We start from the raw sequence: 56,691 nt of genomic DNA, 5'->3' as shown, positions 1-56,691 counted from the left end.
CCTGTCGCTCTGGGCCGAACTGCCGCGCGCCGAGGCGACGGCGCTGGCGGCGCTTGCCGAAAGCCTGGGGGTGCGCGTGGCGGCCGGGCCGCGCTTTGGCGTGGGCGGCGCGTTCGAGCGCTTCCTGCGCCTGCCCTTCACCCTGGACGAAGCGCAGTTGCAGGCCGGAGTCGAGCGGCTTGCCGAAGCTGACGCCAGGCTTCACGCTCGCCTGCCCCGCACGCGCGACTCCTTCGCCCTTGCGCTGGAGGCGGACCGGCTGATCTAGCGCGCGCTGGCCGCCTCGGACGAAAAAAGGCCGCGCGGTGACGTTCCGCGCGGCCTTTTCTGGTTTTCCGGAAAAAGAAGCGGCTCAGGCCGCCTTCTTCGCCGCCTGATAGCGTTCGATCGCTTCCAGGGTGATGCGACGGGCGTCTTCGGCGCCGCCCCAGGTGCCGATGCGCACCCACTTCTTCTTCTCCAGATCCTTATAATGGGTGAAGAAATGCTCGATCTGCTGGAACACGATTTCCGGCAGGTCGTCGCGCTCGCCCACGTTGGAGTAATAAGGGAAGGTCGAATCCACCGGCACGCAGACCAGCTTTTCGTCGCCGCCCGCTTCATCCTCCAGGTTCAGCACCGCGATCGGGCGGGCCCGCACGACGCAGCCGGGGATGAAAGGCGAGCGCGCAACGACCAGCGCGTCGAGCGGATCGCCATCGGGCGACAGCGTGTGCGGCACGAAGCCGTAATTGGCCGGATAGCGCATGGGCGTGTGCAGGATGCGGTCCACGAACAGCGCGCCCGACGCCTTGTCGAACTCATATTTGACCGGTTCGCCACCCACCGGCACCTCGATGACGACATTGAGGTTGTGGGGCGGATCGTCGCCAACGGAGATCAGTTCGATATTCATGAAAACGCCTCTATCCTACACGATTTGCTGCGGGTGACTCATGTTCTGGGCTTGAGCAGCCGGTCGAGGCTGCCTTCGCCCGCTCCTGTTTTTTCGAGGCGCGGATAGCGCAAGCCACCTGAATAAGCGAGCGACAAAGTGCGGTAATATTTGTCCTGCTTGACGATGATCTGGATCGGCGTCTTGCCGTCCTTGCCGCCGGTGATCGCTCCCTTCCACGCTTCGGGCGAATATTCATAGCCGTTCACCGCCAGGATCTTGGCCCCCACGACCAGCCCGGCCTTGAACGCCGCGCTGTCCCAGATGACGCTGCTGATCTCGCCGTCATTCTTGACGATCGCGCCGATGCCCGACCCCTGGTCGGCATATTTGCCGGCGGTCTCTGCCGCCTTGGTGAAGCTGTTGGGCTCTTGGGTATAGACCAGCTTGTACCCGCCCATGAAGAAGCCGCCCTTGGGCGTTTCGCCGGTGGCGCGGTCGACATATTTCTGGAAGAAGCCCGCCCAGTCATAGGGCGCGATGCCGTTCAGCGTGTCGATGATGTCCTGGCGATTATAGACGACCTGGCCCCAGTCACCCGGGTTGATGCCGAAAAAGGCCTTGGCGAAATCATCCAGGCCCTTGCGGCCGCTGGTCGCCTTGCTGATGATGGCGTCGGCCTCCAGCCACATCATCAGGCCTTCGTTATAATAATCCTCCGACCGCTGCCAACTGGTCCAGCCCTTGGGCCGCCGGGCCGAGATGATGGGATCATGGGTGGTGTCCTCCAGCGAGCGCCATTGCCGCCCGACCGCCGTGTCGAGCCGCGCGGCGATATTGGCATAGGCGTCCAGCGTCTCCTGCTTGGTGAACATCCCCGACCGCGCGCCCAGCACATAGCCCCAGAATTGCGTCTGGCCTTCATAGACCCACAGCAGATTATCCTGCATCGGCGTGCGGAAATCGGGTGTCCACAGCAGGTCGGGGCGGCGGAACTTGCCGTCCCAGCTATGCGTGAACTCATGCGGCAGCAGGTTGCGGTCGAGCAGCGCCTTGCCCGAATCCCAATCCTTGAAATAGCCCGGCTCGACCTGGTTCTCGGACGAGCGATGATGTTCCAGGCCGATGCCCCCCATTTCGTCGGTGATGGCCAGCAGGAAGTCATAATGGTTGAAATGATAGGCGCCGAACAGCGCGCCGGCTTCATCCACCAGCTTCTTGTGCTTGGCGATCTGCTCGGGCTTGTAGTTGAGTTCGTCCGCCGCGTCGGCGACGATGTTGAGCGTCACATTGTGGCCCAGGTCGACCGGCTTGAAATAGCGGCCGGCAAAGACGGGCGAATCCTGCAGCGCTTCATAGTCGATCGTGTCATAGGCGACGGTGTCGCCCGTCTTCGTGCCGCGCAGCGCGGTCGCGGCCTGCCAGCCGGCGGGGTAGGTGACGCTCGCCTGCACTGGAATCTGGCGCGTGAAATAGCCTGCGGGATAGAGCGAGACCTGCTCCCACTGGATGTTCATCATCCTGGGGGTGATGACGACGCGGCCCTGGCTGGGCTGAGTCGCGGACAGGAACTGGAAGGATGCGACGATTTCGGTCGCGCCCTTCGGCACGTCGATCTTGAAGGCATAGACGTCCAGCGGATCGCGCACCCACTGCACCGGCTGACCATTGGCGGTGATGGTAAGGCCGGCGAGCTTTTCGATCTGGCCGCGCGGCGCATGGTTGCCCGGCAACCATTCGGGCATCAGCAGCGTCATCGGCCCGGCCTGCGCCACGGGAATGGTCTCCTTGACGCGATAGATGCGCTGGGTCGTATCGGTGGCGTCGACCTCCAGCCGGATCGTGCCGGGATAGGGCATGTCGCGCGGGGCGGGAGTCGCATCGTCGACGGGCAGGGCGGTCGGCTTGGAGCGGACCGCATCCTGCGCCAGCAGCGGGCTGGCGAACGCGGTGGCAAGGCCCGTGGAAAGGCAAAGGGCGGCAGCAAGGCTGCGGATCATGGAGGTCTCCGAAAGATGGGCGGGGCCGGACGGCCCGGATGGGGGCCAGCATGGCGGCTCTGCGCCCGCGCGTCCACCCCTTGCAGGATATGGAATATCTACGCACGCAAGCGACCAAAAAAGCGCGTTTCCTTGACCTTGAAATCCCGCTAAAGGCGCTGCCCCATGGCCAGACTAGAAACCCCGCGCCCCGTGCGCGGCACGCAGGACATGCTGGGCGGCGCGCCCGATGCTTTTCAGGAGAGGTTCGCCCATGTCGTGGCGGCCTTCGATCGCGTGCGCCGGCTTTACGGGTTCCAGCGGGTCGAAGTGCCGGTGTTCGAAGGGACGGCGGTCTTCGCCCGGTCGCTGGGCGAAAGCACCGATGTCGTGTCCAAGGAAATGTACACGTTCGAGGATCGCGGCGGCGACTCCATCACCCTGCGGCCCGAATTCACCGCCGGCATCAGCCGCGCCTATATCACCGAGGGCTGGCAGCAATATGCGCCGCTCAAAGTGGCCACCCACGGCCCCCTCTTCCGGTACGAGCGGCCGCAAAAGGGCCGCTTCCGCCAGTTCCACCAGCTGGATGCGGAAATCATCGGCGCGGGCGAGCCCGGTGCCGATGTCGAACTGCTCGTCATGGGCGACCAGTTGCTGCGCGAACTGCGGATCGAGGGCGTCACGCTGACGCTCAACACGCTGGGCGACGCGGAGAGCCGCGAAGCCTGGCGCGCCGCGCTGATCGCCCATTTCCAGGCGCATCGTGGCGATCTGTCCGAAGACAGCGTCGAGCGGCTGGCGAAGAATCCGCTGCGCATCCTCGACAGCAAGGATCCGCGCGACCGGCCGATCGCCGACAGCGCGCCCGATATCGACGCCTATCTGACCGATGCGGCGCGCAGCTTCTTCGACAAGGTGACGAGCGGCCTCGATGCGGCGGGCGTCGCGTGGGAACGCAATGCGCGGTTGGTGCGCGGCCTGGATTATTATCGCCACACCGCGTTCGAATTCGTAACCGACCGCCTTGGCGCGCAGGGCACGGTGCTGGGCGGCGGGCGCTATGACGGGCTGATCGAGAATCTGGGCGGCCCCGCCACGCCGGCGGTCGGCTGGGCCGCGGGCATCGAGCGGCTGGCGATGCTGGTGGATGCGGTGGAGGTCGACAAGCCCGCCATCGTGCTCATCCCCATGGGTGAGGCGGCCGAGGCGCGCGCGACCGGCATCATCGCCGACCTGCGCCGCGCCGGCATCGCCTGCGACATGGGCTATCGCGGCAATATGAAGAAGCGGATGCAGCGCGCCAATGCGTCGGGCGCCGGCTGGGCGATCATCCTTGGCGATGATGAACTGGCGCGGGGCGAAGCGGCCGTTCGCAACCTTGGCACCGGCGAGCAGCAGGCGGTGGCGCTCGATGCGCTGGTCGGAACGGTGACGGCGCTCTGATGCATATTTCCGCCGAACGCATCGCGCAGATCGAGGCGCGCCGGGACGAGGTGCAGGCGTCGATGACGCGCGCCGATCTCGCCCCGGACCAGTTCGTGCGGCTGTCAAAGGAATATGCAGAGATCGAGCCGGTGGCGGCCGCCGCGCGCGAGCTGCGCCGGTTGCGGCAGGAATTGTCGGCGCTGGAAATGATGACCGGCGGCGACGAGGCCGATCCCGCCATGCGCGAAATGGCGCAGGAGGAAATCCAGCTGCTGCGCAACCAGCTGCCGCGGGCGGAGCGGGCGCTGGCGTTGCAGCTGCTGCCGCGCGACGCTGCCGATGCGCGGCCCGCCATGCTGGAAATCCGCGCCGGCACCGGCGGCGACGAAGCCGCGCTGTTCGCGGGCGACCTGTTCCGCATGTATCAGCGCTATGCCGATAGCCAGGGGTGGAAGATGGAGCTGCTCTCCGCCAATGCGTCGGAACAGGGCGGCTTCAAGGAAGTCGTCGCCAGCATCAACGGCGCGGGCGTCTTCGCGCGGCTGAAGTTCGAAAGCGGCGTCCACCGTGTGCAGCGCGTGCCCGTCACCGAAAGCGGCGGACGCATCCACACCAGCGCCGCGACCGTCGCCGTCCTGCCCGAACCGGAGGAAGTCGATGTCCAGATCGCCGATTCCGACCTCAAGATCGACATCTACCGCGCCAGCGGGGCCGGCGGCCAGCATGTGAACACCACCGATTCGGCCGTGCGGATTACCCATGTGCCGACCGGCATCGTCGTGACGCAGCAGGACGAGCGATCGCAGCACAAGAACAAGGCGAAGGCGATGCAGGTGCTGCGCGCGCGCCTCTATGAGGCGGAGCGGGAACGCACGCAGAGCGAACAGGCCGGCGCGCGCAAGGCGATGGTGGGATCGGGCGACCGGTCCGAACGCATCCGCACCTATAATTTCCCGCAAGGGCGCGTCACTGACCATCGCATCAACCTGACGCTGCACCGCCTGCCCGAAATCCTGGAAGGGCCCGGCCTCGCCGAAGTGATCGACGCCCTGATCGCCGAAGACGAAGCGGCGCGACTGGCGCAACTGGACGGGGTCTCTTGACGCTGAGTGTCCGCCAGTCGCGGCCATCTCCACGCCCTTGCCCATGACCGATCGCGCCATTCCCGACGCCTTGCGCGCTGCGACCCGACATCTGGCGGACGTCAGCGATACGCCCCGGCTCGACGCCGAATTGCTCATGGCCCATGCGCTGGGACTGTCGCGCGCCGACATGCTGCTGCGGCAGCGCGATCTGGATGTGCCTGCCGGGTTCGCCGCGCTGCTGGATCGCCGCCTGACCGGCGCGCCCATCGCCCACATAACCGGCACGCGCGATTTCTGGACGATCAGCCTGGCGGTCACGTCGGATACATTGATCCCGCGACCGGACAGCGAAACGCTGATCGAGGCGGCGGTCGATCATTTCCACGACCGCGCCCCCGACACGATCCTGGACCTTGGCACCGGATCGGGCGCGCTGCTGCTCGCAGCTCTGGCGCAGTGGCCGCAGGCGAAAGGATGGGGCATCGACGCCTCGGCGCCGGCGCTGGCCGTGGCGCAGGCCAATGCCGCGCGCCTCGCTTTGGCGGATCGCGCCGCCTTCCGCATCGGCGACTGGGCGCAGGGGGTGGAGGGCCCGTTCGACCTTCTGCTCATCAACCCGCCCTATATCGCGCAGGATGAACCGCTTGAGGGCGACGTGCTCCACGAACCGCGCAGCGCGCTGTTCGCGGGGGTCGACGGCTTGGACGATTACCGCCGGATCGCGCCGGATTTGTCCCGTTTGATCGCGCCCGGCGGCATGGCCGCGATCGAGATCGGCCATGCCCAGGGGGAAAGCGTCTGCGCGCTGGTCGCCACGCAGGGGCTTGCCGCGTCCGTCCGGCGCGATCTCGCCGGCCATGATCGCTGCGTCGTCGCGACCCGCGCCTGACGCGCCAGTGCGGGCAATTTCCCCCGCCCAGCGCGAAAATCGCTTGGTTTATGGTGTGAAAGTCACTACATCGGGGTCAGGAACGGCTCCATCTCGTGATCTGGCCGCTGTGGCCATTGACAGAAAAGGCCGTTTTTTTAGCTCCTTATAGTCATGACGGCGTTCGCTGCGCTAGCGCCGGTGGCGGCCAGGGGATTGGCCCGGAACTTCGGGGTCATGCCCGGCGGAGCCATATCCGGCCTGAAGGATGGCCGTGCTTGGGGATGGCGACTGAACAGTGTCTTCAGTGAGTTTTGACATAGCGAACGCAAGGATCATGTCTTGATCAACAACCGGCAATCCGGCCGTCGCAATCGCGGCCGGAACAATAACGGTCGTCCCAATGGTGGTAATAACCGGGGCGGCGGCGACAATGGCAACCGCATCGACAATCGCGCACGCGGCAATGCGGCCCAGCTGCTCGAAAAATACAAGAATATGGCGCGCGACGCGCAGATGGCCGGCGATCGCGTGAACGCCGAATATTATCTGCAGTTCGCCGATCATTATTTCCGCGTGCTCGCCGACAACCGCGCCCGTCAGGAGGAACAGCAGCAGCGCTTCCGCCGCAATGACGATGATTTCAGCGATGACGGCGATGATTTCGACGGCGCCGACTTCGGTCATGACGATGCGCGCGGCGACCAGGCCGAACGCGCCGGGCGCGATCCTGTTCGGGAACAGGCGCGCGACCAGGATCGCCGGCAGGATGAGCAGCGCGATGGCCGCGGCAATCGCCGCGACCGCAACCGCCGCGATCGCCTGTCCGGTGACGACGATAGCGCCCTGCGCCTGGAGCGCGGCGTCGAGGGTCCGGCCGGCACGCCCGCCGAAGCGATGAGCGATGCGGCCGACACGGCGCCCGAGGCCGATGCGCCCAAGCCGCGTCGCGGCCGTCCGCGCAAGGCAGACGCGGTCAAGGCGGACGACGCGCAGGGGCTCGATGCCGCCATCCTGCCGCCTTCGATCGCGCGCGCCGACAATGACCCCGATGCGGAGGATGAGGATGCGCCCAAGAAGCGCACCCGCCGCCCCCGCGCTAAGGCGGCCGAAGCCGCCGAATAAGCGCCCTGTGTGCTGGAAAGGGCGAGGATTGGGAGGGAGATCCCCGATCCTCGCTGCCCAGACTGCAGGCTTCCTCTATTTTTTGATGGTGCTGTCTTTCGCGGGCGCGATCGGCGCGATCTTGCAGCCCTTGGCGCTGGCGAGGCCGCGCATATAGCCTCGCCGCGCGATGCCAGCGGTCACAGCCGCCTGCAACCGGCGCTCGGCCGGGGCGGCGCCGCTGATTTCGCGCACCAGCCCGCGGAATGGGATCAGCGAGTTGACGACGGTCTTGCCGACTGCCTCCGCGATCTTGCCGGTGCGGTCTTCATTGGCTTCCTTGCTGGCCGTGAAATCGTCACCCAATACAGCGTCGAGTGCGCCCAGTTCCCGGTTCAGCCCCTTGCAACTGCGGCTGGCCGGGGCAGCATAGGGATTGGCGACCGCCTTGGTCAACTCAGGCGGGATCTCGTCCTTGTCGAGGCCGATGTCGCGGGCTGGCTGGCTTGCGATCTTCCCGGCCTTGTCCAGTGTATCGTCCTTCTTCGCCTTGTCCTGCGCCATCGCTGTTCCCGACAGCAGCAGGGTTGCCATGATGGCGATTATGGTTGGTTTCATGTTGGTTTTTCCTCCGCCTCGCAAAACAGGCAAGGTCGGCATCTGGTTCCTCAACCGAAACGACATGGCGGCAGACAGGGCGCAAAGGCGCTGATATGCGAAAGCGATCCGCCAGGGAGGCCTCTTTGTCCGAAAGCCGTTTCACCATCCATTCCGCCAGCCTGTCGGCGGAGATCGAGCCGCTGGGCGCGGAGCTCTGTTCGCTGCGGGACGCGCAGGGACGCGAACTGATGACCGACGCCGATCCGCGCTGGTGGACGGGCCACGCGCCCTTGCTCTTTCCCTTTGTCGGGCGGTCCAGGGGCGATGTCTATCGGCTGGACGCGCATGAATATGCGATGCCGCAGCATGGCTTTGCCCGGCGCAAATCCTTCGCGCTGGAGGAGCAGGCCGACGATCGCATCCTGCTGCGGCTGGACGCAGATGTGACGACGCGCGCCATCTATCCGTTCGACTTCCGGCTCGACATGGGATTCGTGCTGGAGGATGCGACGCTGCGGATGACGGCGACGATCACCAATATGGGCGAGGCGCGCATGCCCTTCTCCTTCGGCTATCATCCCGCCTTCGCCTGGCCGCTGCCCTATGGCGGCGATGTCGAGGCGCATCGCATCCGTTTCGCCGAGGCCGAGCCGGCCCCGATCCGCAAGGTGGGCGCGGAGCCGGGCCTGATCGCGGCCGAACCCGTGCCGTCACCGATAGAAGGCGATTGCCTTGCGCCGACACACGCAATGTTCGAAGCGGACGCGCTGATCTGGGACGATTTGAACAGCCGGTCGCTGACCTGGGGCGTGCCCGGCCAGCCGCATCTGAAGATCGATTTTCCCGATATGCCCTGGCTTGGCCTGTGGCAGAAGCCGGGCGCCCATTATCTGTGCATAGAACCCTGGGCGGGCATGGCCGATCCGGTCGGCTTTGACGGCGATGTGTGGGACAAGCCGGGGATCATGGCGTTGCTGCCGGGGGATAGTCGATCCTTCCGCATGGACGTGACGCTGGTCGGCGTGTAACGGGCGCGCATATAGGAAATCCGTTCGGGCCAAGCCTGTCGAAGCCTTCTTCCCTTGGGGAAGAAAGTGCAGCCCTTCGACAGGCTCAGGGCGAACGGGCATAGCTACTGCTGGACCGAACATGACCATCCCATCCCGCCGCACCTTTGCCATCATCTCGCACCCCGACGCGGGCAAGACGACCCTCACTGAAAAGCTGCTGCTGGAAGGCGGCGCCATCCATCTGGCCGGCGAGGTCAAGGCGCGCGGGGCGAACCGGCGCGCGCGGTCGGACTGGATGAAGATCGAGCAGCAGCGCGGCATTTCCGTTACATCATCGGTCATGACGTTCGAGCGGACGCGCGATGGCGAGACGATCACCTTCAACCTGCTCGACACGCCGGGCCATGAGGATTTCAGCGAGGACACCTATCGCACGCTGACCGCGGTGGATTCCGCCGTCATGGTGATCGACGCGGCCAAGGGCATCGAGCCGCAGACACGCAAGCTGTTCGAGGTGTGCCGGCTGCGCAACGTGCCGATCATCACCTTCGTCAACAAGGTGGACCGCGAGGGCCGCGAGGTGTTCGGGCTGCTCGATGAAGTGGCGGACCAGCTGCAGCTCGATGTCTGCCCGATGAGCTGGCCCGCCGGCATGGGGGGCGAGTTCGAGGGCATCTATGACTTTGCCACCAAGCGCCTGCGCCAGCCGAGCGGCCCCTCGCGCGAGTTTGAGGGCAAGGAGAGCGTCGTTTCCGGGCTGGACGACCCGAAGCTGGCCGAACTGCTGTCCGCCCAGGCGCTGGAGCGGTTGCGCGAGGAGGCGGAGCTGGCGCAGGGCGGCTATGCCGAGTTCGACCTGGAGCGCTATCGCGCCGGCGACCTGACCCCGGTCTATTTCGGATCGGCGCTCAAGCTGTTCGGCGTCACCGAGCTGATCGACGCGCTGGGCCAGCATGCCCCGCCGCCCCGCGCGCAGCCGGCCGAGCCCGCGCCGGTCGAGCCCGAGCAGAGCGAAGTCACCGGCTTCATCTTCAAGGTGCAGGCGAACATGGACCCGATGCACCGCGACCGCATCGCTTTCATGCGGCTGTGTTCCGGCAAGTTCCGGCGCGGCATGAAGCTGACGCCGAGCGGGTCGGGCAAGCCGCTGGCCGTCCATTCGCCGATCCTCTTCTTCGCCCAGGATCGCGAGCTGGCGGACGAGGCCTTTCCCGGCGACATCATCGGCATTCCCAATCATGGCGCGCTGCGCGTGGGCGACACGCTGAGCGAGAAGCCGGGGCTGCGCTTCACCGGCCTGCCCAATTTCGCGCCCGAAATCCTGCGCCGCGTCGCGCTCAAGGACCCGACCAAGACCAAGCAGCTGCGCAAGGCGCTGGACGACCTGTCGGAAGAAGGCGTCATCCAGGTCTTCTACCCCGAGATCGGCAGCCAGTGGATCGTCGGCGTGGTCGGGCAGCTGCAGCTGGAAGTGCTGATCAGCCGGCTGGAGGCGGAATATAAGGTCGCCGCCGGGCTGGAGCCTTCGCCCTTCGACACGGCGCGGTGGATCAGCGGCGACGAGGCGGCGATCAAGGATCTGGTCGCCTATAATGGCGCCAACATGGCCAAGGACCGGGACGGCAATCTGGTGTTCATGGCCAAGAGCGCCTGGGACATCGGCTATCAGCAGGAACGCCATCCCAAGGTAAAGTTCAGCGCCACCCGCGAGCGCTAGGCCGACAGCGAAGCCGACATGTGTGCGGTTTTGTCGATTGATGAGGGGAATGCGCGCGGGGCGGCCATTGGTGACTTCAAATCACCAATGGCGCTGGTTCAGGCGGCGACCCAGTCGCGGCGCAGCGCCTTGCCGGCCAGCGCCATGAAGAGGCCGGCGAGCAGATAGAAGCCCAGCGCGGCGACGATGGCGTAGCGCAGCGCCTCCTGCCCGTAAGCGGGCGTCAGCGCATCCGAAAGGCTGCCCACCGCCCAGCTGCCAAGGCCAAGCCCGACCAGATTGTTGATCAGCAGGAAGGTCGCCGACGCGCTGGCGCGCATATGGGCGGGGACGAGATGCTGGACGGCGGTCAGCACCGGGCCGAGCCAGACATAGACCAGCGCCTGGGGGACAAGGAACAGGGCGAAAGCGAAGCCGACGCTGTCGGACAGCACGCCGATCACGAAGAGCGGCATGCCGATGACATAGCTGACCGCCGGCACCCAGGCATAATAGGCCCTGTCGCGTCCGCCCAGCCGATCGCCCAGAAAGCCGCCGAGCAGCACGCCCGCCACCCCGCCCAGCAGCAGCAATCCGCCCAGAAACTGACCCGCGCCCAGAAGGTCGAGGCCGAAGCTGCGCATCAGCAGGCTGGGCAGCCAGAAGGCGACGCCATAGCCGCACATGGAACTGCACGCCGCGCCCAGCGCCAGGAACCAGAAGCCGCGCTTGGCCGCGAGGATGCCGAAGACGGCGCCGACCGGGACCGGGGCTCCGCTCTGCACCGGCCGGGCGGGCTCGCGCACGACGAGGCGGAAGATCGGCGCCATGACGAGGCCGAGCAAGCCGACCACGATGAAGGCAGTGCGCCATTCGACCGTCTGCGCGATATAGCCGCCCAGCAGCACGCCGCCCGCCGAGCCGAGCGGGATGCCGAGCGAGTAGATGGAGAGCGCGCGGGCGCGCTGGTGCGGCGGGAAATAGTCGGAGATGACGGCATAGGAGGGCGCGACCCCGCCGGCTTCGCCCACGCCCACGCCGATGCGGAAGAGGAAGAGCTGCAGGAAGCTGGAGGCGAGGCCGCACAGCGCGGTGAAGCCGGACCAGACCGCCAGGCTGACGGTGATGACCCAGGTGCGGCTGGTGCGATCGGCGAGCAGCGCCAGGGGGATTGCCAGCGTCGAATAGAGCAAGGCGAAGGCGATGCCGCCCAGCGCGCCGAGCTGCGTATCGCTGAGGCCGAGGTCCGCCTTGATCGGCACGGCGAGGATGCCCAGGATCTGCCGGTCGAGGAAGTTGAAGGTGTAGACCAGCAACAGCATCGCCAGCACGACGGCGCGGTATCGGGGGGATGCGGTTTGTTCGGTCATGGCTTGCACCCATCTCCGTTCAGTTCGAGCTTGTCGAGAACCATTGCGCGAAGGGTTCTCGACAAGCTCGAATCGAACGGAGGGTACTCATCAGAACTTCACCGACCCGGTGACGAACACTTGCCGGGGATTGCCGTAGAAGGCGGTCAGCGTGCCTTCGCGGCCGAGCGACGGGGTGGGGAAGCCCGCGGCATTGTTGACGATCGCGCCGGTCACCGGATTGGCGGCGACGAAGGTATAGCCCGAGGTCTTATATTCCTTGTCGAGGATATTCTTGCCGTGGAGGCCGATGCTCCAGCGGTCGTCGGGCGCGGTGTAGACGATGCTGGCGTCCCACAGGGCATAGCCCTTCTGGTCGATATAGGGATTGGGGATTTCGAACTGATAGGTCTTGGACCGCCACGACACCGTGGTTCCGGCATAGAGGCTGCCATCGCCCACCGGCGTCGTGTAGCTGAGCGTGCCGCTGGCCGTCCATTTGGGCGTGTTCTGCACTTCGCGATAGTCGGCGACGTCGGTCGGCACGCCCGCGATGTTGGTGATATATTCGTCATATTGCGCGTCGATATAGCCGACCGCGGTCTGGAGGTTCAGCCGGTCGCCCGGCGCCATCAGGTCGCGGCCGAGGCGCGCATTGCTTTCGAATTCCACGCCCTTGAACGTCGCCTTGCCCGCATTGGACACGACCCCGCAGAAGGAGGGGATGCCGCCGACGTCGCAGGCGACGGAGCCGGGAATCTGCACATCCTTGTAATCGGCATAGAAGCCGGCGACCGCGACATAGAGCGCGCCGTCCATCAGATCGCCCTTGTAGCCGACCTCATAGCTGTCGACTTCCTCCGGCGCGAAGCTGAGGAAGGCGGCGACTTCGCTGTCCTGGCGGATGCCGTCGCCATTGAGATCGGGCGCGTTGACGCCGACGCCGCGCGGATCGAAGCCGCCGCCCTTGAAGCCCTTTGACCAGCTGGCGTAGATATTGTGATCGGGCGTGGGCTTGTAGCTGACCGACAGGCGCGGCGTGAATTTCTTGAAGTCGCTTTCGCCCCGGAAATCCGTGCCCGGCGCGCCAAAGGCGACGCCCGCGCCGCCGAAGACGGGGGAGCCGCCGCCGAGATAATTTTGCCGCACTATGTCGGCGCGCCGTTCGTCCCAGGTGTAGCGGCCGCCGGCCGAGAGGCTGAGCTGGTCGGAAATGTCGAAGGTGACGTCGCCGAAAATGGCGTAGGTTTGGGTATCGACATTGGCCTCGGTATAGGCGGTAAGGCCGGGGACGGTGGTGAAGAGGCGCACGTCGAACTGGGTGTCGGCCCTGGCATCCAGATAATAGAAGCCGATCATGCCATGGATCGGCCCCTTGTCGTAGAGCAGCTGGAATTCCTGGCTCAGCTGCTCGTTGAAATAATAGGCCGGCACGTCGACGTCGACAGCGGGCAGCGCGTCGAAGTCGATCGGGGAGGCGCTGTCATCCTTGCGCCAGGCGCTGATCGAGCGCAGCGTCACGGCGTCGGACAGTTCGGCCGTGATGTTCATCGAAAGGCCGTAGGATTCCACATATTGCCTGGGATCGGCCAGGCCCCCGCGCGTGTCGAACACATCGTCCAGCACGGGCGCGCCGGACACCTGCCCCGGGATCAGCCGGTGGCCGCCCCGCGCATTGCTGTTGTCCTTGGTATAGTCGCCGGTGATGCGCATCAGCACCGGCTGCCCATAGCCGCCCATTTCGAACGTGGCGCGGCCGGCCCAGATATCCTTGTTGTAATTATCCTCACCGGTGGTCAGATTTTCGCCGAAGCCGCCGCGCGACAGGCGCGCGAGGGCGCCGCCGACACGGACGAGGTCGCCGATCGGGGCCGACGCGCTGATGATGCCGTCGGCCTGATCATAGCTGCCATAGCTGCCCTTCAGCTTCAGCGAAAATTCCTGCGGCAGCATGCGGGTCACATATTTGACCGCACCGCCGATGGTGTTGCGGCCATAAAGCGTGCCTTGCGGCCCGCGCAGCACCTCGATCCGTTCGACATCGTAAATATCGAGCAGCGCCCCCTGCGGCCGGTTGAGATAGACATCGTCGAGATAGATGCCGACCCCCTGTTCGAAGCCGGACACGGGGTCCTGCTGGCCCACGCCGCGGATGAAGGCGGTGAGCGTCGAATTGGTGCCGCGCGACGCCTCCAGCGTGGTGTTGGGCGTGACATTGGCGAGGTCGCTGATGTCCATCGCGCCGCTGCGTTCCAGCGCCGCGCTCGAAAAGGCGCTAACCGCGATCGGCACGCTGACCAGCGTTTCCTCGCGCCGGCGCGCGGTGACGACGATAGCGGCGCTGTCCTCCTCGCTCGCGGCGGCGGGCGGCGGCGCGTCTTGGGCCAAAGCGGGCAAGGCGGCAAGGCCGCTCCAGGCGGCGGAGGCGAGCGCGAGGGTGCGGATGGTCTGACGGGCCTTCATGGGGACTCCTCTCCTGAATCGGGAGCGTCCGGTCTGCCGGATCGCGTCCTTGATCCTGTTCGATAATGAAAGTTGAACCAGCTTTCAACTTGAAATAAGGAAGAGCCTGACGGCGCGGCAGGACTGCGGCAAAAAGAGCACAGGGACGGGAGATTGCATGACCGCTGGCGCGCCCGCGAAGGACGACAAGACGCCGCGCACCGCCCGGGGCGAGCGCACCCGCCGCGCGCTGCTGTCCGCGGCGGCGGAGGAATTTGGCGAGAAGGGATTTCACGACGGGTCGATCAGCGGCATCACCCGCCGGGCGGGCTGCGCGCTGGGCAGTTTCTACACCTATTTCGACAGCAAGGACGATATTTTTCGCGCGCTGGTCAACGACATGTCGGGGCAGGTGCGCGACTATGTGTCACCGCGGATCGCGCAGGCGCGCGACGGCATCGATGCCGAGCGGATCGGCCTGCTGAGCTTCCTGGAGTTTGCCCGGGCGCACAAGGAAATCTATCGCATCATCGATGAGGCGGAGTTTGTCGATCAGGCCGCCTATCGCGCCCATTATGAAAATACCGCCAGCCGCATGGCCGCGCGCCTGGCCAAGGCGGCGGGGCGCGGCGACGTGCGGGCGGATGTGGAGGATGTCCATGCCTGGGCGATCATGGGCATGAACGTGTTCCTGGGGCTGCGCTATGGCGTGTGGGACGACAGCCGCCCGGCCGAGGAGATCGCCGCCATCGCCAATGCGTTGGTCGAGCGGGGGATCGGCCGGACGGACTGACGCGGCCTTACCGCCCGCCAGGCGATTCCCCCTCCAGCCGCTGGCTGAAATAGACCATCTGCATCGCCTGCAGCCGCGCCCCCTGTTCGATGTCGGCGTCGCCCGAATGGCCGCCGGCGATGTCCTCGTAGAAATGATAGGGGATGCCATATTCCTTGAGGCGGGCCGCGAACTTGCGGGCATGTTGCGGGCCGACGCGGTCGTCCTTGGTCGTCGTCCAGATATAGGGGGTGGGATAGTCCACGCCCTTGCGGATGTTGGCATAGGGCGAAATGGTCTGGAGAAACGCCTTTTCCTCCGGCACCGACACGCTGCCATATTCATCGACCCAGGAGGCGCCGGCCGCAATCTGTTCGTAGCGGATCATGTCGAGCAGCGGCACCTGGATGACGACCGCGTTCCAGAGGTCGGGATGCTGGTTGAATTCCACTCCCATCAGCAGCCCGCCATTGGAGCCGCCATAGATGCCGAACTTCTCCGGGCTCGACAATTTGCGCGCGAAAATGTCCTGCGCGACCGCGGCGAAATCATCATAGATGATCTGCCTCTTGGTCTTGAGGCCCGCTTCGTGCCAGGCGGGGCCGAATTCGCCGCCGCCGCGGATATTGGCGAGCACGAAGCTGTTGCCCCGCTCCAGCCACAGCTTGCCGGTGATGGCGGCATAGCTGGGCGTCATCGGCACTTCAAAGCCGCCATAGGCGGTCATGATCGCGGGCGTCGATCCGTCCGCCTTCATGTCGTGCCGATGGACGATGAAATAGGGAATCCTGGTGCCGTCGCTGGACGTCGCCTCAAATTGCTCCACCACCAGCCCTTCGGCGTCGAAGCGCGCGGGCATGGCCTTGACCTGACGGGGCGCGGGGTTGGCGGCGTCGATCGCCCAGAGCGTCGTCGGCGCCAGGAAGCCCGCGACCGACAGATAGGCCTTGTCATTCTTGTCGCTGGCCGACGCGATCGAGATGGTGGCGTTGTCGGGCAGCTCCACCTGCTGCTTCGACCAGCCCTGCGCGCCGGGCGTCAGCACCATGACGCGGCCGCGCACATTGTCATTATAGGCCAGGATCACATGGCCCTTGGTCGCCGCGACGCCGTCGATCGACTGGCGGGGCGAGGGCGCGAACAGGATTTGCGGCTTCAGCGTCTCGCCCGATTGCAGCGCCTTCAGGGGCACGGCGGCGAGCGACCCGGTCGGCACGGTGACGCCGCCGCTTTCCCAGACTTCGCTGGTCTGGATCAGCACCTGGCCATTGACCATGCCCTGGAGATTGCTCTTGGCCGGCAGCGGCAGCTTGCGGACGCCCTGCGGCGTCACGAGGAAGGTTTCGTTGCCGAAGAAGGTGACGCCGCGATAGAGGAAGGCGGCGCGGTGGCCCGATCCGTCGGACAGGATGAGCGGGAAGGTGCCGACCTGGTCGCCGGGCTGGCCGCGATAGATTTCCTGCGCGCTCGACAGCGGCTGGCCGCGTTTCAGCGCTTTCACCACGAAGGGATAGCCCGACTTGGTCATCGTGCCCTCTCCCCAGTCGCGGGCGAGCAGGAGAGTGTCGCGGTCGAGCCAGGCTTCATTCTGCTTCGACGTGGGGATGGCGAAGCCATTGTCCACGAACTGGCCGGTCTGAAGGTCGAATTCGCGCAGGCTGACGGCATCCTCGCCGGCATCCGACAGGTTGATGAGCGCCAGCCGCTCTTCGGGATCGAGGATGGACGCGCCCTTCCACACCCATTTTTTGCCTTCCGCCTTGGACAGGGCGTCAAGGTCGAGCACGGTGGTCCATCGCGGCGCGTCGCTGGCATAGTCGGCCTCGCTGGTCCAGCGCCAGATGCCCTGCGGATGATCGGCGTCGCGCCAGAAATTATAGATGCGGCCATGGACCTGCATCGGCATGGCGATGCGGTCCTTGGCCGAGGCGATGGCGAGCGCGTCGCGATAATAGCCGGCATAGCGCGGATCGTTGTGGAAAGCCGCCTCCGTCGCCGCATTTTCCTGCTCCACCCACTGCATGGCGCGCGGGCCGGTCCAGTCCTCCAGCCAGATATAGGGGTCGTCGGCCGGGTTGGGCGCAGGATTGGCGGCGGGCGCGGACGGCGCGCCGGCGCCGCTCAGCAGGGCAGCGGAAACCAAAGTCAACATCCTCTTCATCGCGTCATTCCCCCCTGGGCATCAGCAGCCGCCCCCGTCGATAGCGTCGCCGCAGCACGGCCGCCGCGACCAGAAAAGGTAATGCGGCGGCGATCAGCATGATCCCCAGCAGGCTGGGCGACCAGCCAAAAATCGCGTGCAGGTCGAGCGCGGACGGCAGGATCATCAGCAGCGCGCCGGCGGTCAGGAGCCACAGCCCCCAGCGGCGCGGCCGCACCGCAATCATGCGCATTTCGTGGCGAAAGGCCTTGCGCCCGGCCTTGGTGCCGAGATCGGGGATCGTGCTGTGGGTCATAAGCTGCTGGACCTTGTGCCGCGACGCCCCTATGATGTCCAGCATCCCCGGGGGACCGTCCACAGACGGTTGAGAGGCGGCTGATGTGGCTGCGACCCGCTGAACCTGATCCGGCTGACACCGGCGTAGGGAGGGTAAGCGCGCCGTGACACCGCCCGCACTCTCTTTCCGCCCGAAGGAGAGTTATCATGGCAGACGTCGATTCCTTGATTGAGCGGGCTTCCGCTGCAAGCCCTGTGGCTCGCACCGAAATGCGCGTCACCACCGGACCCATTCGCGGGTCGCGCAAGATCCATGTTGGCCCGCTCAAGGTCGCGATGCGCGAAATCGATCTGGAGCCTTCCAGCGGCGAACCGCCGGTACGCGTCTACGACACGTCCGGGCCCTATACCGATCCGGATGCCCGCATCGACATCATGGCGGGCCTGCCTGCGTTGCGCCGCGACTGGATCATCGGCCGGGGCGATGTGGAAGCCTATGACGCCCGCGCGGTGAAGCCTGAGGATAATGGCCTCAAAGGGCCCGATCGAACCGGTGGCGTCCAGCCTTTCCCCAATGTCGTCAAGCGCCCGCTGCGCGCGAAGGCGGGCGGGAATGTGTCGCAGATGCATTATGCCCGCCGCGGCATCATCACGCCGGAAATGGAATATGTCGCCGAGCGCGAGAATCTGGGCCGCGCGCGCCTCGCCGAATATGTCCGCGACGGGCACAGCTTCGGCGCGTCCATTCCTGACTATGTGACGCCCGAATTCGTCCGTGACGAAGTGGCGCGCGGCCGCGCCATCATCCCGTCGAACATCAACCACCCCGAAAGCGAGCCGATGGCGATCGGCCGCAACTTCCTGGTCAAGATCAACGCCAATATCGGCAACAGCGCCGTCGCGTCCGACGTGGCGTCCGAGGTCGACAAGCTGGTCTGGTCGATCCGCTGGGGCGCGGACACGGTCATGGACCTGTCGACCGGCCGCAACATCCACGACACGCGCGAATGGATCTTGCGCAACTCGCCCGTGCCGATCGGCACCGTTCCCATCTATCAGGCGCTGGAAAAGGTCGGCGGCATCGCCGAGGAACTGACCTGGGACATTTTCCGCGACACGCTGATCGAACAGGCCGAGCAGGGCGTCGACTATTTCACCATCCATGCGGGCGTGCGCCTGGCCTATATCCCGATGGCGGCCAAGCGCGTCACCGGGATCGTGTCGCGGGGCGGGTCGATCATGGCGAAATGGTGCCTGGCGCACCACAAGGAGAGCTTCCTCTACGATCATTTCGACGAGATCACCGAGATCATGAAGGCCTATGACATCGCCTACAGTCTGGGCGATGGCCTGCGTCCCGGCTCAATCGCCGACGCCAATGACGAAGCACAATTTTCCGAACTCTACACGCTGGGCGAACTGACTCACCGCGCGTGGAAACAGGATGTGCAGGTGATGATCGAAGGGCCGGGCCATGTGCCCATGCACAAGATCAAGGAGAATATGGACAAGCAGCTGCAGGTCTGCGGCGAAGCCCCCTTCTACACGCTGGGGCCGCTCACCACCGACATCGCGCCGGGCTATGACCATATCACCAGCGCGATCGGCGCGGCGCAGATCGGCTGGTACGGCACGGCGATGCTCTGCTACGTCACGCCAAAGGAGCATCTGGGCCTGCCCGACCGCGATGATGTGAAGGTCGGCGTCGTCACCTACAAGCTGGCTGCCCATGCCGCCGACCTCGCCAAGGGGCATCCGGCCGCCAAGGTGCGCGACGACGCGCTGTCGCGGGCGCGGTTCGAGTTTCGCTGGCGCGACCAGTTCAACCTCAGCCTCGATCCCGACACGGCCGAACAATATCATGACCAGACGCTGCCGGCCGAAGGCGCCAAGACCGCCCATTTTTGCTCCATGTGCGGCCCCAAATTCTGCTCGATGAAGATCACGCAGGAAGTGCGCGACTTCGCCGCCAGGAAGAATCAGCCGGCGGACCGTTTCCTGGAAGCGGGCCTGACCGGCGCGGAAGTGGCGCAAGCCAGCAAGGCCGCGGCGCTCAAGGGGATGGAGGAGATGAGCAAGCTGTTCAAGGACAGCGGCAGCGAACTCTATATGGGCGCCGGCGGGCGCGAGCATGACTGAGCGGTCTTATGCTTTCCCTTGATCCAAAGTCCGCTCGCAGGGCGGTATCAAGGTCAGCTTAGGCTGCCATTTTGCCGGTGGGGACGATGCGTCGGTCCCCACCCGATGCTTTTCCAGCGCCTTGCGTATCACGGGGGCGGAGTCCCCCGCAGGGGACAGACTTTGCGCGGCGCCCGGGGGACAGAAGCCATATTCCCGCCCATATCGCCTTATCCTGTCGCGGAGCCGGCAAAAGCTGTCTAATCGAACAACAGGCGCGGGCCGAGAGGGTTCGCGCCACAACAGAGTCTCGAAGGAATATGCGTCCCCAGTGTCGTTCCCGCCCGATCATCCGCAGATTTTACTGGCCCGGGGCGCGAGCGCCGAGTTGTTCGACCTGGGCGAGGGCAGGGTGCTGAAGCTCTTTCATGACTCGGTGTCCGATGAAATGATCGCGCGGGAAATGGAAGCCTCAATCCACGCCGAGAGCCGCGGCGTGCCGACGGCCGCCGCCGTCCAGGGTGCCGACCGCGGAGGGCGTCGCGGGATTATCTATCCTCGTTTGCACGGACCCACAGCGATGGACTGGATCCGCCGCCATCCCGGCCGCGCAGGATGGATGCTGGACCAGCTGGGCGCACTGCAAAATCTGATGCACAGCAAGGATGGCGGATCACTGCGTCGGTTGAAACAGGTATTGGCGACCGACATCAGCCACGGCCCGGCGCCGCTCTCCCTGCAACAGGCGGCAATTGCCTATCTGGATGATCTGCCCGATGGGGAGCAATTGACGCATGGAGATTTGCACCTCGGCAATGTCATGGTGACAATGGACGGGTTGAAGATCATCGACTGGTCCAAGGCCGCGAAGGGACATCCGGCGGCAGATGCCGTTCGGTCGGAGATGCTGATGCGGTTTGGCATCGGGCCCAACGACTGGATCACCAACATCTGGCGCGACTGGGCGGCGGCACGGTCGCGCAAAGCCTATCTCGCCGTCGCGGTCGCGACGGCCGGGGATGTCGCGCGATGGCGGCCGATCGTGGCGCTGGCCTGGCTGCGCGCGCGCAACGCAGGCCGCACCCCCACATTCCTGCGCTATCTCGACGAGGCTCTCCGGAAAAACGGGATCGGATCGCTGAATCAAGGGACGGCTGCGGCACGGCGCGACCATCGAAGATCCAGACGCGGTTAGCCGGGGAGGGGTGCTGGGCGCGGTCTCGTCCTAGATGCGCGCCGGCGTGCGCACCCGGGATGAGGCTGCGCTTGGGTCAATCGGAACCGAACAAGTCGCGCGTGAAAATCTTGTCCGCAACATCTTCCATTTCGGGCGTCATGCGATTGGCGATGATGACGTCGCATTGCTGCTTGAAGCTGTCCAGATCGCGAATGACCTTGGAGCTGAAAAATTCCTCTTCCTGCATCGCGGGTTCATAGATGACGACTTCAATGCCCTTGGCCTTGATCCGCTTCATGATGCCTTGGATGGACGACTGCCGGAAATTGTCGGACCCGGACTTCATCACCAGGCGAAAAACTCCCACCGTGCGGGGACTTTTGGCGATGATCTGATCAGCAAGAAAATCCTTGCGCGTCCGATTGGCGTCCACGATCGCGCGGATCAGATTCTGCGGCACTTCCGAATAATTGGCCAGAAGCTGCTTTGTATCCTTCGGCAGGCAATAACCGCCATAGCCGAAGCTAGGATTATTGTAATGCGCTCCGATCCGCGGATCCAATCCGACGCCGACGATGATCTGACGCGAGTCCATGCCATGGGCGATGGCATAGCTGTCCAGTTCATTGAAGAAGGCCACCCGCATCGCCAGGTAGGTGTTGGCGAAGAGCTTGATCGCCTCGGCTTCGCTGGGGTCAGTGAAGAGGACTTCGACGTCCTTCTTGACCGCGCCCTGCACGAGCAGGTCGGCGAAAATGCGTGCACGTTCGGAACGTTCGCCGACGATGATCCGCGACGGGTGAAGATTGTCGTGGAGCGCCTTCCCCTCGCGGAGAAACTCGGGGCTGAAAATAACGTTGGTCGTGCCGAGTCGCTGACGAACATCGTTCACAAAGCCGACGGGAATGGTCGACTTGATCACGATTGTCGCATCAGGATTGATCGCCTGCGCAGTCTGTATCACCGCCTCAACCGACGAGGTGTCGAACTTGTTGTTGTTGACGTCATAGTCGGTCGGCGTCGCGACGATGACATAATCCGCGCCGATCAGGGCCTCGCTTGGCTCCTGCGTGGCTTTCAGATCGAGCGGACGCGTCGCGAGAAACGCCTGCAATTCAGCATCGATGATCGGAGATTTGCGCGCGTTGAGCAGGTTCACTCGCTCCGCGGTTATGTCGACCGCCACCACCTCATTATGCTGGGCCAGCAGGACAGCATTGGACAGGCCCACATATCCCAGGCCAAAAACCGCGATCTTCATGACTTGATATTCCCTGCAACAGCTGAAGGTGGAACTCGCGCCGGAAAAAGCGAAGGAGAGACGTCGGAGCGATGCACTTGACTCATGGCGAACCCCAGGGGGTCACGCGCTTACAGCTTGTCGCGGGGCTATACACAAGCGCAAATTCCAGGAAATGAGCCGGACGATAACATGCTTAGCGTGGTTCACCGGACCCAACCCCTGAACGTTGCCGAACATGCGGGTCCGGGCCTTTCCTTGCGCGACATGCCCCGCTAAGGCGCGCCCATGGTTCCGCGACAACGGGCTTTGGAAGACGAATGACCGACATTAGCGCACTGAAAGCCGGCCTGATCGCCGATATCGAGGCTGCCGACACGCTCGACGCGCTGGAGGCGCTGCGCGTCGGGGCGATGGGCAAGAGCGGGGTCATCACCGGCCTGCTCAAGACGCTGGGCCCCATGTCGCCCGAAGAGCGGCTGGAGAAGGGGCCGCCGATCCAGGATTTGCGCGAAAGCGTGACCGCGGCGCTGGCCGACCGGAAGGCGCAGCTCGAGCAGGCGGCGCTCGACGCCCGGCTGGCTTCGGAAAAGGTCGACATGACCCTGCCCGCCGACGGGGGACCGCAGGGCAGCGTCCATCCGGTCAGCCAGGTGATGGACGAGCTGGCGGAGATATTCGCCGACCTCGGCTTCTCTGTCGCCACCGGGCCGGAGATCGAGGACGACTGGCACAATTTCACCGCGCTCAACATTCCCGAAACGCACCCGGCGCGCGCCATGCACGACACCTTCTATTTCCCCGACGAGACGGGATCGGACGAAGCGGCGCCTGCGGCAGAAGGGCCGGACCAGGCCGGGCGCAAGAAGATGCTGCTGCGCACCCACACGTCGCCGGTGCAGATTCGCACGATGATGACCCAGGCGCCGCCGATCCGCATCATCGCGCCGGGCCGCGTCTATCGCAGCGACAGCGACGCGACGCACACGCCGATGTTCCACCAGATCGAGGGGCTGGTGATCGACAAGGGCATCACGCTCGGGCACCTCAAATGGACGCTGGAAACCTTCCTCAAGGCCTTTTTCGAGCGCGAGGACATCGTGCTGCGGCTGCGCCCCAGCTACTTCCCCTTCACCGAGCCTTCGGTCGAGGTCGATGTCGGCTATACGCTGGTCAACGGCCAGCGCATCATCGGCGGTGATGGCGATGCGGCCGGCGGCGGCTGGCTGGAAGTGCTGGGCAGCGGCATGGTCAACCGCCGCGTGATCGAAGCGTGCGGCCTTGATCCCGATGAATGGCAGGGCTTCGCCTTCGGCACCGGCGTCGACCGCCTCGCCATGCTGAAATATGGGATGAACGACTTGCGCGCTTTCTTCGACGGCGACCTGCGCTGGCTGAAACATTATGGCTTTTCGGCCCTGGACGTGCCGACGCTGAGCGGGGGAGTGGGCGCATGAAGTTCACGCTGAGCTGGCTCAAGACGCATCTCGACACCGATGCGGATCTGCCGACGATCCTCAAGACGCTGAACGCCATCGGCCTGGAGGTCGAGGGCGTCGAAAATCCGGCCGAGAAACTCGCCGGGTTCCGAATCGCGAAGGTGCTGACCGCCGACAAGCATCCGCAGGCCGACAAGCTGCAGGTGCTGACCATCGATCATGGCGACGGACAGCCGCTGCAGGTCGTCTGCGGCGCGCCCAATGCCCGCGCCGGGCTGGTCGGCGTGTTCGGGGTCGAGGGCGCAGTGGTGCCGTCCAACGGCATGGTGCTGAAGAAGACCGCGATCCGCGGCGTCGAATCCAACGGCATGATGTGTTCGACGCGCGAGCTGGAACTGGGCGACGATCATGACGGGATCATCGAACTCAGCCCCGATGCGCCGGTCGGCCGCGTGTATGCCGACTGGGCTGGCCTTGACGATCCGGTCATCGACGTGTCGGTGACGCCCAACCGGCAGGATTGCATGGGCGTGCGCGGCATTGCACGCGACTTGGCGGCGGCGGGCCTGGGCACGCTCAACGCCATCATCGTGCCGACGATCGCGGGCGTCGGGCCGGGGCCGGACGTGCGCATCGAGGACAGCGACGGCTGCCCCGCCTTCTTCGCGCGCACCGTGCGCGGCGTCACCAATGGCGCGTCGCCCGACTGGATGAGCCGGCGGCTCAAGGCGATCGGCCAGAAGCCGATCAGCGCATTGGTCGACATCACCAACTACATCATGATCGACCTGGGCCGGCCGCTGCACGTCTATGACTTGGCGACGCTGAAGGGCGGCCTGGTCGCGCGCAAGGGCCGCAGCGGCGAGCAGGTTCTGGCGCTCAACGGCAAGACCTATACTGTCGATGAAAACATGACCGTCATCGCCGACGAGCAAGCCGTGCACGATATTGGCGGCATCATGGGCGGCGAACATTCGGGCGCGCAGGACGGCACGAGGGACGTGCTGATCGAATGCGCCTATTTCACGCCCGAGCGGATTGCCGTCACCGGCCAGGCGCTGGCGCTCACGTCCGACGCGCGCAGCCGGTTCGAGCGCGGCGTCGATCCCGCCTTCCTGGACGATGGCCTGTCGATCGCGACCGACCTGGTGGTGCGGCTGTGCGGCGGCAGCCCGAGCGAAGCGACGCGCGCCGGCACCCCGCCCGCGACGCTGCGGACGGTGGCCTATGCCCCCGACCAGTGCCTGGCGCTGGCCGGGGTGGAGGTGCCCGCCGATCAGCAGAAGCGCATCCTCGAAAGCCTGGGCTTTGGCGTGGCGGGCGACGCGCACAGCGTCGAATATCAGGATGGCATGCCGGTCAGCGTGCCGGGCCACTGGACCGTCACCGTGCCCAGCTGGCGCCGGGACGTCGATGGCTGGCCCGACATTGTCGAGGAAGTGGTGCGCATCGTCGGGCTCGACCATGTGCCCTCCACCCCGCTGCCGCGCGCGCCGGGCGTCGCTCGCCCGACCGCGACGCCCGAACAGCTGGTCGAGCGCCGCGTACGCCGCACCGCCGCCGCGCGCGGGCTGGCGGAAGCGATCAACTGGTCCTTCCTCTCGGAAAAGGAGGCCGCGGCCGTGGGCGGCGGCGACTGGACGCTGGCCAACCCGATTTCCGAGGATCTGAAAGTGATGCGGCCCTCGCTGCTGCCGGGCCTCCTGTCCGCGACGAAGCGCAATGTCGATCGCAGCGCGACGTCGGTGCGCCTGTTTGAACTGGGCCGGCGCTATTTCAAGCAGGGCGAGCGGGCGACGGTCGGCTTCGTGCTGGCGGGCGAGAAGGTCGCGCGCGGCTGGCGAACCGGCAAGGCGCAGCCGTTCGACGCCTTCGACGCCAAGGCCGAGGTGATCGCGCTGCTGGCGGCTGCGGGCGCGCCGGTCGGCAACCTCCAGAGCTTGGGCGACGCGTCGGGCGCCTATCATCCCGGCCAGTCCGGCACGTTGCGGCTGGGCCCCAAGGCAGTGCTCGCCGAATATGGCGTGCTGCACCCCAATTTGGCGCGGCAGTTCGGCCTGACCGGAGCCGTGGTGGCGGGCGAGATCTTCCTCGACGCCATTCCGGCCAGGCGCAAGAGCGGCGCATTGCGCGCGCCTTATGCGCCGCCCGCACTGCAGACGGTGAAGCGCGATTTCGCCTTCCTGGTGCCCGATGCGGTCGAAGCCGACGCGCTGGTCCGCGCGGTGCGGGGCGCGGACAAGAAGGTGATCGTCGACGCGCGCCTGTTCGATGTTTTCGTGGGGCCGGGTGTCGAGGACGGGCACAAGTCGCTCGCCATCGAAGTCACGCTGCAGCCCGGCGAGAAGAGCTTTTCGCAGGAAGAGCTGGAAACGATCAGCGCCGCGGTGGTGAAGGCCGCGGCCAAGCTCGGCGCGACCTTGCGAAGCTGAGCCGCCGGTCAGTCGACCTGCGGTCTCTGGATTGCAGGAGGCTGGCTCTGACAATTGGTGAAAATGGGGCGATGCCGGCGCATCGCTCCTTTTTCTGGTCATGGCTCGTCTTGCGGCAGGGGCCTGGGTCGATGATTGGCGTCCAGCGCCACGAAGGTGTAGACCCCGCTGGTCAACTCGATCTGCTGCTGCGCGATCCCGCGGGTGGCGACGACATCGATGCGGATCGCGATCGACGTGCGGCCGCGCCGCTCCTCGCGCGCATAGACCGACACGATATCGCCCAGCAGGATCGGCGTGATGAACTTCATGCTCTCGATCGCCACCGTGGCGACCGGCCCCTGCGCCAGCCGATGCGCGACGATGCCTCCGGCTATGTCCATCTGGCTCAGCACCCAGCCGCCGAAGATATGGCCATTGGCGTTGATGTCCGCCAGGCGCGGCATCACGCGCAGCACCACTTCGCCCCTGTCGCTTCCTGTCTTACTCATCCAGCGGCACCTCGTCCTTCAGCCTGTCCATCACCTGTTCGTCATGCCCGGTTCCGCTCGACAGGAAGGTGAGCGCCATCAGCCCGGTCCCCAGCATGAAGGTCAGCCATACGCCCAATATGGTGGCGATGGCCATGTGGATCGGCAGCGCGCCCGTCCACCAATAGAGAAACAGCAGCGCCGCCGCGACACAGCCGAGCCCGCCGATCGCCATCCATCCCATGATCCGGCGGAACCGGGCCCAGGCGGTCGCCGCAATCTGCGGGTCATCGAGCGCGTCCTTGCGTGTCATCCCTTTCCTTTGGGGTGCGATCGTGGGATCATCAAGCACCGGATGCGCATTGAGCCCTGCATAATGGCCGAACGCCGGACGCGCGACGGAAGCAAGGAACCGGCCAGTGCAGGCGAAGCTAGGAGAGCAGGCCATGACCATTGCAGCGATTTTGCAGCGCAAGGGAAGCGACGTCATCCAGGTGCAGCCTACGGACAGCGTCCTCACCGCCGTCCGGTTGCTCGCCGAGCAGCGAATCGGCTGCGTTCCCGTGGTCGCGGACGGCAAGGTGGTGGGTATCTTCTCCGAGCGCGACCTTGTCTATCGCGTCGCGCAGGACGGACCCTCGGCGCTCGATCACAGCGTGGGCGAGGTGATGACCGCGCCCGCCATCACCATTGATGACCGGACGCCGGTGATGCACGGCCTCTCGCTGATGACCAAGCGGCGCATCCGCCACTTGCCCGTGGTGGTCGATGGCGTGCTGGCGGGCATGATCTCGATCGGCGATCTCGTCAAATTCCGTATCGACAGCATCGAATCGGAAGCGGCGGCAATGCGCGATTATATCCAGACCGCCTGATCCGGACTGCCTGATCCCGCCCGTCAGCCGCAGACATGGGCGAGTCAGGCCGCGGCCTGCACCGGCGGCCTGCGGCGAATCACCAGCGCGACCAGTTCCTTCATTGTGGCGCGCGCGCAGAGCAGCAGGGCGGCCAGGAAGGCGATGCCGCCCGCCGGCACCAGGATGGCGAGGCGCAGCGGCGCCGCCAGCGGGGGCAGAAGGCCGTCGATCGCCATCACGACAGCGGCCATCAGCACCGAACAGCCAAGCCCGGGCGCCGCCGCCAGCGCCAGATCTGCCAAACGCAACCCCATCGGCGCGCCGGCGAGTCGCGCGGTCACCAGCGTCAGCAGCGGAAAGGCCGCCAGCCACGCCCAGGCCAGACCGATCGCGCCGAAGCGGATGCCGATCAGGAAGGCGGCGGGCATCAGCACCGCGCCTACCGCTGCGACTCGCGCCGTGGTGCCCGGCCGCCCCAGCGCATTGCTGACCGGGGCGAACATCACCTGCAGCGTCATGAACGGCATCGCCAGCGCCAGGATGGTGACGAACGGCGCCATGGCAAGCCATTTGCGGCCGAACAGGGTCTCGACCAGCGGCGCCGCCGTCACCGCCATGCCCAGGTAAATGGGACAGGTCAGCAACAGCAGCAGCTTCACTGCCTTGCAGAAGGACCAGGATACGCGCCGCAGATCCTTCTGCATCCGCGCATAGGCGGGAAAGGCGACGTCATTGAGCGGCGGCACGAACTTGCTGACGAAAATCTGCGTCAGGAACAGCGCTTCGGCGTAGAGGCCCAGCGCATGGGGATCGAGCACGCGCCCGCCGATGAAGATGTCGGCCTGGCTCTGCACGATCCAGAACAGCTGCCCGCCCAGCAGCGACGCGCCGTAGGCGACCATCGCGCCGGTCCCGCGAAAATCGAAGCTGGGAATGGGCCGGAAGCCGGTGGCGAGCACATAGCCCGCCGCCTTGACCCAGAAGCCCGCGATCGGCGCCCAGACCAGCGTCCATACGCCCCAATCCGACAGCGCGCCCGTCAGCGCGACCCCGGCCGACGCCGCCGCGGCGATCAGGTTGACGAGCGCGGGGCGCTTGAAATCGAGCGCCCGGCCCATGATCGCCTCGGGAATCGAGATAAAGGGGGTGGAGAGATAGAGCAGCGCCTGCACCCGCAGCAGGTCGGCGACCACCGGCTGGTCATAATAGTCGGCGGCGAGCGGTGCGATGGCGAGCTGCGCCAGCGCCAGCGCCCCGTTCAGCAGCAGCATGATGCCAAAGGCCTGGCGCAGCCGGTGCGGCTCGACCGTTTCCGACTGGACCAGCGCGCTCACCAGCCCATAGCCGTTGAGGAAGGTGGCGAAATTCAGGATCACCTGGGTCATGGCGAACAGGCCATAGTCCGCCGGATCGAGCAGGCGGATGACGGCCAGCGTCACCACCCAGCTCATGATCTGCGACAGGATCTGGCTGCCCGATCGCCAGAAGATCGCGCTCCTGATCCGCGCGCCAAAGCCCGCGTCCTGCGCATCGGCATCCTGCAAACCCATCTTGTCCTTCGTCCCCGGTCCTGCTCGTCTGGCTTTCCGCCTCTACCAGCGAACCTCCCAAAAATTTCTGAAATAAAATTGCAAAAAGGGTTTGACGGTTCGGAAAGTCCCCCATATATGCCGCCTCACCGGACGGGACGCCGCCTTGAACGAGGCGCTGATCGGACGGTCGCCAACATTTGCGGGACACTCTCCCTCGGAAGCAGTTTCGAGGAAGGTCAGCTGTCTCCTAAGGGTGTCGGTTCTTTGACATTGTAGTTTAGATGAAGGGACATGTGGGCGGCGGCTCGGTGTCTGGCGTGCTTTAGGGCGTCGGGTATCGTAAAGCTTAAGCCAGTTCATATGTCTCAATACATATCCACAGTATATGTAATGTGCAGGAATTGGCTCCTAGAGAATGAGCGGTTTTGGTTGGGATTATTCCTCCTGGCTGAAATCGGACATCAAACTTGAGAGTTTGATCCTGGCTCAGAACGAACGCTGGCGGCATGCCTAATACATGCAAGTCGAACGAGATCTTCGGGTCTAGTGGCGCACGGGTGCGTAACGCGTGGGAATCTGCCCTTGGGTTCGGAATAACGTCGGGAAACTGACGCTAATACCGGATGATGACGTAAGTCCAAAGATTTATCGCCCAGGGATGAGCCCGCGTAGGATTAGCTAGTTGGTGGGGTAAAGGCCTACCAAGGCGACGATCCTTAGCTGGTCTGAGAGGATGATCAGCCACACTGGGACTGAGACACGGCCCAGACTCCTACGGGAGGCAGCAGTAGGGAATATTGGACAATGGGGGCAACCCTGATCCAGCAATGCCGCGTGAGTGATGAAGGCCTTAGGGTTGTAAAGCTCTTTTACCAGAGATGATAATGACAGTATCTGGGGAATAAGCCCCGGCTAACTCCGTGCCAGCAGCCGCGGTAATACGGAGGGGGCTAGCGTTGTTCGGAATTACTGGGCGTAAAGCGCACGTAGGCGGCGATTTAAGTCAGAGGTGAAAGCCCGGGGCTCAACCCCGGAACTGCCTTTGAGACTGGATTGCTTGAATCCGGGAGAGGTGAGTGGAATTCCGAGTGTAGAGGTGAAATTCGTAGATATTCGGAAGAACACCAGTGGCGAAGGCGGCTCACTGGACCGGCATTGACGCTGAGGTGCGAAAGCGTGGGGAGCAAACAGGATTAGATACCCTGGTAGTCCACGCCGTAAACGATGATAACTAGCTGCCGGGGCACATGGTGTTTCGGTGGCGCAGCTAACGCATTAAGTTATCCGCCTGGGGAGTACGGTCGCAAGATTAAAACTCAAAGGAATTGACGGGGGCCTGCACAAGCGGTGGAGCATGTGGTTTAATTCGAAGCAACGCGCAGAACCTTACCAACGTTTGACATCCTCATCGCGATTTCCAGAGATGGATTTCTTCAGTTCGGCTGGATGAGTGACAGGTGCTGCATGGCTGTCGTCAGCTCGTGTCGTGAGATGTTGGGTTAAGTCCCGCAACGAGCGCAACCCTCGCCTTTAGTTGCCAGCATTGAGTTGGGTACTCTAAAGGAACCGCCGGTGATAAGCCGGAGGAAGGTGGGGATGACGTCAAGTCCTCATGGCCCTTACGCGTTGGGCTACACACGTGCTACAATGGCGACTACAGTGGGCAGCGACCTCGCGAGGGGGAGCTAATCTCCAAAAGTCGTCTCAGTTCGGATTGTTCTCTGCAACTCGAGAGCATGAAGGCGGAATCGCTAGTAATCGCGGATCAGCATGCCGCGGTGAATACGTTCCCAGGCCTTGTACACACCGCCCGTCACACCATGGGAGTTGGATTCACTCGAAGGCGTTGAGCTAACCGCAAGGAGGCAGGCGACCACAGTGGGTTTAGCGACTGGGGTGAAGTCGTAACAAGGTAGCCGTAGGGGAACCTGCGGCTGGATCACCTCCTTTCTAAGGATCGTGACGAAAGCGTCAGCCCTTGAGGCTGAAAGAGCTTCGTCATTTCCGCAGAACATTAGCCGCCGTCCTCATGTCCCTTCATCACTGGAAATGATCCTTAACCACAGGATCAGGCCTGAGCTGTGCCCTTTTGGGTGTTGAGCCTCGAGCCCGCAGGGCTCGCAAGCGCGAACGCGCGTCCGAGCTTATGCGAGGAAAGCCAAGCCGACAGATGTCGGCGCCGGCGCTTGAGGCCAACAAACAAATCCGGGCCGGTAGCTCAGGTGGTTAGAGCGCACGCCTGATAAGCGTGAGGTCGGAGGTTCAACTCCTCCCCGGCCCACCAGCCTGCTGCGCAGGCTGGAGTCTTTGATGGGTGCTCAGGCGCCGCCGAACGCATCCGCGTTCTTGGCTTTTCGCCGCATATGCGGCGGCGGCCGGTCGGCCTTGCGAAGGCTTCGCCTTCGTTGGTGCATGTCATCGACGTAACGGTGAGGGGCCTTAGCTCAGCTGGGAGAGCGGTTGCTTTGCAAGCATCAGGTCATCGGTTCGATCCCGATAGGCTCCACCAATTTTGCGGTTCAAGAAAATGTCCGGGGGACATTTTCCCGCAAAATTCCCGAGCGCAAGCGAGGGCTGCGCGGCATATTTTCCAGAGATGAAGAGTAGCGGTTTGCCGGACTTGTCCGGCGATATGGCCCACTTGTGTGGGCTTCTTTGACATTGTGAATGGGTTTTTTAATCGATGCCGTGGTGCGGCGCCGGTTGGTCGAGAGGGTTGTGAGATCCTCGGGGTTGGCAGGTGTTCGTAATCACAAATATATCTGGCTGAGTTAATGACCACATATGCCGGGACGATCCGTCAGGGTTGTCGTTGGTGGTGTGGGCTCTCAAGCGTGAGGTAAGGGCATCTGGTGAATGCCTTGGCATGTACAGGCGATGAAGGACGTGGCACGCTGCGATAAGCGTGGGGGAGCTGTGAGCAAGCTTTGATCCCGCGATTTCCGAATGGGACAACCCACCTTCACCATTTAAGGTCTGCCCAGCAGAGATGCTGGTCGGGCGTTAAATGGGAGAGGTATCACTAAGCTGAATAAAATAGGCTTTGGTGAAGCGAACCCGGAGAACTGAAACATCTCAGTACCCGGAGGAAAAGACATCAACCGAGATTCCGTTAGTAGTGGCGAGCGAACGCGGACCAGGCCAGCGCCTGGCACTTAATTAGCAGAACGATCTGGAAAGTTCGGCCATAGCGGGTGACAGCCCCGTATGCGAAAATGAAGTGTCAGGACTTGAGTAGGGCGGAGCACGTGAAACTCTGTCTGAACATGGGGGGACCACCCTCCAAGCCTAAATACTCGTACATGACCGATAGCGAACCAGTACCGTGAGGGAAAGGTGAAAAGCACCCCGATGAGGGGAGTGAAACAGTACCTGAAACCGGATGCCTACAAGCAGTTGGAGGGCTCTTGAAGCCTGACAGCGTACCTCTTGCATAATGGGTCTGTGACTTAGTGTATCGAGCAAGCTTAAGCCGTTAGGTGTAGGCGCAGCGAAAGCGAGTCTGAACAGGGCGACCATGAGTTCGATGCATTAGACCCGAAACCCGGCGATCTAGGCATGACCAGGCTGAAGGTGCGGTAACACGCACTGGAGGGCCGAACCGTTTAATGTTGAAAAATTATCGGATGAGTTGTGTTTAGGGGTGAAAGGCCAATCAAGCCGGGAAATAGCTGGTTCTCCGCGAAATCTATTGAGGTAGAGCGTCGGATGATTGCCGTTGGGGGTAGAGCACTGGATGGATGCGGGGGTCGCGAGATCTACCAATTCTAACCAAACTCCGAATACCAACGAGTCTAGTCCGGCAGACAGACGGCGGGTGCTAAGGTCCGTCGTCAAAAGGGAAACAGCCCTAACCTACAGCTAAGGTCCCCAAGTCACGTCTAAGTGGGAAAGCATGTGGGATTTCCAAAACAACCAGGAGGTTGGCTTAGAAGCAGCCATCCTTTAAAGAAAGCGTAACAGCTCACTGGTCTAAACAAGAGATCCTGCGGCGAAGATGTAACGGGGCTCAAGACGTGCACCGAAGCTTAGGGTTCAGTCCTTTGGACTGAGCGGTAGCGGAGCGTTCCGTAGGCCGTTGAAGCGGGAGGGTAACCGACCGTGGAGGTATCGGAAGTGCGAATGCAGACATGAGTAGCGATTAAGAGGGTGAGATGCCCTCTCGCCGAAATTCCAAGGGTTCCTGCTTAAAGCTAATCTGAGCAGGGTAAGCCGGCCCCTAAGACGAGCCCGAAGGGGGTAGTCGATGGGAACCACGTTAATATTCGTGGGCCTGGTGGTGTGTGACGGATGGCGTAACTTGTTCGGCCTTATTGGATTGGTCCGGGCAGGGAAGTTGTCCCAGGAAATAGCCCCACCGTATAGACCGTACCCTAAACCGACACAGGTGGAATGGTAGAGTATACCAAGGCGTTTGAGAGAAGTATCCTGAAGGAACTCGGCAAATTGCCTCCGTACCTTCGGAAGAAGGAGGCCCCACATATGCGCAAGCACTTGTGGGGGGCACAGGCCAGGGGGTAGCGACTGTTTAGCAAAAACACAGGGCTCTGCTAAGTCGGCTTCAAGACGACGTATAGGGCCTGACGCCTGCCCGGTGCCTGAAGGTTAAGAGGAGGAGTGCAAGCTCTGAATTGAAGCCCAGGTAAACGGCGGCCGTAACTATAACGGTCCTAAGGTAGCGAAATTCCTTGTCGGGTAAGTTCCGACCTGCACGAATGGCGTAACGACTTCCCCACTGTCTCCAGGATATGCTCAGCGAAATTGAATTCTCCGTGAAGATGCGGAGTACCCGCGGTTAGACGGAAAGACCCCGTGCACCTTTACTGCAGCTTCAGAGTGGCATTAGGAAAGAACTGTGTAGCATAGGTGGGAGGCTTTGAAGCGATGACGCCAGTTGTCGTGGAGCCATAGGTGAAATACCACCCTGTTGTTTTCTGATGTCTAACCTCGCACCGTCATCCGGTGCAGGGACCCTCTGTGGCGGGTAGTTTGACTGGGGCGGTCGCCTCCTAAAGAGTAACGGAGGCGCGCGATGGTGGGCTCAGGACGGTTGGAAACCGTCTGTTAGAGTGCAATGGCATAAGCCCGCCTGACTGCGAGACTGACAAGTCGAGCAGAGACGAAAGTCGGTCATAGTGATCCGGTGGTCCCTCGTGGAAGGGCCATCGCTCAACGGATAAAAGGTACGCCGGGGATAACAGGCTGATGATTCCCAAGAGCTCATATCGACGGAATCGTTTGGCACCTCGATGTCGGCTCATCACATCCTGGGGCTGGAGCAGGTCCCAAGGGTTTGGCTGTTCGCCAATTAAAGTGGTACGTGAGCTGGGTTCAGAACGTCGCGAGACAGTTTGGTCCCTATCTGCCGTGGGCGTCGAAATTTGAGAGGAGTTGACCCTAGTACGAGAGGACCGGGTTGAACATGCCTCTGGTGTACCTGTCGTCCTGCCAAGGGCGCAGCAGGGTAGCTATGCATGGACGGGATAACCGCTGAAAGCATCTAAGCGGGAAGCCTCCCTCAAGATAAGATTTCATCGAGCCGTGATAGACCATCACGTTGATAGGTCGGATGTGGAAGCGCAGTAATGCGTGGAGCTAACCGATCCTAATTGCTCTGTTCGCGCTTAAGGGCCCCACCATCAACGACAGCTCTGATCTGTCGCCAGATGGCGGTCGTGAAAGCAGCCAGATATCAAGATAAAGTCCGCACGGGCATCGATTAAACCCAAAAGCGCCAGCTCCATTGCTTGGTGACCATAGCGTCAGTGACCCACCCGATCCCATCCCGAACTCGGCCGTGAAACCTGACTGCGCCGATGGTACTGTGGCTCAAGCCCCGGAAGAGTAGGGCGTCGCCAGGCATTGAAGCTCGCGCTTTTGACAATAAACCCATTCACACCCCTCCCGGGCAAAACGCCAACGGGCCGCAAGGCCCGCAAGGCCAAATGGCCGCCCGGACCCGGCATCAGCCGGGGAGGACAGCCCAAGGATGCGCCCAAAAACATGGATGCATCCGCCGGCGACTGAGGACCGGATATACCACGGCGCGGGATGGAGCAGCCCGGTAGCTCGTCAGGCTCATAACCTGAAGGTCGCAGGTTCAAATCCTGCTCCCGCAACCAAATCCCCCAAGCAGCACATAGCCACAGGCCAACAGCCCAAAGGACTGGGCGTCGTAGCGTCATCGCCCCACGCGAAAAACCTCAAGAGCTGCGGCACATATGTCGTCCCCATCGGGCGAGTTATCCACACAGACCGACCTTCAGCAACCAGGCGCGTCTTTCGCACCCGCCACTCTGCGCCCTCACGCGGGCACCCCGATCATCGACATCTGCCGGCCATAGCCCGGCTCGCCCAGATGACAGGAACGGCGATAGCTGAAGAAGCGATCGGGCTGCGCATAGGTGTCCTCGTCCAGCATCTCCACCCGCGCCACCCCCGCCGCCGCCAGGCGCGCCGCCACATAGCCGCCAATGTCGAACTGCAGATGCCCCGCACGACCCGACGAAAAATACCGCCCATTCTCCCCAGCCCCAGCCTCGAAACGAAGCGCGAAATCCTCCGTCACTTCATAGGAGGCGCGCCCGATGCAGGGCCCGATGGCCGCCACGATGCGGTCGCGCGCCGCGCCGATCCGCTCCATCGCCGCCAGCGTGGCGTCGGTGACGCCGCCGATCGCGCCCTTCCACCCCGCATGCGCCGCGCCGACCACGCCCGCCTGGATGTCGGCGAACAGCACCGGCACGCAATCGGCGGTCAATATGCCCAGCAGCAGGCCTGGGCGGTCCGTCACCAGCGCATCCGCCTCCGGCCGTTCATCTTCGGCGAAGGGCGCAGTGACGATTTCCGCGCGCGCCGAATGGACTTGCCGCACCGTGACCAGTTGTGCGCCCGGCAGCACGGCATCGCGCGCCAGGTCGCGGTTGCGCAGGATGGCCGCGCGGTCGTCATCCGATCCCAGTCCCACGTTCAGCCCCGCATAAAGGCCGGTGGAAACGCCGCCCCGCCGTCCGGCAAAGCCGTGCGGCACCGCGCGCAGCAGCTGCGCCTTCACCAGTTCGACCATGTCGTTCCTTTCATGTCATGACCGCGCAACATACTTGCGCCCGCCGGATTAGGCGATAGTCTCCCCTCCCCATAAGCAAAAGGGGTGCGTCCGGTGGCGTGCCGGGCTAAGGGAATAGAGGTCTTCATGATATTCGGGCGCGTAAAGCCTCTGGACGCCATATTGGCGACGGCGGAAAAGAAATCACTGCATCGATCGCTGGGGGCGTTCCAGCTTACCATGCTGGGCATCGGCGCGGTTATCGGCACGGGCATCTTCGTGCTGACGGCCGAAGCCGCGCAGAAGGCGGGGCCGGGCATGATGCTCTCCTTCGTCATTGCCGGCTTCGTCTGCGCCGTGGCGGCGCTTTGCTACGCCGAAATGGCGGCGATGGTCCCGGTTTCGGGATCGGCCTATACCTACAGCTATGCGGTGATGGGGGAACTCATCGCCTGGATGGTCGGCTGGGCGCTGATCCTGGAATATGCGGTGGCCGCAGGCGCCGTGTCGGTGGGCTGGTCCGGCTATGTCGTGGGCCTGATCGAACATACATTTCATTTGGACATCCCCAATTTCCTGACGCGGGGTCCCTATGATGGCGGCGTGGTCAACCTGCCCGCGATGCTGATCGCGGCGCTGGTCACTTGGCTGCTGGTCATCGGCACGAAGGAAAGCGCGACCGTCAACGCGATCCTGGTCGCGATCAAGATGGCGGCGCTCACCCTCTTCATCGTGCTGTCGGTGCCGGTCATGAACATGGACGGTTTCGAGCCGTTCGCGCCGCTCGGCTTTTCGGGCATTTCGGCGGCGGCCGCATCCATCTTCTTCGCCTATGTCGGCTTCGACGCTGTCTCGACCGCCGCGGAGGAAACCAAGAATCCCCAGCGCAACATGCCGATCGGCCTGATCGGCTCGCTCGCCATCTGCACCATCTTCTACATGCTGGTCGCAGCCGGCGTCATCGGCACCGTGGGCGCGCAGCCCGTGACCGCCGGCGGCATCCCGATCGCGCAGGGCGGAATCGCGCTGGCGCCGGGTTCCACCGAATTGTCGCAGCAATGCGCCGCGCTCGCCGCTGCGGGCAATGAAGCGGTCACCTGCTCAAAGGAAGCGCTGGCCTGGACGCTGCGCGAGATCGGCTGGCCGCAGATCGGCAACCTGCTCGGCCTCGCCGCCGGCCTGGCGCTGCCTTCGGTCATCCTGATGATGATGTTCGGCCAGACCCGCATTTTCTTCGTGATGAGCCGCGACGGCCTGTTGCCCGACCTCTTCTCGAAGGTGCATCCCACCTACAAGACGCCGCATGTCATCACCATCCTGACCGGAATCTTCGTCGCTCTGTTCGCCGCCTTCTTCCCGGTGGGCATCCTGGCGGACATTTCGAATTCGGGGACGCTGTTCGCCTTCGCCGCCGTGTCGATCGCTGTCATGGTGCTGCGCCGCACCGATCCGTCGCGCAAGCGGCCCTTCCGCACGCCGGCCATCATGGTCACCGCGCCGATCGCGATCATCGGCTGCATGTATCTGTTCTGGAGCCTGGGCAGCGAAACCAAGCTGATGTTCGTCGGGTGGGCGACCGTGGGCCTGATCGTCTACTTCGCCTATAGCCGCAACCGCAGCCATGTCGGCCGTGGCATCATCGACGTGGCGGAGGATGATGCGGGCATTCCGCCCCAGCCGGTGCCGCCGCTGCCAGGCGCGCATACGCCGGGCGGGCAGGACGCCTGATCCAGCGGGGCGGGCGACCGCCCCGTTTTCGTTTCAGCGGCGCAGGCGGACCAGCCGCCTCAGTGAAAGTCCATGTCCGCGTCGCGCAGCTTGGCGAGATTGGGCCGGGTGAAGAGCTTGCCTCGTTCCGCCCAGACGACGATCAGGAAGGACAGCGTCCCGAACACCAGCAGCCCCAGGGTGAAGGGCAGGGTCGTCCCGTCGAAGGCGCGGCCCACCAGGCTGCCGAGCGCCGCCGACACCGCCGTCGTCAGGAAGGCCTGGAAGGAGGAGGCGACGCCCGCGCCCTTGTGAAACGGCTCCATCGAGATGGCGCTGAAATTGGACGCGGTGAAGGCCACGGTCAGCATGGTCAGCGCCTGCAGCGTCATGAAGCTGGCCAGCGTCTCCCATCCCATCAGGATCACCGCCAGATGGACGGCGGCGATCAGGCAGAAGGCGATGAGCGCGCTCTGGCTCATCCGTCGCGCGCCAAAGCGCTGGACCAGGCGGCTGTTGATCAGGCTGCCGATCCCCATGAAGCCGGCAATAGTGGCAAAGCCGATCGGGAAGATCGCCGCCGCGTCGAACACGTCGAAGAAAATCTGCTGCACCGACAGGATGAAGCCGATGAGGCCGCTCATCACGACGCCGCTCGCCAGCATGTAGCCGATCGAGCTGCGGGTGCGCAGGATGAGGGCGACCGTGGCGAACAGGCCGCGCGCGGTGATCCGCATCCGGTTTTCGGGCGCCAGCGTTTCGGGCAGCCGCACCAGCATCCACAGCAGGATCATGCTGGACAGGATGACCAGCACCCAGAAGATCCAGCGCCATGGCGCCACCCACAGGATCGCCTGCCCGAAACTGGGCGCCATCACCGGGATCAGCATGAACACGGCGAAGATCAGCGACATGACTCGCGCCATGGCGTCGCCGCGAAACCGGTCGCGGATGATGCCGACGGTGATGACCCGGCTCGCCCCCGCGAAGAAGCCGGCGCAGCCGCGACCGACCAGCATCATCGCGAAGCTCTGTGCGCTGGCGCAGGCGATGGAGGACAGGACGAACAGCGCCATCGCGCTGCCCAGCACCGCCTTGCGCCCGAATCGGTCGGACAGCACGCCGAACAGCAGCGATCCGATCCCCAGCCCCATGAAATAGACGCTGATGATCAGCTGCCGGTCATTGGGCTGGGGGATGGACAGATCACGCCCGATGTCGGGCAGGGCCGGCAGCATCGGGTCAATCGACAAGGCGTTCATCGCCATCAGGCACGCGCACAGCAGCACGAATTCGCGGAAATGGATGTCGCGGGGCGGCGATGAAGCGGGACTGTCTGTCATGCAGGGGCTATGGGGGCTCCGCGCAGCCTGCGCCACCCCAAATCCGGCCGCCTCCTCGCCCTTCATCCCTCTGCCCATCATGGTAAATATGCCGTTAACCATTTTTTATTCGGTGATGGGCCAAGGTCTCCCGCGTGAACAAACAAAGGGTCGATCAATTGCTTTAGCGGAATGACGGGGGAATCACTTTCATGGGCAACAGTTTCAAAAGCGCGCAATTTCTGATGGAGGCGCGCCTGTCGCGGGCGGCCTGCGGGTCGGCGGACGACTGTTTCGATCTGGGCGTCGCCTTCAGCTGCGGCACCAGCGGGCTGCCGATCGACTTGGTCGAGGCGCATAAATGGTTCAACCTCGCCGCGCTGCGCGGCAGCCGGCAGGGCCAGTCGATGCGCGCGGAGATCGCCGAAGAAATGACCGCCCGTGAAATTGCCGAGGCCCAGCGCCAGGCGCGCGCCCTTATCGCATCGACCCAGGCGCGCGCCGCCTGATCAGTCGCCCTTGCGGAATGGAGTGCGCTGCGCCAGCCATTGCCGGTCGCGCTGGACCTCTTCTCGTTCGGCCGCCAGGAAGCCGGCGATCGCGCGCCTGAACCCTGCATTGGGGATATAATGGGCTGACCAGGTGGGCTCGGGCGCATAGCCGCGCGCCAGCTTGTGCCCGCCCTGGGCGCCGGCCTCCACCTTGTGCAGCCCGCGCGCGATGGCGACGTCAATCGCCTGATAATAGCAAAGCTCGAAATGCAAATTGGGCACGTCCTCGACGCAGCCCCAGTAACGGCCATAGAGCGTGTCGCCGCCGACCAGATTGAGCGCGCCCGCGATCGGCCGCCCGTCGCACAGGGCGAGCATCAGCAAGACCCGGTCCGCCATCGTCTCGCCCAGGATGGAGAAGAAGGCGCGGGTCAGATAGGGCCGCCCCCATTTGCGCGCGCCGGTATCCTGGTAGAAATCCCAGAAAATGTCCCAATGCGCTTCGGTCAGCTGGTCGCCGCTCAGGTGGACGATCTCCAGCCCCTCGACCGCGCGCCTGCGTTCCTTGCGAATATTCTTGCGCTTCTCGCTCGACAGGTCGGCCAGGAAATCCTCGAACCCGCCATAGCCGCGATTGGTCCAGTGGAACTGGCTATCCTCGCGGATCAGCCAGCCCGCCGCCTCGAACAGCGGCACCTGTTCCGGCGCGATGAAAGTCGCATGGGCCGATGACAGGCGGTTGCGCTCAACCAGCGTCTCGATGCCCGCGATCAGCGCCGGAGCCAGCGCGGCGTCGCGCAGCAGCAGGCGCGGCCCCGGCACGGGCGAAAAGGGCGCGGCGATCTGGATCTTGGGATAATAATGCCCGCCCGCTCGCTCCCAAGCGTCGGCCCAGCCATGGTCAAACACATATTCGCCCTGGCTATGGCTTTTGGCATAGAGCGGCGCGGCGGCGGCGATCCGCCCATTGCCATCGTCGATGACCAGCGGCAGCGGCTGCCATCCGGTTGCGCCGCCGACGCTGCCCGATCGCTCCAGCGCGGCCAGGAAATCCCAGCTGACAAAGGGATTGTCCAGCCCGGCGCAGGCGTCCCATTCGTCCCGGGGCAGGTCCGCGACGCCATTGGCGACCCGCACGACGACATCCGTCATGAGCCGTCCTCATAGATGATCTGGTCGGCATGGCGCGCCGCCCGCGCATGGTCGGCCGGGCTGCGCACGGTCCAGCTCAGCACGGGCAATCCCCGGCGGCGGGCATGGTCGGCAAAGGGCGATGGCAGGTCGCGAATGTCACAAGCCAGAAAATCGGGTCTCCCCAGCCAAAGTGCAAGGGCGCGTTCTACCCGACCGCGCACGGCGCCCTTATCCTGCTGTGTGACGACCAGCCCGCGCAGCTGTCGCTTTCGCTGTCGGGCAAAATAGCGCAGCACATGCGGGTTGAAGGACATGATCGCGATCGGCGCGTCGGGCCAGCCGGCCAGGTCGCGCGCCACCGCCGCGCACAGACCCGTGACGCGCCGCCCCGGCGCCTTGATCTCCACCAGTATCGGCACGCGCCCCTCGCAGCGCGCCAGCAGCGCCGACAAGCGCGGGATCGCGCCGCCGTCGGGCAGGCGCATCCGGTCCAGCGCCGCGGCCGGCAGCTCCCCGATGAGGCCGGGATGCCCGGTCATGCGCTGAAGGTCGGCGTCATGAAAGATGAAGGCGACGCCGTCGCGGCTCGCCCGCACATCGCATTCGATGCCATGGCCGGCGGCAATGGCGGCGTCGAAGGCCGCCATGCCATTTTCACTCGCGCCCGGCCCGTGCAACCCGCGATGGGCGAAGGGCCGGACGGCCAGGATGTGCGCGTCAGGCCGGGCGGACAAGGACGATCGCGTCGATTTCCACCACTGCGCCCAGCGGCAGCACGGGAACGCCCACGGCGCTGCGCGCATGTTTGCCCGCTTCGCCGAACACATCGACCATCAGTTCCGACGCGCCATTGGCGACCTTGGGCTGGTCGGTGAAGTTCGCCGTGCTGCTGATGAAGGCGCCCAGCTTCACGATCCGCTCGACCCGGTCGAGCGAGCCCAGCGCCGCCTTCATCTGGGCGATGAGGTTGAGGCCGCACATGCGCGCGGCGGTGACGCCATAGTCGAGGTCGCGGTCCTCCCCCAGCCGACCGGTCATCAGCCCGTCGGGGGCCAAGGCGATCTGTCCGCTGATGTGCAGCAGGCCATTGGCCTCGACCGCGGGCACATAGGCGGCGACGGGCGCGGCCGGCTGGGGCAGGGTGATGCCGAGTTCGGAAAGGCGGGCGTCGATGCTCATGCGGTGGCTCCTGTGATGAGGCTGTCGGTGGGGGCCGGCCCTTGCGCCAGCCTTTGCGTGATCCATGTCTCGGCGCTCGCCCAATCGTCGATGCGCGCATGGGCATAAGGGGCGGCGGGGACGCCGGCGGCGATTTCCGGCTCGCCCACCATGTGCAGCCGCCATACGTCCGGCGCATGAGTTGCGACCGAATGATGATGGTCGGCCAGATCGTCGATGAACAGGGTGACGCTCGGCCGACGCGCGGCGACGATGGCGGCCAGCGGCCGGCCCTTGCCCCCCTGGTTCCAGTGGACCGGCAGCGCCAGGCCGTGGGACGCCAGCTGTTCGACCCTCTGGCCGTGGTGGCGCTCGCCGATATTGGTCAGCACTTCGATGTCGGCGATGCGCGACAGGCGCAGCAGCGCCTCCACGGCTCCCGCGACCGGCGCCTGCCGATGCATTTCGGTGTCGAAGAAGCCGATCAGCAGCTGCCACACCAGTTCGCGCTCCAGCGGCTCGCCGCTGTCCTTGTGGCGCAGCGCTTCGGCGAAGCTGCGGTCGTGCATGTCGAAATGCACGTCATGCGTCTCGTCCAGCCACTGGCGGAACGGCACCACCATGTGCAGCAGCACTTCGTCGCAGTCGGTGATGATCAGGGGGCGGCTCATCGGTTCAGTTTCTCCTGCGCCGCGATCAGGGCGGCGGGGCTGGTGTCGATCGCCGCGGCGCAGGCGACCAAATCGGGCTCATGATCGGCCAGGAAGCCCAGCACCGCCGCCAGGATCGTCGGGTCGCCACGCCCGCCCGCAACGTGGCGGCGTCCATTCCGGTCAGCGCCAGCAACCGGTCGGCCCGCGCATCGTCGGCCAGCGTCCAGCCAAGCGCCAGCAGCGCCAGCATCGCGGGGTCATGGCTGTCTGGCGAACTGCTATCCGGCTTGCGATTTGGGCTGTCGGGACGCATGATGGGCCTCTGGCGGGGAAGCGGTCGGGCGCGGCGCGCTTCACAATGATTGGCGAGTGACTGGTGGCAAAGCGCGTGCTCGTTGTCGAGGACAACGAACTTAATCTCAAACTTTTTTGCGATCTGCTGCGGGCGCATGGGCATGACGTCCTGCCGCTGCGCGACGGGCGCGACGTGCTGCGCGAAGCGGGCGAATTCCTGCCGGACCTGGTCATCACCGACATTCACCTGCCCCATGTCAGCGGTTATGAGCTGATCCTCTCGCTCAAGGCGGATGCGCGGCTTTCGGCGGTTCCGATCATGGCGGTGACGGCTTATGCGGGACAGGGCGACGAGGATCGAATTCGGGGGGCGGGCGCCGACGCCTATGTGTCCAAACCCATATCCGTGCTGCGGTTCGTCGAGCAGGTGAACGCGCTTCTGTAGGGGGCCGTGCGCTGTCATTGGTCTGTCATCGGTCTTTCACGGTGCGGCCATCATTTGGCAGTCCTGCCGTCATTCCCGTCTGCCACCCCCCGACGCCATGGCGCGGCCTTCCGCCGACAGCCTGGACCACAGGGGTAGATCATATGTCTCATCTGACCGACGAGGCGCGCGCGCGCACGCGCGCCGCGCAGCCCACCATCGATATGGGCGACAATAGCCTGGAATCGATCGTCGCCGCCAATCCGGCGCGCCGCACCGTCCTCAAGAACGGCCTGCTTGGCCTTTCGATCCTGCCGATGCTCGGCGCGCTCGCGGCCTGCGACGATGACGATGATGACAGCAGCCCGACGCCCACGCCCACCCCGACGCCCACGCCCACCCCGACCCCCAGCTACGGCATCAGCTTCACCCCGGTGGCCGAAAATCTGAACGACACCGTCACCGTTCCCAGTGGCTACACCGTGCAGGTTTTGCTGAAGGCCGGCGATTCGATCGAGGCGGGCACCGCTTATGCCGGAACCTATCCCACGCCCGATCAGGCCGAAAAATGGGCCGGCGGCAACCATGACGGCATGGAATATTTTGAGCTGTCGGGCACCGACGCCAACAGCGGCGGCCTGCTCGCCATCAACTTCGAATATCCCGACTTCAACATCCTGATGGACGGCGACTATGACGCCGACACCGCCACGGCCGCGCAGAAGGCGCTGGCCCTGTCGGCGGTGGGCATCGGCGTGGTCGAAGTGGCCAAGGCGTCGGACGGCACCTGGTCGGTGAAGGCCGGTTCCAAATATAACAAGCGCTACACCGGCAACAGCAGCTACAAGGCCAGCGGTCCCGCGTCGGGCCTGCTGTCGGGCACGATCAAGGGCATGCTCAACAACTGCTCGTCGGGCCGCACCCCGTGGGGCACCTACCTCACCTGCGAGGAAACGACCGACAATTATCTCGATCCGACACAGCCGGAGGAAAATTACGGCTGGGTGGTCGAAATCGACCCCTATCAGGAACTGGCCGCGCCCACCAAGCGCACCGCGCTCGGTCGCTTCGACCATGAAAATGTCGCCTATATGGCCAATAGCGACCGTCGCGTCGCATTCTATATGGGCCATGACGGCACGCCGGGCTGCATCTACAAGTTCGTGTGCGACCGCGCCTACAGCAGCAGCAATCGCGCCGCCAACACCGACATGCTCGACCATGGCACGCTCTATGTCGCGCGCTTCAATGGCGACGGCACCGGCGAATGGCGCGCTTTGGTCCAGGGGCAGAACGGCCTGACCGCCGGCGCTTCGGATCCGGGCAATGTCAGCCAGTTCACCACGCCGCCCGCACCGACCATCGTCGACTTCAATAACCAGGCGCAGGTGCTGGTCGACACCATCTCGGCCGCGCGCGTCGCCGGTGGCACCGTCATGGACCGTCCGGAATGGATCACGGTCGCGCCCGACAACAGCGCGATCTTCGTGACGCTGACCAACAACAGCAGTCGCGCGTCGACCGATGCGGCCAACCCGCGGACCCGGAACCGCCACGGCCACATCATCAAGTTCAAGGAAGAGGGCAACTCGCCCCTCGCGACCAAGTTCAGCTGGGAAATCTTCCTGCTGGCGGGCGATCCGGAACTGGCCGGCTTCGGCGACAAGCTGGAAGGCGACATCAGCGGCGACACCTTCTCCAGCCCCGACGGCATCCGCATCGATCCTCAGGGCCGCCTGTGGGTTCAGACCGACCACTCGATCCCCGGCTCCTCAGGCAACAGCGCTCGCAGCATCGAGGATGTGTTTGGCCATAATGCGATGTTCTACATCGACCAGCAGTCCAAGAAGTCGATGCGCTTCCTGGTCGGCCCGGAAGGCTGCGAGATTACCGGCCTCGCCTATACGCCGGACCTCACCAACTTCTTCATCAACATCCAGCACCCGACCGGCAACTGGCCGGTCAATGGTCAAGAGCCGCGCTCGTCGACCATCGTGGTGCGCCGCACCGACGCCAAGCCGGTCGGCAACTGAGACTGAGCGCTATCCCCTCTCCTTGGCGGGAGGGGAACAGGGAAGGGGCGTTCCGCTGAGAACGCCCCTCTTTCTTTGCCCGATCCGCCCCGACCCAGGCTGGCGGCAACAGCAAAAGGCCCGCTCCCTCATCGGGACGGGCCTTGCCTGTTCGGAACAACCAAACGATCAGGCGCGCGGGCGTGACGCCCGCAGCGGCTTACTTGATCTTGGCTTCCTTGAACTCGACATGCTTGCGCGCGACCGGGTCATACTTGCGGAAGCTCAGCTTCTCGGTCTTCGTGCGGGGATTCTTCTTCGTCACGTAGAAGAAGCCAGTGTCAGCCGAGCTGACGAGACGGATCTTGACGGTTGCCGGCTTGGCCATGGCCCTATTCCCTGGTCGTAAAAATGCGTAAAAAGAAAAGCGGCCCGTTTCGGACCGCCCCGTTTCAGCGGTGCCCCATGGGCCAGATTCGCCTTGCTGTCAAGGCCAAGGGGCTAAGCGCGCAGGCTTTACGCGGCTTTAACGGTCGCGCGTCTAGCATTGCCACCTCAGGGGACGGGAGTGAATCTGATGCGACATGACCCGATGCTGGCGATCCAGGCCGACCTTCTGCGCCGGGTGGACGGGCTGGCGGGCGAACGCGGCCATGTGTCGGCGCTGCGGCTTCATGATGAAGTCGACCAGATCCGCCATATCGCCCGCGCCTTTCACCTCGACGAAGTGGAGGGGCTCGCCGGCACGCTGGAAAGCGCGCTGTCGCTGCACGGTCTGGGCCCTGTGGTGCTTTCCTATCTCGACCGCATGCGCGAGGCGATCGGCGCGGACAGGCTCGCGCCGCTCTTCCAGCCGGTTGCGTCAGCCACGGTCGTTCCGCTGCGCGCCTGACGCCGGCGCGCGCGTGGACGCCCTGCTGACCGCCCTGCTCGGCTGCCTGCTCGGCGAAATGGGCGACAAGAGCCAGTGGCTCGTGCTGGCGCTCGCCACCCGCTATGACCGGAATGGTCCGGTGATCGCCGGGATCATTGCCGCTGCTGTCGCCAACGCCTCTATCTCCGCCTTCGCCGGCGCCTGGATCGGCCCGATGCTGGGGGCCGATGCGCGCTTGCTCTTTCTTGCGCTCGCCACCCTGTTCCTGGGGATCGGGCTGCTCTGGCGCGTGTCTCCGCCCGATACGCTCGACGGCTGGCCGACCGGCCCCTTTGTCACGACCGCGCTCGGCCTGTTCATCCTGGGCTTCGGCGACGGTCCGCAATTCCTGATCCTGGGCATAGCCACGCGCACCGGCGATCCCTGGCTCGCCGCCATAGGCGGCGCCATCGGCGTCATCGTTGCTCTTGTGCCGGTCGTTCTGCTCCGCGCGCAACTGATGGCCGCTTTGCCAATGCGCGCGATCCGCTGGACCGGCGGCGGCTTGCTCCTGCTCATCGGTGCCGGGCTTGGGCTGGCGGCGACCGGCCTGCTCTGATCGACAAAGTTCATCAGCCTGATCGCCAGAAAAAATGGCACCATCGACCCTGTGGATCATTATATGAGCGAAACCAATTCCCGCGAACAGGAGGATATTGCATGACCGCTCCCGATCTCCAGACGCCCACTGATCTGAAGAGCAACGAAACCAAGTCCGTCGCCGAAGCGCTCAATGGAGCGCTGGCCGACAGCTATGCCCTGTATCTCAAGACGAAGAATTTCCACTGGCATGTGTCGGGGCCGCATTTTCGCGACTATCATCTGATGTTCGACGAACAGGCGAGCCAGATTCTGGCGACCACTGACCTCATCGCCGAGCGCGTGCGCAAGACCGGCAATGTCACGCTGCGGTCGATCGGCGACATCGCCCGGCACCAGACTGTCAAGGACAATGACGCCGACTTCGTCGCGCCCGCCGACATGCTGAAGGAATTGCGCGATGACAATCTCGCGCTCGTCGAAAGCTTCCGCGCGGTGAAGGCCGCCGCGACCGAGGCGGGCGATAATGCGACCGAAGGCATTGTCGACGACTGGACCGACCAGGCCGAAGAGCGCGCCTGGTTCCTGTTCGAAGCCGCCCGCGGGGCGTAAACGGCCTTCATCTTCCGTTCGGTTCGAGCTTGTCGAGAACTGGTCTCGACTGACGCTTCTCGGCTTCGCTCGAAGCTGCTCGAACCGAACGGACGATGGTCAGTTTTCCACCGCCTCGATCCCTAGGATCTCCACCGCCTCGGTCTTGCCGGCGAAATCGACTGTATCGCCCACTTCGGCGTCCATCATCGCCCGGGCGAGCGGCGAGGAGAAGCTGATGCGGCCGGCATTGGGATCGGCTTCGTCATCCCCGACGATGGCGACGCGCTTGTCCTGCCCGTTCAGCCGATAGGTCACGCACGCGCCGAAGGCGACGACGTCGCCATCCGGCACCGGCTGCTCCAGCGCCGTCGCCAGTCGCGTGCGCCAGTAGCGCAGCAGGCGCTTGTGCTTCTTCGCCGCTTCCTCGTCCATCGCCGTCATGTCGACCGCTTCCAGTTCGGCCACCGTCTTCCGCGTCATGCGCATGCCCCGCGCCGTCACCCAATTGGGACCGGGCGGAAGGGGGATTTCGAATTTGGGCTCCATATGTTCATCGTCGCTCTCGCGACGAAAGGCGACGCTCATCGGCCTCTCCAGTCATTGGTTTCGTCAGGCGGACAGGCGGCCCGGTCGGCCGCTCAATCCTCGTCGAACAGCCCGGCCAGCTGCTCCACCATCGTGCCGCCCAGTTGCTCGGCGTCCATGATGGTGACGGCGCGGCGGTAATAGCGGGTGACGTCATGGCCGATGCCGATCGCCACCAGCTGCACCGGCGACCGGTTCTCGATCCAGTCGATCACCTGCCGCAGATGCCGCTCCAGATAGGTGCCGCTATTGACCGACAGGGTGCTGTCGTCGACCGGCGCGCCATCGGAAATGACCATCAGGATGCGCCGCTCCTCCGGCCGCGCGATCAGCCGGCCATGCGCCCATAACAGCGCCTCGCCGTCGATATTTTCCTTCAGCAACCCTTCGCGCATCATCAGGCCCAGATTCTTGCGCGCCCGCCGCCACGGATCGTCGGCTTTCTTGTAGACGATGTGGCGCAGGTCGTTCAAACGTCCCGGCATTGGCGGGCGCCCGGCGGCAAGCCATTCCTCGCGCGCTTGCCCGCCTTTCCAGGCGCGGGTGGTAAAGCCCAATATCTCGGTCTTGACGCCGCAGCGCTCCAGCGTGCGCGCCATGATGTCGGCGCTGATCGCCGCGATGCTGATCGGCCGCCCGCGCATCGAACCGGAATTGTCGATCAGCAGCGTGACGACCGTGTCCCGAAACTCCATGTCGCGCTCGATCTTGTAGCTCAGCGACCGCGTCGGATCGATCACGATCCGCGCCAGCCGCGCCGCGTCGAGCAACCCTTCCTCCTGGTCGAAATCCCAGCTGCGGGACTGTTGCGCCATCAGCCGGCGCTGCAGCCGGTTGGCGAGCTTGGTCACCGCGCCCTGCAGGCTCACCAGCTGCTGGTCCAGAAAACCGCGCAGCCGCGCCAGCTCATCCTCGTCGCACAGATCCTCGGGCGCGACGATCTCGTCATATTTCAGCGTATAGGCATGATAGTCGAAGCCTGGCGGCAGGTCGGACATGGGACGATCGGGGCGAACCGGCATCATGCCTTCCTCGCCCATATCCTCCGCGCCCTCCTCGCTGTCGGCGTCGAAATCATCGCTATATTCGCTCTCGCCGTCCTGTGCGTCGCCGCCCTGGTCCTCGGCGCGCGCCTCGGCATTCATGTCGCTGTCGCCCGACTGCTCCTCGCCGGAATCGCCTTCCTCCTGCTGATCCTCCTGATCCTCGCCTTCATCCTGGCTTTCAGGCTCGTCGGTGTCGGGCGGCACGTCAGCGTCGATCAGCTGCAAATGCTCCAGCATCGCCGTGGTCAGCTTCTGGAAGGCGCGCTGGTCGTCGATGGCCAGCATCAGCGAATCGAGGTCGGCCCCGGCCTTGTCCTCGATCCACTGGTCGACCATCGCAACGCCAGGCGCCGCATCCTTGGGGATCGCCTGTCCGGTCAGCCGTTCGCGCACCTTCAGCGCCAGGGCGGTCGACAGCGGCACCTCGTCGGCGGATCGGGCGCGGCGGATCGCGTCGGACTTCAGCCGCAGCGCCAGCGCCTCGTTCAGGTTGGCGCGCACGCCGGCCATGGATCGCGACCCGATCGCCTCGACCCGCGCCTGCTCGACCGCATCGAATACGGCGCGGGCGACCGTTTCTCCGGGCGCGGAGGACGCATGCACCCGCGCATCATGGTGCCGCAGCTTGAGCGCGGAGGCGTCGGCAAAGCCGCGCGCCAGCGCCACCTGCTCGGCGGGCAGGGCACGGCCGGGCGTCGGCACCTTGATCGCCTTGCCCACGGCATGGGGGGCGTCGGCGGTAAAGCCCACCTCCACATCCATATCGCGCGCGATCGACCGGGCCGCGCCCGACAGCACGTCCTTGAAAGCGTCGATGGGGGAACGTTCGGTCACCGGCGCTCCGGATCGCCGACGCGCGGCACGGCGATGGTTTCGATCTGCGTTTCGACCTCGCTCATCAGCTTGTGCAGCGGGCATTTGGCGGCGACCGCGATCAGCGTGTCGTGCTGGTCGTCGCTCATCGGCCCGGTAATGGCGATGCGGGTGGTCAGCTTGTAGACGCCCTGCCGTTCCTGGCTGTTGTCGCGCACCACGCCGACATGAATATCCTCCACCGGGATCGCGTGGCGCTGCGCGTACCAGAGCATGGTCATCGCCTTGCACGCGCCCAGCGCCGCGTCATACAGGTCGTGCGGGTCCGGTCCGGCGTCATGGCCGTCGGGCGCCGACATGTCCGCGACGATCTCATGCCCCCGGATGCTGATCCGGTGCGCGCTGCCCTTGGGGTCGATCCGCTCGACGACAATCATGGTCTGTCTCCCGATCTTGCAGGACCGGGGCGAAGGCTCAGTTCGCCCGGCTCGCGACGCTTTCGGGCAAGTCCTTGCCGAAGACGCGCTGATAATATTCGGCGACCAGCGCCCGTTCCGCCTCGTCACATTTGTTGAGGAAGGACAGGCGGAAAGCGAAGCCGACATTCTTGAAGATGAGCGCGTTCTGCGCCCAGCTGATGACGGTGCGGGGCGACATGACGGTCGAGATGTCGCCGTTGATGAAGCCCTGGCGGGTAAGTTCCGCCACCTTGATCATGTTCTCGACTTCCTTGCGGCCGCCTTCATGATCATATTCGCCCGACTTCGCCAGCACCACCTGCGCCTCGGTCGCGGCGGGCAGATAGTTGAGCGCCACCACCAGATTCCATCGGTCCATCTGACCCTGGTTGATCTGCTGCGTGCCGTGATAAAGGCCCGTCGTATCGCCCAGGCCCACCGTGTTGGCGGTGGCGAACAGGCGGAACCAGGGATTGGGGCGGATCACGCGATTCTGGTCGAGCAGCGTCATCTTGCCGTCCGTTTCCAGCACGCGCTGGATCACGAACATCACGTCCGGCCGGCCCGCGTCATATTCGTCGAACACCAGCGCCACGGGCCGCTGCAGCGACCAGGGCAGCAGCCCCTCTCGGAATTCCGTGACCTGCTGCCCGTCCTTCAGCACGATGGCGTCGCGGCCGACCAGGTCGATGCGGCTGATATGCGCGTCCAGGTTGATGCGGATGCACGGCCATTTCAGGCGCGCGGCGATCTGCTCGATATGGCTCGACTTGCCGGTGCCATGATAGCCCTGCACCATGACGCGACGATTATAGGCGAAGCCCGCCAGGATCGCGAGCGTGGTGTCGGGATCAAACACATAAGCGGGGTCGATGTCCGGCACCCGCTCGTCCGCCTGGGAAAAGGCGGGGATCTTCATGTCGACATCGACGCCGAAGACCTCGCGCGCATCCACCTCGCGATCGGGCGCTTCCATCAGCGTCTCGGAACGCGTGTCGGGCTGGACGTTGGAAATGTCGGTCATCGGGCAAGTCAACTTTCTGCGATTCACGTCCGCCCTATCCCATTGTCCAAGGGCGTGTCGAGAGAGTGGGGCCTCCTCGCCCGTCGATCAAGCCGCCCATTCGGCCAAATTGGCTTCCTCGCCGATCAAGGCCAGGCCGTGCGCGATCGACGTCAGCTCGCCGCCGCTCGCCAGCCGCGCTTCGCCAAAGCGCGTGGCGAAGATGCCGCGGATCGCGGGAATGAGCGAGGATCCGCCGGTCAGGAACACGCGGTCGATGGCGTCAGGCGCGACTCGCGCCTTTGCCAGCGCCTGGTCGACCGTCGCCTCGATCCGCGCAAGGTCGGGCGCGATCCAGCCTTCGAAGTCGGCTCGCGTCACCGTTTCTTCTATCTCCAGCCCGCCGCCCGAAAAGCGGAAGGTTGCGCGCTCCTGCTGCGACAGCGCCCGCTTGAGCGCGCCGACCGCGCCATAGAGCGGATAGCCCAGCTCCTTCTCGATCACCGTCATCATCCGTCCGATCGCCGCCGGATCGTCGGCCGCCTTCTGCAGCCGCGCCAGTTCCTCCATCGTGCGCCGGTTGCGCATCAGCGCCAGGCGCGACCAGTCGGCGAAATCGGCGAAATAGCTGCGGGGTATCTCCAGCATCTTGCCAAAGCTGCGATAGGCGCCGCCCTTGCCCAGCATCGGCAGCACCAGATGATCGAGGATGCGATAATCGAACCGGTCGCCGGCGATGCCGATGCCCGCCGATCCCAGCGGCGTCGCGCGCCGCGCCGCACCCGGCGCTTCGACACGGACCAGCGAAAAGTCGCTGGTGCCGCCGCCAAAGTCCGCCACCAGGATCGTCGCGGCGCGATCGAGCCGGCTCGCATAGCTGAACGCCGCGCCCAACGGCTCATGCACATAATGGATGTCGGCGCCAAAGCCCGCGAACATCGCGTCGTAGCGCCTTCGCGCCAGCGTCTCGTCGGGTCGCGATCCGGCATATTCGACCGGGCGGCCGACGATGATGCGGTCGGGCCGCTGGTCCAGCGCGCCGCCGGCATGGGCGATCATCCGCGCCAGGAATATCTGGCCCAGTTCCTCGAAGCGGAACCGCTTCTCGAACACGCTCGCGCTTTCGAAGATCGGGCTGGCGGCGACCGACTTGAACGACTGGAGGAAGCGGCTGTCCTCGGGATATTCCATATATTCCGCGATCGCCCAGGGGCCGGCCTCATGCGCCATGCCGCCCTTCGCGCCGTCCTCATGCCAGAAGCACAGCGCGGAGCGGAACACCGCGCCGGTGGCCTGCGCCCCGACAAAGTCGACCAGCCGCGATTCCCCGCCGCCCGCCAGCGCGACGACGCTGTTGGTGGTGCCGAAATCAAGGCCCAGCGCGCGCGGCACCTGCTGCATGGAAAATCTCCGGGGTTCGTGAAGGGCCGGGCGCTATGGCAGCGCGCCGGGCCTGGTGCAAGCTCAGGAAAACACCTCCGCCTTGCGCAAATGGCCATAGGCTTCGATCACCGCCTGCAACGCCCCTTCATGGCTGCGATCGCCGCCATTATGATCGGGATGATAGCGCCGCAGCAATTCGGTGTAGCGCGTGCGCAGCGCCTTGCGATCGGCATCAACCGGCAGGCCCATCACCGCCATCTGCCGCCGGTCCTCGTGCGACAGGACCTTGCCGTCCTGCCGCATCTGGTTGTCGGCGCGCGCCTTGGCGACACGCTCCCTGAACTTGGCGCCGATGGCGTCGAGCGGGTCGGAAAAATCCGACCAGCGCGGCGGCGGGCTGGCCGCGTTGCTGGAAAAGGCGCGGGTTTCGCGCTCCCAGCCGGCATACGGCCGCTGCGCCGCGGCGATCTCTTCCGGGCTCATGCCGCTGAAGAAATTATAGCCCTGGTTGAAGGCGCGGACATGGTCCAGGCACAGCCAGCGCCATTGCGGGCCGTCATGGCTTGACCGCCGGCCCTCCGCGGCGGGCGCGCGAAATTCGCCCGGTTGCGTGCAGCCCTCCACGGCGCAGGGGCGGTCGCTTTCCACGCGGCCATGGAATCGGTTGAACCGGCGGGTGGAAAAGGGGTCGCTGCTCAAGACGGTCCTGATGGAATGGCTCGGAAAACCGCCTATATAGGGATCATGACCTCAGACCTCAAAGGCCCTGTCGCCACCGAAATCGAGGCGCGGCTGCGCGCCGCCCTGTCCCCGGACCATCTCGCCGTCATCGACGACAGCGAAAAGCATCGCGGCCATGCCGGCCATGACGGATCGGGCGAAAGCCATTTCACCGTGGACATCGTGGCGGATCGCTTCACCGGCCAGACCCGCGTCGCGCGCCAGCGCCTCATCAATGCCGCGCTCGCCGACCTGCTGCGCGACAAGGTCCATGCGCTCGCGATCAAGGCGCGCGCACCGGGCGAGGCGTGACACTTTAGCACGCGCCGCGCGTTGCTCCCGCATCCCCTGCTTAGGAGCGCCCCTGCATGGCCTATGACTTCTGGTACTGGCCCGAAATTCCCGGTCGCGGCGAGTTCGTCCGGCTAACGCTGGAGGCGTGCGGCATCGCCTATCGCGACCGGGCGCGCGAGGGCGGCGCCGACGCCCTTATCGCCGACATGGCCGATCATGGCGAGGCGCCCGCCTTCGCGCCGCCCTATCTCGCCATCGACGGCGTCGCCATCGCCCAGACCGCCAACATCCTTCTCTATCTATCCGAACGGCATGAATGCGGCCCGTCGGGGATGAAGAGCCGCTACTGGCTGGCGCAGCTTCAGCTCACCATCATGGACATGGTGGCCGAAGCGCATGACGTTCATCATCCGGTCGGCGTCGACCTATATTATGAGGATCAGAAGGCGGAGGCGCTGCGCCGCGCCGATGGCTTCCGCAATGCGCGCATCCCCAAATTTCTCGGCTATTTCGAACGAGCGCTCGCCGCACAATCGCGCTCCTGGCTGGCTGGCGGCCGCTGGAGCTATGCCGATCTTTCGCTGTTCCAGCTGGTCGCGGGGCTGCGCTACGCCTTCCCGCTGCGCATGGCGACGCTGGCGCAGCAGTTTCCCGCGGTGATGGCGCTGCATGACAGGGTTGCGGCGCTGCCCGAATTGCAGGACTATCTTGCCAGCGAGCGGAGGCTGCCCTTCAGCGAGGACGGCATCTTCCGCCATTATCCCGAACTGGATGCCCCATGACCGCCGACGATCTCATCCTGCAAAGCATTACCCCCGTCAGCCATGACCTGGGCGACTTCAAGGTGCATCGCTCGCTTCCCGCCAGGGAACGGACGATGGTGGGGCCCTTCATCTTCTTCGACCAGGCTGGGCCAGCGCGCATCGCGGCGGGGCAGGGGATCGACGTCCGCCCTCATCCCCACATCAACCTCGCCACCGTCACCTACATGTATGAAGGCGCATTCCTGCATCGCGATTCGCTCGGCACCGAGCAGCTGATCGAACCGGGCGCCGTCAACCTGATGACGGCGGGCAAGGGCATCGTCCATTCGGAACGCTCGCCGGACGAGGATCGGGCCCGGGCGTCGAAGCTGTCGGCCATCCAGACCTGGCTGGCGCTGCCCGAACGGTTCGAGGAAATGGACCCGGCCTTCGAACATGTCGGCGAAGGCGGGCTGCCGATCATCGAGGATGGATCGGTGCGGGCGCGAGTGATCATGGGATCGCTCTGGGGCGAAACCTCGCCCGTCACCACCTATGCCGGCACCATCTATGCCGACATCCAGATGGGGCCGGGCGGCTGCATCGCGATCGACCCATCGGCCGATGAGCGTGCGCTCTATGTCGCGGGCGGCGACGCCGCGCTCGATGGCATGTTGCTCGCGCCGCAGACGCTCTACGTGCTGCGCCCCGGCACGTCGGCCACGCTGATGAGCGTGGATGGGGGACGCGTCATGCTGTGCGGGGGCGAGGCCTTCTCCTCGCCGCGCCATGTCTGGTGGAATTTCGTCTCGTCGCGCACGGACCGGCTGATGCAGGCGCGCGAGGACTGGGAGGCGATGCGCTTTCCGCTGATCCCGGGCGACGATCAGGAATATATCCCGATCCCGCAGGGCCGGCCCAAGACCGTCAGCTATCCCTGATCGCACGGTCCGGCCGAGCGGCGCCGCCTTTTTCCGCCGGCGCCTATTGGACGAAGGTCAGCGACAGATTCTCGGCATTTTTGGGAATGTCGATCCGGCTTTCGTTGATCGACGCTTCCTCGCCGGGCTTGAGTCGCGCCTTGTCGGCCTTTGTCGTCCAGCTGAACACCAGCCGGTTCTGCCGGTCGCGCAGCTGCACCAGCACCGGCGGCACCGGCAGAGCCTGCGTGCCGCTGTTCACGATCCGCGCGCCGAAGGCGAAATATTCCTCGCCGGTCGGCAGCTTGCGCCGCTCGGCCGGCTTGGACAGGTAAAACAGAAGGTCGGGATCGCCCTCTTCGGGCACCAGGCCCATCGCCACCATCCAGGATGGCGGCCCGAAATAATAGAGCGCGCCGCCGGCGGCCGCGACCAGGAAGAAGAAGGCGGCGGCGGCATAGGTCCACAGCTTGACCGGATTGCGACGCGGCCGGCTGGTGATCGGCGGGGCGAAGGCCTGGTCCTCGCCGCGGTCCACCGGAGCGCCGGCATAGATGTCGTCGAAACGGTGATCGGGCTGCCCCTGCTCCTGCGCCACGGCCGGCGCAGGCTCGGGCGTGACCCTTGGCGGTTCGGCCAGCGTCTCTGCCGGCGCTGAAGCTGCTTCGGCGGCGGCCGGTGCCGCGATCGTCTCCGGCGCGGGCGGCGGCGGCGGTGGTGGCGGCGCTGGCGCGGGCGGCGGCGCGACGCTCTCGTCGCGGGTCGGCGCAGCGGCGGCGTCCTGGAACCAGCTATGCTTGCATGCCGCGCAGCGGACCTGGCGCCCATTGGGACCGACGGCGCTGTCGGGCACGACATAGCGCGTCGCGCAATTGGGGCACACCAGGATCATTCCGCTTCATAGGCACGGCTTGGACTCGCGCGCAAGCGGCAACAACCATGTCCGGCCCAGCCCCGCGACTCGCGCCGACAGGCGGGGCGGGCTTTACGACGGCACGCCCCCTGTGCCATGGCTGCGCCTTCGCCAAGCAGGGAGCGCCGCCGCGCCGCAATCCGTTCATGTCGGCCATCGTCCAGTTCGAAAATGTCGGCCTGCGCTACGGGCTAGACAGCGAGACGCTCTCGGACGTCAGCTTTTCGCTCGCGGCGGGCGGCTTCTATTTCCTCACCGGCGCGTCGGGCGCCGGCAAGACGTCGCTGCTGAAGCTGCTCTATCTGGCCCAGCGGCCCAGCCGCGGCGTCATCCGCCTGTTCGGCGAGGATGTCGTGACCTTGCCGCGCAAGCGGCTGCCGGGCTTTCGACGCCGCATCGGCGTCGTGTTCCAGGACTTCCGCCTCGTCCCCCATCTGTCGGCCTATGACAATATTGCGCTGCCGCTGCGCGTGGCGGGCATGAAGGAGGATGAGGTCGACGCGCCGGTGGCGGAAATGCTGAACTGGGTGGGGCTGGGCGATCGCGGCGACGCGCGGCCCGCCACCTTGTCGGGCGGGGAGCAGCAGCGCGTCGCCATCGCGCGCGCGGTGATCGCC

General features: G+C 64.8%; 49 protein-coding genes, 3 tRNA genes, 3 rRNA genes, 1 pseudogene and 1 riboswitch (2 of these 57 only partly in view). Of the genes and pseudogenes, 30 read left to right on the top strand and 26 right to left on the bottom strand.

From position 1 onward, the window contains the following. Positions 1–268: the final stretch of a PLP-dependent aminotransferase family protein gene (locus tag ACGGKE_RS11075; RefSeq protein WP_394437817.1), read on the top strand. The gene continues 1,196 nt to the left of window position 1, outside the view; the window shows 268 of its 1,464 coding nt (coding positions 1,197–1,464); its start codon lies off the left edge, out of view; the stop codon is at positions 266–268. A gap of 84 nt (positions 269–352) precedes the next feature. On the opposite strand, the gene ppa is transcribed toward ACGGKE_RS11075, so the two are convergent. Further along, positions 353–895, bottom strand: coding sequence for an inorganic diphosphatase (ppa, locus tag ACGGKE_RS11070; protein ID WP_228167263.1), 543 nt, complete (start codon positions 893–895; stop codon positions 353–355). A gap of 38 nt (positions 896–933) precedes the next feature. Continuing rightward, positions 934–2,874 (bottom strand): M61 family metallopeptidase, encoded by a 1,941-nt coding sequence (locus tag ACGGKE_RS11065; RefSeq protein ID WP_394437814.1) that lies wholly within the window; start codon positions 2,872–2,874, stop codon positions 934–936. A 165-nt stretch (positions 2,875–3,039) separates the two neighbouring features. Here ACGGKE_RS11065 and hisS point away from each other — a divergent pair, with 165 nt between their 5' ends. From hisS to ACGGKE_RS11045, 4 genes are all read left to right on the top strand, one after another. Continuing rightward, positions 3,040–4,299: a histidine--tRNA ligase gene (hisS, locus tag ACGGKE_RS11060; protein ID WP_394437812.1), complete on the top strand. Its 1,260-nt coding sequence runs from the start codon at positions 3,040–3,042 to the stop codon at positions 4,297–4,299. Then, positions 4,299–5,384, top strand: coding sequence for a peptide chain release factor 1 (gene prfA / locus ACGGKE_RS11055; protein WP_394437810.1), 1,086 nt, complete (start codon positions 4,299–4,301; stop codon positions 5,382–5,384). Before hisS ends, prfA begins: the two co-directional genes overlap by 1 nt. Before the next feature lie 43 nt (positions 5,385–5,427). Then, complete coding sequence (gene prmC / locus ACGGKE_RS11050; RefSeq protein ID WP_394441912.1) at positions 5,428–6,255, top strand: peptide chain release factor N(5)-glutamine methyltransferase; 828 nt, start codon at positions 5,428–5,430, stop codon at positions 6,253–6,255. A gap of 321 nt (positions 6,256–6,576) precedes the next feature. After that, positions 6,577–7,359, top strand: coding sequence for a DUF4167 domain-containing protein (locus ACGGKE_RS11045; protein ID WP_394437807.1), 783 nt, complete (start codon positions 6,577–6,579; stop codon positions 7,357–7,359). 75 nt (positions 7,360–7,434) lie between these two features. Here ACGGKE_RS11045 and ACGGKE_RS11040 read toward each other — a convergent pair whose 3' ends face one another. Next, positions 7,435–7,956 carry a hypothetical protein gene (locus ACGGKE_RS11040; RefSeq protein ID WP_394437805.1) on the bottom strand — a complete coding sequence of 174 codons (522 nt, stop codon included), beginning with the start codon at positions 7,954–7,956 and terminating at the stop codon, positions 7,435–7,437. A gap of 125 nt (positions 7,957–8,081) precedes the next feature. Here ACGGKE_RS11040 and ACGGKE_RS11035 point away from each other — a divergent pair, with 125 nt between their 5' ends. Then, on the top strand, positions 8,082–8,966 hold the full coding sequence (locus ACGGKE_RS11035) for an aldose 1-epimerase family protein (RefSeq protein WP_394437803.1): 885 nt from the start codon (positions 8,082–8,084) through the stop codon (positions 8,964–8,966). 121 nt (positions 8,967–9,087) lie between these two features. After that, positions 9,088–10,665, top strand: a complete 1,578-nt coding sequence (locus tag ACGGKE_RS11030) for a peptide chain release factor 3 (protein ID WP_394437801.1) — start codon at positions 9,088–9,090, stop codon at positions 10,663–10,665. 98 nt (positions 10,666–10,763) lie between these two features. On the opposite strand, the gene ACGGKE_RS11025 is transcribed toward ACGGKE_RS11030, so the two are convergent. Then, positions 10,764–12,014 (bottom strand): spinster family MFS transporter, encoded by a 1,251-nt coding sequence (locus tag ACGGKE_RS11025; RefSeq protein WP_394437797.1) that lies wholly within the window; start codon positions 12,012–12,014, stop codon positions 10,764–10,766. 90 nt (positions 12,015–12,104) lie between these two features. Next, the gene (locus ACGGKE_RS11020) at positions 12,105–14,456 is read right to left on the bottom strand and encodes a TonB-dependent receptor (protein WP_394437794.1); all 2,352 of its coding nucleotides are present in this window, start codon (positions 14,454–14,456) and stop codon (positions 12,105–12,107) included. 157 nt (positions 14,457–14,613) lie between these two features. On the opposite strand from ACGGKE_RS11020, the gene ACGGKE_RS11015 reads away from it, so the two are divergent. Next, a complete protein-coding gene (locus ACGGKE_RS11015; RefSeq protein ID WP_394437792.1) occupies positions 14,614–15,228 on the top strand; it encodes a TetR/AcrR family transcriptional regulator in 615 nt (204 codons plus the stop codon). 7 nt (positions 15,229–15,235) lie between these two features. Here ACGGKE_RS11015 and ACGGKE_RS11010 read toward each other — a convergent pair whose 3' ends face one another. Beyond that, a complete protein-coding gene (locus tag ACGGKE_RS11010; protein WP_394437790.1) occupies positions 15,236–17,368 on the bottom strand; it encodes a prolyl oligopeptidase family protein in 2,133 nt (710 codons plus the stop codon). Between the two features lie 4 nt (positions 17,369–17,372). Further along, positions 17,373–17,663, bottom strand: coding sequence for a hypothetical protein (locus ACGGKE_RS11005; protein ID WP_394437788.1), 291 nt, complete (start codon positions 17,661–17,663; stop codon positions 17,373–17,375). A 38-nt stretch (positions 17,664–17,701) separates the two neighbouring features. Then, positions 17,702–17,812, top strand: a riboswitch (TPP riboswitch). A gap of 102 nt (positions 17,813–17,914) precedes the next feature. Here ACGGKE_RS11005 and thiC point away from each other — a divergent pair. After that, positions 17,915–19,783 (top strand): phosphomethylpyrimidine synthase ThiC, encoded by a 1,869-nt coding sequence (thiC, locus tag ACGGKE_RS11000; protein ID WP_394441909.1) that lies wholly within the window; start codon positions 17,915–17,917, stop codon positions 19,781–19,783. Positions 19,784–20,093: 310 nt separating this feature from the next. Beyond that, positions 20,094–20,957 carry a phosphotransferase family protein gene (locus ACGGKE_RS10995; RefSeq protein ID WP_394437786.1) on the top strand — a complete coding sequence of 288 codons (864 nt, stop codon included), beginning with the start codon at positions 20,094–20,096 and terminating at the stop codon, positions 20,955–20,957. Between the two features lie 76 nt (positions 20,958–21,033). Here the strand turns inward: ACGGKE_RS10995 and ACGGKE_RS10990 are convergent, their stop codons facing one another. Then, positions 21,034–22,200, bottom strand: coding sequence for a nucleotide sugar dehydrogenase (locus tag ACGGKE_RS10990; RefSeq protein ID WP_394437784.1), 1,167 nt, complete (start codon positions 22,198–22,200; stop codon positions 21,034–21,036). 299 nt (positions 22,201–22,499) lie between these two features. Between ACGGKE_RS10990 and pheS the strand changes: the two genes are divergently transcribed. Both pheS and pheT read left to right on the top strand, forming a co-directional pair. Further along, positions 22,500–23,636, top strand: a complete 1,137-nt coding sequence (pheS, locus tag ACGGKE_RS10985) for a phenylalanine--tRNA ligase subunit alpha (protein ID WP_394437781.1) — start codon at positions 22,500–22,502, stop codon at positions 23,634–23,636. Then, the gene (gene pheT, locus ACGGKE_RS10980; RefSeq protein WP_394437779.1) at positions 23,633–26,050 is read left to right on the top strand and encodes a phenylalanine--tRNA ligase subunit beta; all 2,418 of its coding nucleotides are present in this window, start codon (positions 23,633–23,635) and stop codon (positions 26,048–26,050) included. Before pheS ends, pheT begins: the two co-directional genes overlap by 4 nt. Positions 26,051–26,148: 98 nt before the next feature. Here pheT and ACGGKE_RS10975 read toward each other — a convergent pair whose 3' ends face one another. Further along, entirely contained in the window at positions 26,149–26,541 is a 393-nt protein-coding gene (locus ACGGKE_RS10975) for an acyl-CoA thioesterase (protein WP_394437777.1), read from the bottom strand. Continuing rightward, complete coding sequence (locus ACGGKE_RS10970; RefSeq protein ID WP_394437775.1) at positions 26,534–26,833, bottom strand: hypothetical protein; 300 nt, start codon at positions 26,831–26,833, stop codon at positions 26,534–26,536. The genes ACGGKE_RS10975 and ACGGKE_RS10970 overlap by 8 nt, the downstream gene beginning before the upstream one ends. A 133-nt stretch (positions 26,834–26,966) precedes the next feature. Here ACGGKE_RS10970 and ACGGKE_RS10965 point away from each other — a divergent pair, with 133 nt between their 5' ends. Continuing rightward, complete coding sequence (locus ACGGKE_RS10965) at positions 26,967–27,395, top strand: CBS domain-containing protein (RefSeq protein WP_394437773.1); 429 nt, start codon at positions 26,967–26,969, stop codon at positions 27,393–27,395. A gap of 44 nt (positions 27,396–27,439) precedes the next feature. Here ACGGKE_RS10965 and ACGGKE_RS10960 read toward each other — a convergent pair whose 3' ends face one another. Next, on the bottom strand, positions 27,440–28,927 hold the full coding sequence (locus ACGGKE_RS10960) for a lipopolysaccharide biosynthesis protein (protein WP_394437771.1): 1,488 nt from the start codon (positions 28,925–28,927) through the stop codon (positions 27,440–27,442). Between the two features lie 445 nt (positions 28,928–29,372). Here ACGGKE_RS10960 and ACGGKE_RS10955 point away from each other — a divergent pair. The 6 genes from ACGGKE_RS10955 (at position 29,373) to ACGGKE_RS10930 (ending at position 35,031) form a co-directional block, all read left to right on the top strand. Then, positions 29,373–30,859: ribosomal RNA gene (locus tag ACGGKE_RS10955) — 16S ribosomal RNA — on the top strand. A gap of 257 nt (positions 30,860–31,116) precedes the next feature. Beyond that, positions 31,117–31,193 (top strand) — tRNA-Ile (locus ACGGKE_RS10950). 149 nt (positions 31,194–31,342) lie between these two features. Further along, a tRNA-Ala gene (locus ACGGKE_RS10945) sits at positions 31,343–31,418 on the top strand. Positions 31,419–31,739: 321 nt separating this feature from the next. Then, positions 31,740–34,537: ribosomal RNA gene (locus tag ACGGKE_RS10940) — 23S ribosomal RNA — on the top strand. A gap of 118 nt (positions 34,538–34,655) precedes the next feature. Then, positions 34,656–34,770: ribosomal RNA gene (gene rrf, locus ACGGKE_RS10935) — 5S ribosomal RNA — on the top strand. Together the 16S, 23S and 5S rRNA genes with 3 tRNA genes alongside form the textbook arrangement of a ribosomal RNA operon. 184 nt (positions 34,771–34,954) lie before the next feature. Next, positions 34,955–35,031 (top strand) — tRNA-Met (locus tag ACGGKE_RS10930). Positions 35,032–35,213: 182 nt separating this feature from the next. Here the strand turns inward: ACGGKE_RS10930 and pgeF are convergent. Beyond that, the gene (gene pgeF, locus ACGGKE_RS10925; RefSeq protein ID WP_394437769.1) at positions 35,214–35,975 is read right to left on the bottom strand and encodes a peptidoglycan editing factor PgeF; all 762 of its coding nucleotides are present in this window, start codon (positions 35,973–35,975) and stop codon (positions 35,214–35,216) included. Positions 35,976–36,101: 126 nt separating this feature from the next. Here pgeF and ACGGKE_RS10920 point away from each other — a divergent pair, with 126 nt between their 5' ends. After that, the gene (locus ACGGKE_RS10920) at positions 36,102–37,682 is read left to right on the top strand and encodes an amino acid permease (protein ID WP_394437767.1); all 1,581 of its coding nucleotides are present in this window, start codon (positions 36,102–36,104) and stop codon (positions 37,680–37,682) included. A gap of 59 nt (positions 37,683–37,741) precedes the next feature. Here ACGGKE_RS10920 and ACGGKE_RS10915 read toward each other — a convergent pair whose 3' ends face one another. After that, positions 37,742–39,004 carry a multidrug effflux MFS transporter gene (locus ACGGKE_RS10915; RefSeq protein WP_394437765.1) on the bottom strand — a complete coding sequence of 421 codons (1,263 nt, stop codon included), beginning with the start codon at positions 39,002–39,004 and terminating at the stop codon, positions 37,742–37,744. A 191-nt stretch (positions 39,005–39,195) separates the two neighbouring features. Here ACGGKE_RS10915 and ACGGKE_RS10910 point away from each other — a divergent pair, with 191 nt between their 5' ends. Continuing rightward, positions 39,196–39,492 (top strand): hypothetical protein, encoded by a 297-nt coding sequence (locus tag ACGGKE_RS10910; RefSeq protein WP_228165035.1) that lies wholly within the window; start codon positions 39,196–39,198, stop codon positions 39,490–39,492. Here ACGGKE_RS10910 and ACGGKE_RS10905 read toward each other — a convergent pair whose 3' ends face one another. The 5 genes and pseudogenes from ACGGKE_RS10905 to ACGGKE_RS10885 form a co-directional block, all read right to left on the bottom strand. Further along, positions 39,493–40,626: a GNAT family N-acetyltransferase gene (locus ACGGKE_RS10905; RefSeq protein ID WP_394437762.1), complete on the bottom strand. Its 1,134-nt coding sequence runs from the start codon at positions 40,624–40,626 to the stop codon at positions 39,493–39,495. Next, positions 40,623–41,342: a glycerophosphodiester phosphodiesterase family protein gene (locus ACGGKE_RS10900; RefSeq protein WP_394437760.1), complete on the bottom strand. Its 720-nt coding sequence runs from the start codon at positions 41,340–41,342 to the stop codon at positions 40,623–40,625. The genes ACGGKE_RS10905 and ACGGKE_RS10900 overlap by 4 nt, the downstream gene beginning before the upstream one ends. After that, entirely contained in the window at positions 41,326–41,787 is a 462-nt protein-coding gene (locus ACGGKE_RS10895) for a RidA family protein (protein WP_394437758.1), read from the bottom strand. Before ACGGKE_RS10895 ends, ACGGKE_RS10900 begins: the two co-directional genes overlap by 17 nt. Beyond that, entirely contained in the window at positions 41,784–42,437 is a 654-nt protein-coding gene (locus ACGGKE_RS10890) for an HAD family hydrolase (protein WP_394437756.1), read from the bottom strand. Before ACGGKE_RS10890 ends, ACGGKE_RS10895 begins: the two co-directional genes overlap by 4 nt. Further along, positions 42,434–42,732: pseudogene (locus ACGGKE_RS10885) on the bottom strand (DUF3572 family protein). Before ACGGKE_RS10885 ends, ACGGKE_RS10890 begins: the two are co-directional and overlap by 4 nt. A 63-nt stretch (positions 42,733–42,795) precedes the next feature. On the opposite strand from ACGGKE_RS10885, the gene ACGGKE_RS10880 reads away from it, so the two are divergent. Further along, complete coding sequence (locus tag ACGGKE_RS10880; protein ID WP_228165029.1) at positions 42,796–43,158, top strand: response regulator; 363 nt, start codon at positions 42,796–42,798, stop codon at positions 43,156–43,158. Between the two features lie 143 nt (positions 43,159–43,301). Then, complete coding sequence (locus tag ACGGKE_RS10875) at positions 43,302–45,170, top strand: PhoX family protein (protein WP_394437754.1); 1,869 nt, start codon at positions 43,302–43,304, stop codon at positions 45,168–45,170. Positions 45,171–45,369: 199 nt separating this feature from the next. Here ACGGKE_RS10875 and rpmG read toward each other — a convergent pair whose 3' ends face one another. Next, the gene (rpmG, locus tag ACGGKE_RS10870) at positions 45,370–45,537 is read right to left on the bottom strand and encodes a 50S ribosomal protein L33 (protein WP_021226203.1); all 168 of its coding nucleotides are present in this window, start codon (positions 45,535–45,537) and stop codon (positions 45,370–45,372) included. Positions 45,538–45,726: 189 nt separating this feature from the next. Between rpmG and ACGGKE_RS10865 the strand changes: the two genes are divergently transcribed. From ACGGKE_RS10865 to ACGGKE_RS10855, 3 genes are all read left to right on the top strand, one after another. Continuing rightward, a complete protein-coding gene (locus ACGGKE_RS10865; RefSeq protein WP_394437751.1) occupies positions 45,727–46,041 on the top strand; it encodes a hypothetical protein in 315 nt (104 codons plus the stop codon). 13 nt (positions 46,042–46,054) lie between these two features. After that, positions 46,055–46,621, top strand: a complete 567-nt coding sequence (locus ACGGKE_RS10860) for a TMEM165/GDT1 family protein (RefSeq protein ID WP_394437749.1) — start codon at positions 46,055–46,057, stop codon at positions 46,619–46,621. 101 nt (positions 46,622–46,722) lie between these two features. Next, positions 46,723–47,214, top strand: coding sequence for a Dps family protein (locus tag ACGGKE_RS10855; RefSeq protein WP_394437747.1), 492 nt, complete (start codon positions 46,723–46,725; stop codon positions 47,212–47,214). A gap of 99 nt (positions 47,215–47,313) precedes the next feature. Here ACGGKE_RS10855 and ACGGKE_RS10850 read toward each other — a convergent pair whose 3' ends face one another. From ACGGKE_RS10850 to ACGGKE_RS10825, 6 genes are all read right to left on the bottom strand, one after another. Further along, positions 47,314–47,781, bottom strand: coding sequence for a GreA/GreB family elongation factor (locus ACGGKE_RS10850; RefSeq protein WP_394437745.1), 468 nt, complete (start codon positions 47,779–47,781; stop codon positions 47,314–47,316). 53 nt (positions 47,782–47,834) lie between these two features. Then, positions 47,835–49,661: a cobaltochelatase subunit CobT gene (gene cobT / locus ACGGKE_RS10845; RefSeq protein ID WP_394437742.1), complete on the bottom strand. Its 1,827-nt coding sequence runs from the start codon at positions 49,659–49,661 to the stop codon at positions 47,835–47,837. Beyond that, positions 49,658–50,077 carry an OsmC family protein gene (locus ACGGKE_RS10840; RefSeq protein ID WP_394437739.1) on the bottom strand — a complete coding sequence of 140 codons (420 nt, stop codon included), beginning with the start codon at positions 50,075–50,077 and terminating at the stop codon, positions 49,658–49,660. The genes cobT and ACGGKE_RS10840 overlap by 4 nt, the downstream gene beginning before the upstream one ends. Positions 50,078–50,114: 37 nt before the next feature. Further along, a complete protein-coding gene (cobS, locus tag ACGGKE_RS10835; RefSeq protein WP_394437737.1) occupies positions 50,115–51,122 on the bottom strand; it encodes a cobaltochelatase subunit CobS in 1,008 nt (335 codons plus the stop codon). An 87-nt stretch (positions 51,123–51,209) separates the two neighbouring features. Then, positions 51,210–52,502 carry an Hsp70 family protein gene (locus tag ACGGKE_RS10830; protein ID WP_394437735.1) on the bottom strand — a complete coding sequence of 431 codons (1,293 nt, stop codon included), beginning with the start codon at positions 52,500–52,502 and terminating at the stop codon, positions 51,210–51,212. 63 nt (positions 52,503–52,565) lie between these two features. Next, complete coding sequence (locus ACGGKE_RS10825; RefSeq protein WP_394437733.1) at positions 52,566–53,183, bottom strand: J domain-containing protein; 618 nt, start codon at positions 53,181–53,183, stop codon at positions 52,566–52,568. Between the two features lie 45 nt (positions 53,184–53,228). On the opposite strand from ACGGKE_RS10825, the gene ACGGKE_RS10820 reads away from it, so the two are divergent. From ACGGKE_RS10820 to ACGGKE_RS10810, 3 genes are read left to right on the top strand one after another with little or no spacing between them, the layout of a single operon-like run. Then, positions 53,229–53,516 (top strand): BolA family protein, encoded by a 288-nt coding sequence (locus ACGGKE_RS10820; RefSeq protein WP_317517752.1) that lies wholly within the window; start codon positions 53,229–53,231, stop codon positions 53,514–53,516. A gap of 56 nt (positions 53,517–53,572) precedes the next feature. Next, positions 53,573–54,280 (top strand): glutathione S-transferase, encoded by a 708-nt coding sequence (locus ACGGKE_RS10815; RefSeq protein WP_394437731.1) that lies wholly within the window; start codon positions 53,573–53,575, stop codon positions 54,278–54,280. Beyond that, positions 54,277–55,182: a pirin family protein gene (locus ACGGKE_RS10810; protein ID WP_394437728.1), complete on the top strand. Its 906-nt coding sequence runs from the start codon at positions 54,277–54,279 to the stop codon at positions 55,180–55,182. Before ACGGKE_RS10815 ends, ACGGKE_RS10810 begins: the two co-directional genes overlap by 4 nt. Before the next feature lie 43 nt (positions 55,183–55,225). Here ACGGKE_RS10810 and ACGGKE_RS10805 read toward each other — a convergent pair whose 3' ends face one another. Beyond that, positions 55,226–56,053, bottom strand: coding sequence for a zinc-ribbon domain-containing protein (locus tag ACGGKE_RS10805; RefSeq protein ID WP_394437726.1), 828 nt, complete (start codon positions 56,051–56,053; stop codon positions 55,226–55,228). Between the two features lie 167 nt (positions 56,054–56,220). Between ACGGKE_RS10805 and ftsE the strand changes: the two genes are divergently transcribed. Beyond that, a protein-coding gene (ftsE, locus tag ACGGKE_RS10800) for a cell division ATP-binding protein FtsE (protein WP_317517837.1) crosses the window boundary here: on the top strand, positions 56,221–56,691 show its 5' portion. 243 nt of this gene lie beyond the right edge of the window; 471 of the gene's 714 nt are visible here — the first part of the coding sequence; its start codon is at positions 56,221–56,223; its stop codon lies beyond the right edge, outside the window.

It is taken from the genome of Sphingobium naphthae, assembly GCF_043589935.1.
Lineage (GTDB): Bacteria > Pseudomonadota > Alphaproteobacteria > Sphingomonadales > Sphingomonadaceae > Sphingobium > Sphingobium naphthae_A.
Note: the sequence above shows the minus strand (reverse complement) of the source record. Positions and strands in the feature narration are given on the sequence as shown.

Coding starts and splice junctions, on each gene's coding strand:
- hisS (WP_394437812.1), top strand. CDS start 3,040: ATGGCCAGACTAGAAACCCCGCGCCCCGTGCGCGGCACGCAGGACATG.
- pgeF (WP_394437769.1), bottom strand. CDS start 35,975: ATGGTCGAACTGGTGAAGGCGCAGCTGCTGCGCGCGGTGCCGCACGGC.
- ACGGKE_RS10815 (WP_394437731.1), top strand. CDS start 53,573: ATGGCCTATGACTTCTGGTACTGGCCCGAAATTCCCGGTCGCGGCGAG.
- ACGGKE_RS10805 (WP_394437726.1), bottom strand. CDS start 56,053: ATGATCCTGGTGTGCCCCAATTGCGCGACGCGCTATGTCGTGCCCGAC.
- ppa (WP_228167263.1), bottom strand. CDS start 895: ATGAATATCGAACTGATCTCCGTTGGCGACGATCCGCCCCACAACCTC.
- ACGGKE_RS10840 (WP_394437739.1), bottom strand. CDS start 50,077: ATGATTGTCGTCGAGCGGATCGACCCCAAGGGCAGCGCGCACCGGATC.
- ACGGKE_RS10875 (WP_394437754.1), top strand. CDS start 43,302: ATGTCTCATCTGACCGACGAGGCGCGCGCGCGCACGCGCGCCGCGCAG.
- thiC (WP_394441909.1), top strand. CDS start 17,915: ATGCGCGTCACCACCGGACCCATTCGCGGGTCGCGCAAGATCCATGTT.
- ACGGKE_RS10820 (WP_317517752.1), top strand. CDS start 53,229: ATGACCTCAGACCTCAAAGGCCCTGTCGCCACCGAAATCGAGGCGCGG.
- pheS (WP_394437781.1), top strand. CDS start 22,500: ATGACCGACATTAGCGCACTGAAAGCCGGCCTGATCGCCGATATCGAG.
- ACGGKE_RS11040 (WP_394437805.1), bottom strand. CDS start 7,956: ATGAAACCAACCATAATCGCCATCATGGCAACCCTGCTGCTGTCGGGA.
- ACGGKE_RS10920 (WP_394437767.1), top strand. CDS start 36,102: ATGATATTCGGGCGCGTAAAGCCTCTGGACGCCATATTGGCGACGGCG.
- ACGGKE_RS11025 (WP_394437797.1), bottom strand. CDS start 12,014: ATGACCGAACAAACCGCATCCCCCCGATACCGCGCCGTCGTGCTGGCG.
- cobS (WP_394437737.1), bottom strand. CDS start 51,122: ATGACCGACATTTCCAACGTCCAGCCCGACACGCGTTCCGAGACGCTG.
- rpmG (WP_021226203.1), bottom strand. CDS start 45,537: ATGGCCAAGCCGGCAACCGTCAAGATCCGTCTCGTCAGCTCGGCTGAC.
- ACGGKE_RS10975 (WP_394437777.1), bottom strand. CDS start 26,541: ATGAGTAAGACAGGAAGCGACAGGGGCGAAGTGGTGCTGCGCGTGATG.
- ACGGKE_RS10850 (WP_394437745.1), bottom strand. CDS start 47,781: ATGAGCGTCGCCTTTCGTCGCGAGAGCGACGATGAACATATGGAGCCC.
- ACGGKE_RS11065 (WP_394437814.1), bottom strand. CDS start 2,874: ATGATCCGCAGCCTTGCTGCCGCCCTTTGCCTTTCCACGGGCCTTGCC.
- pheT (WP_394437779.1), top strand. CDS start 23,633: ATGAAGTTCACGCTGAGCTGGCTCAAGACGCATCTCGACACCGATGCG.
- ACGGKE_RS10970 (WP_394437775.1), bottom strand. CDS start 26,833: ATGACACGCAAGGACGCGCTCGATGACCCGCAGATTGCGGCGACCGCC.
- ACGGKE_RS10865 (WP_394437751.1), top strand. CDS start 45,727: ATGCGACATGACCCGATGCTGGCGATCCAGGCCGACCTTCTGCGCCGG.
- ACGGKE_RS10855 (WP_394437747.1), top strand. CDS start 46,723: ATGACCGCTCCCGATCTCCAGACGCCCACTGATCTGAAGAGCAACGAA.
- ACGGKE_RS10910 (WP_228165035.1), top strand. CDS start 39,196: ATGGGCAACAGTTTCAAAAGCGCGCAATTTCTGATGGAGGCGCGCCTG.
- ACGGKE_RS11010 (WP_394437790.1), bottom strand. CDS start 17,368: ATGAAGAGGATGTTGACTTTGGTTTCCGCTGCCCTGCTGAGCGGCGCC.
- ACGGKE_RS11015 (WP_394437792.1), top strand. CDS start 14,614: ATGACCGCTGGCGCGCCCGCGAAGGACGACAAGACGCCGCGCACCGCC.
- ACGGKE_RS11030 (WP_394437801.1), top strand. CDS start 9,088: ATGACCATCCCATCCCGCCGCACCTTTGCCATCATCTCGCACCCCGAC.
- ACGGKE_RS10915 (WP_394437765.1), bottom strand. CDS start 39,004: ATGACAGACAGTCCCGCTTCATCGCCGCCCCGCGACATCCATTTCCGC.
- ACGGKE_RS10990 (WP_394437784.1), bottom strand. CDS start 22,200: ATGAAGATCGCGGTTTTTGGCCTGGGATATGTGGGCCTGTCCAATGCT.
- ACGGKE_RS10890 (WP_394437756.1), bottom strand. CDS start 42,437: ATGAGCCGCCCCCTGATCATCACCGACTGCGACGAAGTGCTGCTGCAC.
- ACGGKE_RS10810 (WP_394437728.1), top strand. CDS start 54,277: ATGACCGCCGACGATCTCATCCTGCAAAGCATTACCCCCGTCAGCCAT.
- ACGGKE_RS10960 (WP_394437771.1), bottom strand. CDS start 28,927: ATGGGTTTGCAGGATGCCGATGCGCAGGACGCGGGCTTTGGCGCGCGG.
- prfA (WP_394437810.1), top strand. CDS start 4,299: ATGCATATTTCCGCCGAACGCATCGCGCAGATCGAGGCGCGCCGGGAC.
- ACGGKE_RS11020 (WP_394437794.1), bottom strand. CDS start 14,456: ATGAAGGCCCGTCAGACCATCCGCACCCTCGCGCTCGCCTCCGCCGCC.
- ACGGKE_RS11005 (WP_394437788.1), bottom strand. CDS start 17,663: ATGACCCACAGCACGATCCCCGATCTCGGCACCAAGGCCGGGCGCAAG.
- ACGGKE_RS10965 (WP_394437773.1), top strand. CDS start 26,967: ATGACCATTGCAGCGATTTTGCAGCGCAAGGGAAGCGACGTCATCCAG.
- prmC (WP_394441912.1), top strand. CDS start 5,428: ATGACCGATCGCGCCATTCCCGACGCCTTGCGCGCTGCGACCCGACAT.
- ACGGKE_RS10830 (WP_394437735.1), bottom strand. CDS start 52,502: ATGCAGCAGGTGCCGCGCGCGCTGGGCCTTGATTTCGGCACCACCAAC.
- ACGGKE_RS10895 (WP_394437758.1), bottom strand. CDS start 41,787: ATGAGCATCGACGCCCGCCTTTCCGAACTCGGCATCACCCTGCCCCAG.
- ACGGKE_RS10905 (WP_394437762.1), bottom strand. CDS start 40,626: ATGACGGATGTCGTCGTGCGGGTCGCCAATGGCGTCGCGGACCTGCCC.